Origin of the sequence: Limnobaculum allomyrinae, assembly GCF_016649425.1 — a bacterium.
Lineage (GTDB): Bacteria > Pseudomonadota > Gammaproteobacteria > Enterobacterales > Enterobacteriaceae > Limnobaculum > Limnobaculum allomyrinae.
Genome location: NZ_JADRCR010000007.1, coordinates 1 through 56655, shown reverse-complemented (window position 1 = coordinate 56655; position 56655 = coordinate 1). Strand labels below are relative to the sequence as shown.

Genomic DNA, 56655 nt, shown 5'->3' with positions numbered 1-56655 from the left:
ACCCATAGCGACCAGTTTCTCGGCTTTTTCTACGGCATCTTCAAAATTTTTCGCCCGATACATCGCCAGCATTGGAGAAAGTTTTTCGTGAGCGAAAGGCTCTGACTCATCAACTTGAGTTACTTCACCAATCAAAACTTTGGTTGTAGCTGGAACGGTTACACCAGCCATCTCTGCAATTTTTACCGCAGGCTGTCCAACGATAGCGGCGTTGATAGCCCCATTTTTCAAGATAATGCCCTGTACGGCTTTTAGTTCCTGACCTTTCAGCATATATCCGCCATGAGAGGCAAAGCGTTCACGTACTGTGTCATAAATCTTATCAACGACGATAACGGATTGTTCAGAGGCGCAAATTACGCCGTTATCAAAAGTTTTTGACATTAGAATAGATGCAACAGCACGTTTAATATCAGCAGTCTCATCGATAACAACAGGGGAGTTGCCTGCGCCTACACCAATGGCTGGTTTTCCTGAACTGTAAGCAGCTTTAACCATACCTGGGCCACCAGTGGCCAGAATCAGGTTGATATCCGGGTGGTGCATTAACTGATTTGATAATTCAACGCTCGGAACATCTATCCAACCAATAATATCTTTTGGTGCGCCAGCTTCAATCGCGGCTTGCAGAACGATATTGGCTGCTTCATTAGTTGCGTTTTTAGCGCGAGGATGTGGAGAGAAGATAATACCGTTACGAGTTTTCAGGCTGATGAGTGCTTTAAAGATAGCGGTGGATGTCGGGTTGGTCGTAGGAACGATACCGCAGATAATACCGGTTGGTTCAGCAATAGTGATCGTACCAAAAGTCTCATCTTCTTCCAGAATACCGCAGGTTTTCTCATCTTTGTATTTGTTGTAGATGTATTCGGAAGCGAAGTGGTTTTTAATTACTTTGTCTTCCACGATACCCATGCCAGACTCTTCAACTGCCATTTTTGCCAGAGGAATACGGGCATTTGCAGCAGCTAAAGCGGCCGCTCGGAATATCTTATCGACTTGTTCCTGAGTATAATTAGCATACTCACGTTGAGCTTTTTTCACTCGTGCAACAAGTGCGTTAAGTTCAGTGGCGTTACTTACGGTCATTGTGACTCTCCTAAGATTGATAAATTTTTTTAGTGAGTAAGTCGCGATGCAAGTATTAAGTATAGTAGGAGCGTTGTTATCTCAATACGATTTACTTACTGAAAAAATCTAAGCTAATTTATTGTTATAACTAAATATAATTTTAGCGGTAAATAATAAAAGTACTGCAGGTATTTGTATGTCTGATACTTACAACACAGCTTACCTATTCAGAGTGATTGATATTGTGACTTATATCACATAAATGGCATGCTGACACCTTTCAGCAAGCTAAAATGCTACATTTTTATCCATCAAGAGGCCGAGCATTACATTTATATAATATTAATTTGCTATATTAGGGTTATACCGCTGTATTTTTTCTATAACTGGGTGTTGTATCCGGTTTTTACCGCTAGACCCTAAAAGATAACTCTATTACATTAAGCAGCGTTTGATTTTGAGCTACGGTCTATTACATAGGGAGTCCACAATGGGCCATGCCATGTTGGATTTATCAGGATACATTAAGTTCCTTGTTGGTATGTTTGCATTAGTTAATCCGGTGGGTATTCTTCCGGTTTTTATCAGTATGACGAATTATCAGTCGCCAGCTGCCAGAGATAAAACCAATCTAACGGCTAACTTATCGGTTGCCATTATATTGTGGTGTTCGCTGTTTTTAGGTGATGCGATATTGCATCTGTTTGGGATTTCAATCGACTCGTTTCGCATTGCGGGTGGTATTCTTATTGTAACTATCGCAATGTCGATGATTAGCGGTAAGTTAGGAGAAGACAAACAGAACAAGCAAGAAAAAACGGAGACTGCAATTCGTGACAATGTTGGCGTAGTGCCTTTAGCTTTGCCGCTAATGGCCGGGCCGGGTGCCATTAGTTCAACGATTGTCTGGAGTACCCGATATAACACCTGGATGGATTACCTGGGTTTTTTCGTTGCAATTGCTTTCTTTTCATTTTGCTGTTGGTTACTGTTTCGTGCCGCCCCGTTGTTAGTCCGTCTGTTAGGACAAACAGGAATCAACGTGGTAACGCGTATTATGGGTTTATTGCTGATGTCTTTAGGAATTGAGTTCATTATTACGGGGATTAAAGTCTCTTTCCCGGGATTACTGGCTTAAATAGGGCATTCAGTTAGATACATAATAAAACCCCCGCAAATCAGGCGGGGGTTTTATTATCAACAGCCTAAAAATCGTAATTAAGCAGACTACTCTTTCCAGAGAATATGACAGAATTTATGGTTTTTTTCCCGGCTAATAAGGATCCGGGCAAAAATATCATCGACTTCGTCTTCTTCATTCGTCAGACCGATAATCACTTCGGCAAAGAAATCTGGATTCAAATCAAAGTCTACATGCTCAAGCCACTCATCAGAAGGGTCGTGTAATTCAGCGGCTCCGCGATCTTCAAACTGCAGGTTGAACAGAATGACATCTGCCGGGTCAAGATTGTCCGAGGCCAGTTCTAAAAAAATATCGTAGGCCTGGTCCAGCGTTTCGTCTTCATCTAACCGATTGTCTAAATCAAAATCTGCTATGTCCATTGGGGTACTCATCAAAGAGAATATTTAAATATTCCGGTTATAGTAATGGACTGAAGAAATAAAATAAACGTTCGATTATTCGATTCCACATAGGTCGGGTTGCCCATTCTTCCGGATTGAGTAGTGTCGAACGAGCAATATAGTCTTCCTGTACACAAGCCAAATCATCGGCAAATGCCCGGTCATCGACAGTGACGGTTACTTCAAAATTCAACCACAGGCTACGAATATCTAAATTTACGGTTCCTACCAGACTTAGCTGGTCATCAACTAAAACGCTTTTGGTATGCAGTAATCCACCGTCAAATTGGTGTATTTTTACACCAGCCTCAAGAAGTTCAGAGAAGAATGAACGACTGGCCCAGCCAACCATCAAAGAGTCATTCTTCTTGGGTACAATAATGTTTACGTCAACACCTCTTTGCGCAGCAGTGCAGATGGCATGTAGTAAATCATCACTGGGAACCAGGTAAGGCGTTGTCATAATCAAACGTTTTCTGGCGGAATATACGGCGGTAAGCAGAGCTTGATGAATCATCTCTTCCGGAAAACCGGGGCCGGAAGCGATAACCTGTACCGTATGGCCGTCTTCTTCTTCAAAAGGCAACATAGTGGTATCAGGCGGCTGCGGAAGCTGGCGTTTGCCTGTTTCTATTTCCCAATCACAGGCATAGATAAGTCCCAGCATCGTTGCAGCAGGGCCCTGTATTCTCGCCATGAGATCAATCCATTGACCAACGCCAGACCCTTGTTTAAAGAAGCGAGGGTCAACCATATTCATACTGCCAGTATAGGCAATATTATTATCAATAATGACGATTTTACGATGTTGACGTAAATCCATACGACGCAGAAATACCCGCAATACATTAACTTTTAGCGCTTCAACCAGTTCAATACCTGCATTTCTCATTAGCTCAGGGTATGGGGTGCGGAAAAAATGCATACTACCGGCAGAGTCTAGCATCACTCTACAATGTACTCCACGACGAGCGGCGGCCATTAATGCTTCGGCAACATTGTCAACCTGACCACCGCTTTGCCAAATGTAAAACACCATCTCTACGCTATGTTCAGCTAACTCAATGTCACGAATCAGCGACTTCATGGTGCCTTCACTGGTGGTTAATAGCTCAAGCTGATTACCTCTAACGGCCGGAACGCCATGGCGATGGGCGCAAAGCTGGAATAGGGGTTCGGATACCGGACTTATTTGAGTGGCGAAAATATTCTGGCAGTTCTTTAATTCTCCTAACCAGGTTGCCGTAGAGGGCCACATTTCTTTGGCACGTTCAGCTCGTCGTTTTCCAAGGTGAAGTTCCCCAAACAGAAGGTAAGCCACGATACCAACCAGCGGAAGGATATAGATAACCAGCAACCAGGCCATGGCAGACGGGACAGAGCGTCGCTTCATCAGTACTCGAAGCGTCACACCCGCTATCAGTAACCAGTAACCTAATACCAGTAACCAACTCAATACAGTATAGAAAGTGGTCATCGGAAATCTATTATCCTGTTTGATTTAAATATAAAGCCTTGAGTTTACGCAGAGTCACGGAAAGGTAAAACACTTCTTTAAAGTCTATTATAGATTTTGTTACTTATTTTTTGATTTATTCATTCAAAAGAAAAAATTGCCTGCGTTACAATTAACACACCTTTTCGTTGTTTGAAGATATCTTGGTCATTATGCACAGATCCAGAACTGAAGTTGGACGCTGGCGCATGTTGCGACAGGCACAACGCCGACGCCATCGCTGGTTGGAAGGGCAATCTCGCAGAAACAGCCGTATAAACCACATCAGAACAGAGCAGCAATTGGGGCGTCAGCAACGCTCGTTGCTTTATGCAAATATCCACGGATGGTAATACACCGCCGGATTAATCTGTTGGTAGGGGTTCTCTGGTACTATATTTAGAGAACCCCCAACAGCCTTAAAATACGCGCTTAAATGGCTTTACTACCACTTTTTGATAGACACCCGCATCAACATAGGGGTCTTTATCTGCCCACGCTTTAGCCTCCGCCAGAGTGGCAAACTCAGCGATAATGACTGAACCGGAGAAGCCTGTTGTTCCCGGGTCTTCACTGTCAGCAACAGGGTTTGGACCGGCAACGACTAAACGATCTTCATCTTTTAGCGACTGTAAACGAGCCAGATGAGCAGGGCGGGCGGCAAGACGTTGTTCTAAAGCGCCAGGTACATCTTCAGCATAAATCAGATATAACACGGTATTATTCCTTGATGTTATTGTCACATTGAGTGGGCGATAAGAAAAACGATACTACATGATTTATTATTGTAAACTATAGATATTATGACTGGCGTGATAAATGAAAATATACAGGCACTTTTATGATTAATTGAGATACTGAAACGCCAATATGTTAAATTGATATTGAATCTCATTACCATTTTCATTTAGAATTCTCCCATTCCAGAACAGTGAAGTGGTTCCTTTTGAAAAAATTCTTTCTGGCGCGTCGTTTTTCCTGGCCGCTTACCTTTTCAGTCTGTCTACATGCATCGCTTATTGGTGGGTTAGTATTCGCCTCGATAAAAGATCAGGTTGAAATTCCCGCACCAGATGATTCGGCACCCATGAATGTTGTGATGGTTAATCCAGCCATGTTTGCTACCCCAGCAGAAGTGGCTGAGCAAAATACACCGGCACAACAACCAACGGCAATTCCTGAACCTGAGCCCGAGGAAGCTAAACCTGAACCTGTTCCAGAACCTATTCCCGAACCACCGCCGGTGGAGAAGCCTAAGCCTGTTGAAGTTGAAAAACCGAAGCCAAAACCGAAGCCAAAACCGGTTGAAGAACCGAAAAAACAGCCTAAAAAAGAGCCAAAACCGAAAAGAGAGCCGGTAAAAGAACGAACTGAACAGGCACCGGTAGATAAACCGGCAACAGCACCCATTACTACCGCAAATACCAGTACGGTTGCCAGTGGTCCGGCCGCTTCAGTGAGTGGCGCAGCACCTGCAACCGGTTCGAAGATATTAAGACAAGTTGAGCCGGCTTACCCTAAACAGGCATTCGATCGTCGAATTGAGGGACAGGTTGAGATTATGTTTGATATCGATGAAGATGGACGTATCGAGAACGTACGAATTTTGTCAGCAACACCGCCCAGAATGTTTGAACGGGATGTGAAAGTTGCGCTGAAGAAATGGCGGTATACCCCTGTTGTGGTTAAAGATAAAAAGCTGACGATTATCTTCAAAATTGATGGCGGAGCACAAATTCGTTAGCAGTAATCGTATGATTAGTAAATAAAACAGGTCGCAATAGCGACCTGTTTTATTTTGGAATGGCTAATTTCAGACAGAATAAAATTAATCGAAGGAGAGGTTTCTTTTATTGTCTGGCAGAGAACGAGAGGTACCCAGATCGTTAACGGCGACATAGGTAAAGATAGCTTCCGTAACGCAATAGCGTTGTCCTATTGGTTCAGAAGAAACCTTTTTAACCCAGACTTCCATATTTACCGTAATAGAACTACGTCCCGTACGAATACAGTGTGCATAACAACAAACCACATCACCAACAGTGACAGGCTTTAGGAATGTAATGGCATCGACGGCAACCGTTACTACACGTCCACGGGCAAGCTCTTTAGCCAGAATAGCACCTCCAATATCCATTTGTGACATGATCCAACCACCAAAGATATCACCATTGGCGTTGGTATCCGCTGGCATAGCCAGAGTCCGGAGGACTAGCTCTCCGCGGGGAGTACGATCTTGTTTGCTCATAATGTGTTTCTGATTGTGTTCGTTATAAGTGAAAAAATAGCGGCTTATCCGTTAAGCCTTCATTCAAATGCTCACATCATTTTTATTGCTCCTGATGCCACACGTAATAGGAGCGATAAAAATAAGTAATTAATTATGGTTATATCATGATTCGCTGATGAAAAAACCTAGTCTTGTTTGTCGCTGGCCGGCGGATTTTTCTGTTCGTCAGGAATATGGCGATAGATATAGATACCGCTAAGTAGGGTAAACACAAGCGTTAGCCCGGTTAGTCCGAATACTTTAAAGTTCATCCAGACATCCATGGATAACCAAAACGCGACATAGATATTAAGAAGACCACAAGCGAGGAAGAATAGGGACCAGGCGATATTTAACCGTGACCATACCTGCTCAGGTAATGTAATCTCTTTACCAAGCATGCTTTTGATGAGCAGTTTTTTCAGTACGAATTGACTGAAAACTAACCCTAATGCAAACAGGGCATAGATAGCCGTTACTTTCCATTTAATAAAGTCAGGTGAATGGAAAATAATGGTTAAGGTGCCAAAAATGACCACCATGACAAAGGTCACGATCATCATTTTTTCTACTTTACGGTATTTTATCAGGCTGTAGATGACAGCCAACGCCGTTGCGACAATCAGTGCGCCAGAGGCAATAAAAATGTCGTAGAGTTTATAAAATGTGAAAAATACAATTAAGGGCAGAAAATCAAGAAACTGCTTCATAGCTCTTTCCATTGGTCAGCAAGCTGCTGACTATACCGGATTTGGCGGCAGGTTTACACTACCGCCAAAGTAACAAATAACTACTTATCGTCTAAAAAGCGGATCAGGGCAGAAGTATCACAACGGCCCAGACCGCGTTGTTGTAATTCAGCATAGGCTTCATCAATTTGTTTAGCAAAAGGAAGTTTAGCCCCATTGCGTTCAGCTTCATCAAAGCAAAAACCAAGGTCTTTACGAATCCAATCGATGGCAAAACCAAAATCAAATTTGTTTTCACCCATGGTCTCTGCGCGGTTTTCTAATTGCCATGAGCTACCTGAGCCCATTTTTACTACATCACGCACGGTTTTGACGTCTAATCCGGCCTTTTGTGCGAAACGTACGGCTTCAGATACACCAGCCAGCACACCAGCAATACAAAGTTGGTTAGCCATTTTGCATAACTGACCACAACCGCTTTCACCGACTAAAGTGACCGCTTTGCCATAAATTTTCAGGATGTCTTCAGCTAGTCTGAAAATAGATTCATCACCGCCGCACATAACGGTCAGCACCGCATTTTCTGCACCTGCTTGCCCACCAGAGACGGGAGCATCCAGAAAATCCAATCCAATCTCTTTTGCCGCCTGATAGAGCTCACGAGCCAAATCAGCAGATGCAGTGGTATGGTCAATGAGAATCACGCCTTTTGAGGCACCAGCAAAAATGCCGTTCTCACCATAATAGACAGAGCGGACATCATCATCATTTCCAACACAAGTCATGACCATATCGGCGTCAATAGCTGCTTCGCGAGGTGTTAGTGCAAGTTTACCACCGAACTCTTTTACCCATTGTTCTGCTTTTGCTGTAGTACGGTTATAAACTGTTACATCATGCCCGGCTTTTATTAAGTGACGCGCCATCGGGTAGCCCATCACGCCTAAACCGACAAAACTAATCTTAGCCATTTATACTCCCGTTATTATTAATAAGCTTTGGACAAGCTATCCTAGTCTTTTTAATCTCAGGGTAAAAGTGGCAAAAACAGCCAATTGAGATAAGAGTTGTATTAAACGGGAAGAATAGGGAACAAACTACACTGTTATTCCCCGCCAGCTAAGGCATTATGTTGTATGATTATTGCGACAGTTTTCACAGTGCGTCTGACTAAGGTGACCGGCGGTAGAGGATAAATATGTTTTCAAGAGTATTTTTAAAATGGATGCCCGGATTACAGAATTTATTGGCTTACGATAAAAGCTGGCTAACCGCGGATATCCGCGCCGGATTATCGGTAGCTGCAGTGGCATTACCGGTAGCAATTGCCTATGCAGAACTGGCAAATGTAGGTGCTATTGTTGGTCTCTACTCTTGTATTTTGCCAATGATTGCGTATGCCTTTTTTGGCTCTTCCCGTCAGTTAATCGTTGGGCCTGACGCTACAACCTGTGCGGTTATTGCAGCGGTAGTTACGCCATTAGCTGCGGGCAACAGTGAAATGCAATGGCAATTGACCATCATCATGACCCTGATTATGGGGGGATGGTGTATTCTGGCAAGTAAGTTCAGATTGGGAGCGTTAGCCGATCTGCTTTCTCAACCAATCCTGACCGGGTTATTAAATGGTGTTGCTGTCACTATTATGGTGGGGCAGATTGCTAAAATCCTTGGTATTCATATTAATGCTAATCAGCTGATTGAAAAAATTATTGCCATACCATTCCAGATTATGGATAGCCATCTGCCGACGTTAGGTATTTCGGCATTAACGTTGTTACTGCTAATTGGGATTAAAAAATTTCGCAGCCAGTGGCCTGCACCTTTGATTGCCATTGTGGTGACAACGGCATTGGTATGGGGAATGGATATTCAACAGTATGGAGTCGAAACTATTGGTGGAGCAGGGTTTGACTCTGGCTTACCGATGGTTAACTGGAACCATTTTCAACCAGGATTAATGCGGGAATTGGTTATTCCAGCGCTGAACCTGGCGTTAATTAGCTTCGTTAGCCTGATGCTTACTGCACGCAGCTTTGCCGCTAAAAATGGCTACGATATTGATGCTGATGCAGAATTCAGAGCGTTAGGAATAGCGAATATTATGTCGGCTGTGTCTCAGGGGTTTGCAATCAGTGGGGCAGACTCTCGTACGGCGGTTAATGACGCGAACGGTGGAAAGAGCCAACTGGTCTCTATTATTGCGGCATTAGTGATTGCTCTGGTTGTTTTATTACTGACTAAGCCATTACAGTTTATCCCGGTTTCTGCTCTTGGTGTGGTGCTGGTTTATGCGGCCTGGTCGTTAATGGATTTACGTGGTATCTGGAACCTCAGGCGGCGAAATCGACAGGCGTTTAGTCTGGCTATTTTTACATTTGTTTGTGTGTTATTGATCGGCGTTATTCAGGGAATAGGATTAGCGGTTCTGTTGGGATTATTACAGTTTTTACGTACGGTATTTAGGCCAACAGAGCAACTACTTGGTGTTAATGAAGATGGAATGATTCACTCACTGGGTAATACCACAACAGTTAAAGCGGTTCCCGGGGTAATGATGTATCGGTTTAACTCTCCGCTTACCTACTTTAACGTCGCTTATTTTAAGCGTCGGATATTAAATCTGGTCGACAGTACGCCATTTCAGCCCCGTTGGGTAGTGATTGATGCAGTGGCCAGTTTTACCTATGCGGATATCAGTGTGCTGGCCTCTATTGATGAACTGAAACGTGACCTTAAGTTACGCCAGATAAAACTGGTACTGGCTGGGCGCAGAACAGAGCTTACGCGTTGGTTTAAAGATAACCGCCCGGCAATGAAGGAGGAGGAGAGCATGTTGGTTCCCGATCTCTATCTGGCGCTTAAATTAATTCAGAGTAAAGAAAGTGCACATACTTCAGAAGAATCATCATAAAGACAATGTTTGAGTATTGTAGAAAGCCGGTGAAAACACCGGCTTTCTACAGGTTGTTATGACGGTTTAACCTGCATATACAGACGAAACAGGTAGACAAATAGAAATGCAGTGACCAGATTGCTGATAGCGCTGATCAATAATGTGACAACCATGGGTGATACTGCGGATAAATTGATAGATATCACGAACAGAATGAATTTAGTCGACAGTGTAAACAGCAAAATAGGCAGGACAATTCTCAAATTAGCAAAAGCTATTCCCCAACTGGTACTAATGGCATAAATCAGACCCTTACGAGACTCCAGCATAATAATCGGTGACAATACCAATACAAATGTAAAAAACAGGCCGGGCAACAGATATAGAGATAAACCAAAAGTAATCAGCATTGATGAGATAACAAGTAAAACGACTAACATCGGCAATGACGTTACGGATGCACCAATTGCTCTTAAAGCGCTGGATGGTAGCCCTTGAGAGACCTGAATAACCAAGGTAATAACACCTGCGATAAGAATTGTCTGGCTAAGTAAAAAACTTAACGCCATAGCACCAAACAATGGAACAGCGGCTTCAACAATAGCTAATTGCTGTTCATACGGCATTCCCTTAATTGCCTGTTCAACTTCTCCATGCGTCATAGCGGACGACTCAACAGAACCGGTAATCAACTGATGAAGGGCTGTGGTATCCGGCATCATAGTTTGAAGCAAGATATAAGAGATAAATGACGCCAGTAATGCCAGCATGATAAAACTGGATAATTGGTTACGTATAAAATTTACGCTGTCACGGAAGAGGGAATTGGCCGTGATGGGCATGGAGTCTCCTGTCTAAGATAATATGCGCTGTTATGGCGATTGTAACCTGTTAATCCATCCTCTTGAACCTCTTATCTAGATCGATTTCTGACCACAGAAAATTAAGTTACCAATTTGTTGGTCGCTTACATCGTTTATCCCCGATGTGATGGTGTAGCCAAATTGTGATCTCAGGAAAGATAGAGTTATCTTTTTTTTGATTTTGATGATGATATAAGCGTTGTTAAATGCGTTGTATATTATTAAATATTGATCTCGGTCAAATATAGAAACCCGATAGAAAACAATTAACTTGTTAAGTTCACTCTTTTGTCAATTTTTGTCAGGAACTGTGATCTGCATTGGATCAATTTTACTACTAAGGGGGTATATTTCACACACATTAACCCTAAAAGGAACATGGATAATGAAAAAACTCCCTCTGGTTTGTTTAATTGCTGCAACATTAGCGCCTTCATTTGCTTTTGCTCATCAGGCCGGTGATTTTTTATTCCGTGCTGGTTCAATTACAGTAAGACCGAATGAAGGTTCTGATAACGTGTTGGGTCTGGGCTCATTCAACGTAAATAATGATACACAGCTCGGATTAACTTTCGGTTACATGATTACTGATAACATCGGTATTGAATTATTAGGTGCTACACCGTTCAATCATGATGTTGGTTTAAAAGCGACAGGCACGATTGCAACCGTTAAGCACTTACCACCATCATTGATGGCTCAGTACTATTTTGGTACTAAAGAGAGCACATGGCGTCCTTATTTGGGTGCTGGTATTAACTACACCACATTCTTTAGCGAAGACTTCAACAACACCGGTAAAGGTGCTGGCTTAAGTAACTTAAGCGTTGATGATTCCTGGGGTGTAGCGTTACAAGCTGGTGTTGACTACAACGTTGATAAAAACTGGGTAGTGAATACATCTGTTTGGTGGATGAACATCGATACTGATGTTAACTTCACATCAACGGATGCAGCAGGTAATCGTACTCGTCATAGCGTCAGTACCCGTCTTGACCCATGGGCATTTATGTTTGGCGTTGGTTACAAGTTCTGATTTAGTTAACCTTATTAAATTAAAACGCCGGTTATATACCGGCGTTTTTTCTGCTTAACGTTTAGTATTCAGGCTATTCGTCATCGCTTTTCAGTAATAATTTCCAACCGGCTACATCTTCCCAATACTCCTGCTCCCGTTCCAGATCGGCCAGTACCAGGCTATTTTTACTTAAATACTGTGCCGGGAAAATCAGCGTTATATGGTAATCATCACTATAGAGTCGGCAATATTCAGGTTCTGTTGTTGCCTGACGCTGATTGTTTAATAGGATAGCCAGGCGAAGAATTTGGATTAGTGGAATAAACTGACGTTTTTTCACTAAATTAAAACTGGGAAGTTCATCCAACTTTATCCCTTTACGATGAAAACGAACCAAAGAGGCTAACAGAAGCTGATGTTCCTGATTGAACCCCGGCAGGTTGGTGTTTTGAAGAATGTAGGCGGAATGGCGCTGCATATTGCTATGGTTAATACTTAAGCCGACTTCATGTAACATTGCTGCCCAGCCAAGCAGCGCTTCTAACTGGGGGTTGACCAGAGAAGAATTTTGAGCAAGCCACTGGGCATAGAATGTTTGGGTCGTCGTTAATACTCGATTGGCTTGTTCCCGATCGATATTATAATGCTCAGCTAAACTAATTGCTGTTCTACTGCGAATATCCTGATGGCGGAAACGACTCTCCATTTCATACAAAACACCTTCTCGTAACGCGCCATCAGATAATCTTAACTCTTTAATTGCCAGCGCATTAAATACACCGCATAAAATAGCCAGTCCGGGAACAAAAACGCTTTGTCTATCAGGAGATAATCCATCTAAATCGATAGCAGCAAAGGATTTGAATTTTAGCGTGGCATTAACCACTTGCTCCAGACGCTCAGGTGTAATTATGCCGTCTCTTTCCCCCATCTCCTCAATCAGGACATTATGTACTGCCTTAATCGTTCCTGATGCGCCTAAAGCATATTGCCAGCCCTGAATTCGGTATTGCCAGGCCAGATTTTCCAGCTTTTGTTCTGCTGCCAGTTGCGCGCGTTGGAAATTTTGTTTAGTTATCTCATTATTGGGGAAAAACTGTCTGGCGAAGCTGACACATCCCATACGTCGACTTTCAGCGATAATAGGGGAAAAATCTTCACCAATAACCAATTCGGTGGAGCCTCCGCCGATATCAATGACTAATTTACGCCCTTTTTCTGGCTGAGTATGGGCTACTCCCATATAAATCAGGCGGGCTTCTTCTTGCCCGGAGATAATCTCAATAGGATAGGGCAAAATTTCACTGGCACGTTGCAGAAAATCCTGACCGTTTACTGCCAGTCGTAAAGTATGGGTACCGACGATGCGCACACTGTCCGGAGAAAATCCCTGAAGGCGTTCAGCAAACAGGCTCAGGCAGTTAAGTCCACGCAGTATCGACTCTTCACTGAGGTAATTGTCTTTATCCAGCCCATCGGCCAAATGAACCCGTTGCTTTAAGCGGCCTAAAATCTGCAATGCTCCGTTAACAACACGGGCGATAACCATATGAAAGCTGTTGGATCCTAAATCAATAGCTGCGATTTCTTGTGGTTTTGTTGTTATTGAATCGTTTAAGTGCATTATTATTTCTCTGCTATATCCGTCGACTCTATGGTGGTCGGCTGTTCCAATGCTTTCAGATAGTCATATATGGCAATTTGTGAACGAACTTTTCTGCGGTTTCCCCGTGGCACATATTGATTACTTAACTCTTTATCGATAATGCGGGCTTTTACCGTATCGGATAGTTGAATATCAATAATGTCCAGAACCCGCTGTTTCAGTACTGGATCGAGGATGGCAACACCCACTTCAATACGGTAGTCAATGTTACGAGTCATCCAGTCAGCAGAAGAGATAAATACCTGATTGTCACCCTGATTCTCAAATATATAGACACGAGCATGTTCGAGGAATCGATCAACAATACTGGTGACCTGGATATTTTCGCTAATGCCGGGCAAGTTAGGCACCAGTGAACACATCCCGCGTACAATAAGGCGAATTTTTACGCCAGCACCAGAAGCCGCATAAAGCCGGTCAATCAGTTCTTTGTCTACCAGATTATTAATTTTTAAGGTGATACCGGCATCCAATCCTGCCTGAGCAAAAGAGATTTCTCTGTCAATAAGCTTATTAAGCATGAGACGAGAGTTTTGTGGCGAAACCAGTAAATGTTCAAAACTAACGGGACGATAAGGGTTTTCAATAAAGTTAAAGACCCGACGTACTTCATTAGTAATACGGGAATCTGCCGTAAGCAGAGAGAAGTCAGTATAGAGACGAGCAGTTTTTTCATTAAAATTACCGGTACCAATATGGGCATAACGAACAATCTGGCCATCTTCTATACGGGAAATAAGGAAAAGTTTTGCATGAATTTTCAGGCCTGGAGCTGAAAAAATAACGTGAACTCCCGCTTCAGTTAAGCGTTTAGCCCAGTGAATATTGGCCTCTTCATCAAAACGAGCCTGCAGCTCTACAACCACCGTAACTTTTTTACCATTGTGGGCGGCATTAATCATTGATTCGATGATGCGTGAGTCTTTGGCAACCCGATAAATATTAATTTTGATGGCCAATACATTGGGATCGAACGATGCCTGACGAACCAGCTCAAGAACATGCTCAAAAGTGTGGTAAGGATAGTAGAGTAATACATCACGCTCTTTGATGGCATCAAAACCATTGCGAAAATTATTGAACCAAATATGTCTTAAGCGAGGCAACGGTTTATTAACCAGATTGGCCTTACCGACGTTCGGGAAACTAATAAAGTCTTTAAAGTTATGATATCGGCCACCGGGAATCACCGAGTCATAGGATGAAATTCCCAGCTTTTTGCGCAATATTTCTACCATGTCATTTGGCATATCACGTTGATAAACAAAGCGTACAGGTTCTGCCGTGAGACGCTGTTTCAGGCTGGAGGACATCAGTTCAAGCCAACTGGATTCCATTTCGTTTACCAGGTCATACTCCGCATCCCGAGTCATTTTCATCGAGTAGGCATCGAGAGACTGATAGTCGAAGAAGCCTTTAAAAATATCATCAAGGCAAAAACGAATAATGTTATCCAGCAAGATCATTGGTTTGCGACGGCGAGGCGGTTCAGGTGGCAAAGTAATAAAACGAGAGACCTTGTTAGATGGGATCTCTAACAGGGCATATTCTTTTTTTTCTGCATTAACCACGATTTCAACGGCCAGGTAGGTATAGTCGTCTTTCAAAAACTCAAGCAGGCTAATGTCATTATTAAGCAGGATTGGAGTAATGTGTTGTCTCAGATGATTCTTGAAGTAATGGCGTAACCAGGTTTGCTGATTCTCTGATAGTTGACGTTCATTAATCAAAAACACCTGATTACGAGCCATTTCCAGCAAGAGTTCATTGTACAGGTTGTCAAACTCCAGATCGGTCTTTAAGACTTTAGCCTGAATTTTTTTTAGAACCTGTCTGGAGCTGGACGCAGATCCTTGTTCTTCTTTAATCAGAATTCGCCGTTTTACATCGGCAAAACGAACCTTATAAAACTCATCGAGGTTGCTGGAATAGATACCTAAAAAACGGATCCGCTCAATCAGAGGGTTACTTTTATCAGCAGCTTCCTGTAACACTCGTTCATTGAACGATAACCAGCTCAGTTCTTTCTCAATATAGAGCTTTTCCTGATTCATCATGACTCCGTGACAGCTGAATAATAGGACCATTATGGCGATTAGTGTGGGGGCAAGTCTACAGATACCTGAGAGGATTTGTTCTGTAACTAATAGTTTAGTTAACCCTGATGAGATCGCGTGCCATCAATTTATGGCTTTTTTAACGATAAATTGAGTATTTTGATTTAAGTTTTTTGAGGTTGTGCCGTCTTAAGTGTTGCCTGAGGAAAAACAGAATATAAACAAGGATAAATAATGCGAGGCAACAAATCATTGAGTGTGGGCACTATTGAGGAAAATGAACATTCATTGGTCTATCACTGTCCATACTGCAAGCAAATATTGCTGTCAAAAGCGCCTTATAAGGGAGAAGTCTGGGAAAGTTCTATTTGCTGTCACCATTGCGAGATGATCAACTATTCAATTTTTTATCATAATCGAGTTGATTCATTTCGATTGAGTAATGTTTAAATAACAATCATTAAATAGATAAAACAATAAAGGCGTATTTCATTGTGATGAAATACGCCTTTATTACGATGGAAAGTATCATTCTAAATCAACAAATGAGCTGCTTAGAATGCACTTGTATCTTTGAACAGACCCACTTTCAGATCGGTTGCAGTGTAAATGACACGGCCATCGACCAATACTTCACCATCGGCTAATCCCATAATTAAACGGCGATTAACGATACGCTTCAGATGTAGACGATAAGTAACTTTTTTAGCGGTTGGTAATACCTGGCCGGTTAATTTAACTTCACCAACGCCTAATGCGCGGCCTTTACCTTCACCACCTAACCAGCCTAAATAGAAGCCCACTAATTGCCACATTGCATCCAGACCTAAACAGCCAGGCATAACGGGATCGCCAATAAAGTGGCAGCCAAAGAACCACAGTTCGGGATTGATATCTAATTCTGCTTCTACATAACCTTTGTCATACTGCCCGCCGGTTTCGGTCATTTTTACAATGCGATCCATCATTAGCATATTTGGTGCTGGTAATGGAGGTCCGCCTGCACCAAACAGTTCACCACGACCTGAAGCAAGCAGGTCTTCTTTTGTATAGGATTCGCGTTTTTCAAACATAATTGAACTAACCTTATTTTTTGAATATGTAAAAGGGCAGTATACCCATCAGTAATATCGCACTAGATTAGCTTACAGTTGTAAGCTGAACAAGTCCGATCAGCCGCGATTGAACCAATTAAGCCAACGAAACGGCCATGGAAGGCGATTACGATCGTTTCCTGCTACTTGAGTAATGCGTTCCTGAATGGAACCAATAATGCTTGGTTTATTTTCATCAACGTAAGGTAGTCCCGTCAGTAATGGCAAGGCATCTTGCGCATGATCAATAGCCCATAAATGGAAACGACCGGCCTTTACCGCTTCGACAACGTCATTCTTTAAACAGAGGTGACGTATATTTGTTAGCGGTAAAATGACGCCCTGAGAGCCGGTCAGTTCACGGCTATTACAAACATCAAAGAATCCCTCGATCTTTTCGTTAATTCCGCCGATGGTTTGGACATTACCAAATTGATCGACTGAACCGGTTACAGCAATTTGTTGATTTATAGGCTGTTGTGATAATGCACTCATTAGTGCACACAGACCTGCCAAAGAGGCACTGTCACCATCGACTTCGCCATAAGATTGTTCAAACACGATAGAACCGGAGAAGGGGAACTGTTGGTCTGAGGCCAGTTCTGCAGCAATGAATGCCTGCATAATCATAATGCCCTTGGCATGCAGATTTCCACCTAACTCGGATTTTCTCTCTACGTCTGTGATTTCTCCATCACCCAGATGAACCACACAGCTAATACGAGACGGTTCTCCCATCGCGCGAGGATGTCCCGGATATTCTAAAACAGATAATCCATTAATTTGCCCAATGACAAAACCTTCGGTTTCAATGCGTACCTGACCAAGATCTATATCATCCAATACCATTTCAGATAGATAGCTCTCGCGCCACAGCTTTTCCTGTTCTGACTGTTCCAGAGACTGAGCAGTAATAGCTGGTGCAGCAAAAGGCACGGCATCGCTTAATATATGACTTAGTAATTGAGGGCAGAGAGGAAGCTTTTCCTGATCGCCGCTTTTTCTAACTGCAATATTAATGAGTGAAGGATAGGCGCTGGCATCGATTGAAGGTAACTGGTAATGACTGGCAACTGAATTAAGATATTCACACCAGGTCACAATATCTTCGTCCTGATTAACGACGAGATCGGTTTCAAATTCGGTATAAATAACCTGCTCAATCAGTTCCGGTTCTAACTCCTGAAGTTCACCCAGTCCGTAACGGTCACCAACTAAAATAACTTTTAGCTCTAATGGCATCGAAGGAATTGAAAGTGGTAAAGGACGGGTATCATCAACAGAAAACCACTGAAAACGCTGGCTGACTACCGCTTGTTTTAAACGGAACCACAAATGTGGCTGAGTTAATAAAGTACGAACAGAAAGAATCAGAATCCCCCCGTTCGCTTTATGAATCAGCCCGGGTTCCAGCGTATAGCTATCATTATGCTTACGCAGACAACCAAACAGTTGTTCTGTTTCCAGCCATTCTTCATACAGACAGTCGTCGGTAGCTGCAAAATTATCGCTTTTACTTTGAGCATCAACACGGCTGATAACTGCATTATTAATTTCGTATCGGCTACCAAAAATTTCAGAACCTGTTGGCTGAATATTTTTTACCGTGTCATGGATTAGTGAAAGATAAGCTCGGCTATCAACAGCTTTTATCAACATGAACGGTGAAGCAGTTGCATGTTGATGACAGAAGGTATGCAAAGACTTCTGCAAACGAGGCTGCGTGATTGCAATGTTTAGTGGTTCGCGACGATATTCTCGTTCGAACAGGCCTGTACAGGCAGCGGTATTTGGCAATAACTGTTGCCATTCAAGTCGATTGATAGTCAAAGTATTCGCTGTTTAATTCAAAAAGGAAAACGAGATTATACAAGAAACACACAGAGTTCATACTCCTGTGATTCAGTTAACCAATTGTCTGGTCAATATTATAGACAATGACAATAAAACAGTAAGGACAAAGTCTTGAGAAGGGCTCAAAAGCTGCTATGCTACAAATGTTACACGGTCACTCAATAGGTGTTTTATGAAATATCAGCAATTAGATAATCTTGAAAGTGGGTGGAAGTGGAAGTATTTGGTTAAAAAGCACCGGGAAGGTGAAGAGATAACGCGCTATATAGAATATAGTGCAGCTCAGGAAAAAGTGGATGAGTTGCTACAGTTAGAAAATGAGCCACATCGGGTTCAGGAATGGATTGGCGCACATATTAATCCTGATTTATTAAACCGATTAAAACAAACTATCAGGGCCAGACGTAAGCGTCATTTTAATGCAGAACAGCAGCATACACGTAAAAAATCTATCGATCTGGAGTTTTTGGTATGGCAGCGTCTTTCTGCCTTGTCTCAGCGTCGTGGGGCAACATTATCTGAAACGATTGTTCAGCTTATCGAAGATGCAGAAAGAAAAGAGCAATATGCTAGTCAAATGTCGTTATTAAAGCAGGACCTGAAAGCTATCTTAACTCAGGATAAGTGACACCGGATGTGAAACAGAGAAATTCTGACGTGACTTATTAGAAAAATAAAAAACCCCGCAAAGCGGGGTTTTTTGTATAAAGCTATATCAGAAGGCTATTACTTTCTAACAGCTTCTTTAACTTCAGTTACAACGTCTTTAGCGCCTTTAACTTCGATCTCTACACGACGGTCTGGAGCCAGGCAGTCGATCAGAGCTGCACCACGTTTCATACCATCACAGGTAGAACCGGTAACTGGGTTAGATTTGCCTAAACCACGAGCAGAAATCTTATCAGAAGGGATGCCTTTAGATACTAAGTAGCTAACAACGCTCTGAGCACGTTGCTCAGACAGTTTTTGGTTGTATTTCTCAGAACCGATACGGTCGGTGTAACCCAGAACAACTAAAGAACCGTTAGTTGGGTTGATTGAGCTTAATTCGCCGTATAATTGATCCAGAGCTTGCTTACCTTCTGGCTTCAGGTTTGCTTTGTTGAAAGCGAACAGAACGTCAGATTTCAGAGTGAAACGCTTGGTTTCAACAACTGGTACAGCCACTACAGCTGGAGCTGGTTTAGCTTGGCCAAAACGGTAAGCTACGCCTAAGCTCAGCATGCCGTTGTCTGGACGAGTACCAACACTGTCAGAATCGCCGTTACCGATGTTGTTAACCCACTGGTAATCTAAACGAGTAGCGATGCTTGGAGTGATAGCGTATTCAACACCAACTGCTGCCAGTGGAGAAATACCGGTATCGTGAGCTTTGTATTCACCACCAGTTGCTGGATGAACTTTAGTGTCTCCACGCCAGCCCATAGCACCTAAACGGGTGTAGATATCCAGATCGTTCATTACTGGATAGCTCAGTTTAGCTGCTAATTGGATGCCTTGAGCTTTATAAGCGGCACTGTTATCACCACGGTAAGTCATACGACCTAACCAGTCATAACCTAATTCAAAACCTAAATATTGGTTAGCTTGATAACCGAAATAAGCACCAGCACCTAATTGGTTAGGGTGAGTATTTTGGTTGTTCAGTGAATCAAGACCGGTGTTTTTGTAGAAACCAGTGTCATGGTAAGAAGACCAGCCCACTTTAGCACCAGTGTACCAAGTGTTGTCTAATGGTGCGGCTTGCGCTGCAGTAGCGAAACCGGTCAGTGCCATTGCTAGTGCAATTGCTGTCTTTTTCATTTTGCGCCTCGTTATCATCTAAAATAGTAGTGATATAAGTTAATGCTATACGGTTCTAGTTTTAAAGTTCGAAGTTAAAGTACCCTCATCAATCCATGACTGACATCGAGAATCCGGAACCATAAAGCAACCTAATCAAGGTAAAGTTTACAACGTGTAAGAAAAGTTACAAGTGTTGAGTACTAAAAGCAGATAAAAATATCCTGATTAGTTTAATTATTAACGCCTGTGTTACGTTTGTAACTCTTAATTAAAAGCTAATCTGAGCGGCAGTATAATAATCAAGTCGAATAATTAATAGCGATAAATTAATGATTATGAGAGAAGAACGGCAGGTGTTAAGCATTCTGTGCTATTAATAGATGGTAATTATGTAACATAAAATTACACCACAAGTGCTTTGTAAGGTTATGTTAGCTTAAGTAAAGATATCGTGAGAGCTAACAATCCAATTGTTTGATACGGAGGGAAGAGTTGTTTCTGATTAGAGATAAAAAGAGCCTTTATCACAGGAAGTAATAACATCAAGCGATAATCATCAGCGGGAAAATGCCTGCAAATATCCCCCCACATTTAATATGTAACCTTCATTTTTAGTTTATTAATGTACGCACTTACAAAATGAGAACAGAGTAATTGGTGGATATAAAGACTTACTTAAAATAAGTCTTAATGCTTAGGTGTTATCTTATCTTTCACAACGCATTGGGCTAAATTACACAATATAACTATTTTTATGTATCATTTTATGTATCACCATGCATTTGGTAATCATATAGACATATTAATCGATTGTATAAGAGACAGTATCGATTAGTGCCAATGAGATATGCCAAACATATCGTTATGTTGCAGGGAACGCTGTAACACAGGAAGAGATTGTAAGATAAATCCATAACAATCACCTTCTTTTGCTGCCTGGTTTAATCTCTCTTTAATTTCAGGGCTAATTGCAGGTAACCAGGCAATTACGGAGCTGAAGTTACTGCTACGCAATGCTTTCTCCATCATCTCAATAGTGTTTTCAGTTGAAACTGCATTTAAGCCAATAGTTTTATTTTCTGGTAATCCCAGGCTATTAATCCAGTAACGATTTAAACGACGCTCAGGTGAAAGCCAAAGCTGCCAGCGAGGCTGATGGCCTAATTGCTGAAGAAAAGGTAGTAACAAATGAAGTGTGAATGGATTTTGTGGGTCGTAAACGATTTCACTCACCTGACTGGCGGTATAAACATGCTTCTGGCTGTTGCCTATGGCATTAGTTAATGCATATGAAGCGTTATGATGTGTTTGTTGTATTGAGCGCATATTTTAATCACCTATAATCATACTGTGTTTTTATACAGTACTGTAGGCGTTGGGGGAAATCAAGTATTTTCATGGTGCTTCGCAAATTTTGCATTAATTATGTATTAACTCACTATTACTTCTAGATATTTTTTGAAAATTGATTATGTTGAAAATAGTTTCGTTACGTTACTTTATGCCGTTACGTATCGGGCTAAACATAAGTCATTTATCAAAAACAACATAAGAGGTCACATGGACAGAGAAGATACCAAACAATTAGTCAGGAACGTCATTGAGCATTTTAGTGATTTGGGAGAACTCACATCTCGTTCAATGTTTGGGGGCTATGGGATATGTAAAGGCAAGGTAATGTTTGGATTAGTATCTGAAGATAAGTTTTATTTAAGAGCCAATAACCAACTGGAATCAATTTTTGTCACTTATGGTATGAATCAGTTTGTTTATAGCAAGAGGGGGATCCCGGTATTGTTGAAGTATTATCATGTGAATGAATCTTTATGGCAGAACAAACAAGTTTTACGGCGATTTGCTACTTATGCACTTTCTGCTGCATCATCTGAAATGAGGGAAAAAGATACTCAGGAGTATGTAAGAATAAAGGATTTACCCAATCTTAATCTGACAATCGAACGAATGTTAAGACAAGCGGGAATCAAATCCTGCGAAGAACTATTTCATCTGGGAGCTTTACAATCTTTCATTAAGATTCGAGAAATGAAAAAGGGTATTAAATCTGATCTACTTTTTTCATTAGCCGGTGCAATAGAAGGGTGTCATGTAGTTACTTTACCCACAGAAATACGTAATGATTTGACCGAACAGCTCAAACTTTACGATAAGACAAAAAAGTAGTTGTGTAGATTCTGGTAAAATCAATTAATTCAATAAATAGCGCTCTTACTTGGTAGATACCGGAGATTCCCTTATCTCAGAATAGATTGTATCTGACAAAGAGATAAACTCAGGTAGTAACCCAATTATTAGCGCTAGTTGCTGTGTAACTAATTGGTTTTTATTTTCAGAATGATTGCTGAGTACTTTAATTTTTTGATTAATCGTATTAAGCGCTGAAATAATTCTTTCATTCTGTGCCGCATCTACTTGTAACGCATCATCAATATAGCAGACGGCATCATCGAGCAGAGACAGCGTTTCAGGACTGTTAGTTAACTGTTCCCGATGGGCGCCTAATGCTGAAATATAACCCAGTAGAGAGTGGTTTAAGCAGAGTAAGCGGAAACCATTATCTAATTGATGAGAGTCTTTATTTGGCTCAGCGGCCATACTTGAAATAACCGAAGCAAGTTCAGCATCACAATTGTGAGCATTACGTCGTACTATTCGATAATCGACACTATTATCTTTACCCTGATGATATTGTTCCAGTGTGGCATCAAGATAGCGGCAGTTTGCATCAGTAGCTTTTTTTAGTACTACGGGCAAATGTCTGAATTTCCAGTCGGGCCAAATAAAGCTAACGGCAGCCCAGGCAATACCACAACCTATTAGCGTATCAATAATCCGGGGAAGCGCGACCTGAAAGCCCTCTCCCAACAGGTTAAAACAGCAAAGTACTAATAGTGTGATAAACATGGTTGCATAAGCATAGCGAACATTTCGGAAAGTAAAAAATAGAACTCCACTGATAACAATCAAAATGAGCTGTCCTTCCTGAGAAGGAACAAAGTATAGGATTGGCAGTCCCAATAAAATACCGGCAATGGTACCGACAACTCTTAACGTCAGACGCGTCCGGGTTGCATTATAGTTGGGCTGACAAACAAATAGACTGGTTAACATAATCCAGTATCCATTTTGCAAATCGGCCAGTTGAATGATGGTGTACCCAATACACAAAACCACAGACATTCTAACGGCATGACGAAACAGGGCTGATTGTGGCGTCAGATTTTGAGAAATTCTTGACCAGATATCTTTTAATCCGGTGAGTTTGTCATCGGCCAGCATACTGTCTTGTACTGATTGAGTATTCGTGGTTTGTTCTGACTCGATGTTATTTAACTGAGAATCAATAGCTTTTAAATTATTCAGCAGATGTTGTAATGATTGTGTCATAGCGACCGGCAAGCTATGACTGGACTCCAGATTAGATAAACTTTTTTCCAGATGCATAATCGCTTGAGTCTGATAGGTATCATAAACATACTTTTGCTGATATCGGATAGAGTAGGCAATGCTTCGGCACGCTTTTGATTGTAAAGTCAATAGCCGCTGGAAGCGAAAAAGAATATCGGTATAGCGTAGCGCATCACTTAATTGTTGATACTGGGCGTGAGAAGAGCTGGCTTGTTCGTGAATATCTTGAGCAACAAAATAGTAATGTAGCATTCTGCGGGTACTACGTTGGCCTCTGTCACCTTTCAGGCGGGTAAGCAGTGAAACTTTGGTTTGGTTTAACGTGCTAACCAATACGCCATTTGCCATGGTGGCGTGAATCAGTTGGTCAGTAAATTGATGTTCTTCGTCCGGGTCAAACAACATTGATTTGCTATCAAGATAGTTAGCCAGACTGTCAAAACAGCGCGCAAGATTATCCTGTAATGGGCGAATAGGTAGGATCAAGTGCCCTAACAGAGTAATGAAGTTATACCAAATTGCCCCGGCCAGCAATAAGACTGGTTGTATGTACCATGATGCATATAACGATTCCCCCAGCATGGTATAGATGGCGATAAGTAAAGCACCAAAAGCGATAGTGGCGTAGCGTTGTCCCAGGGATCCCAACAGAATAAAACCTGCCGTTGAGAAAAGTAAACCAATAACAAATAGCCAGGGATAGGGAAACAATAGTTCAATAGAAACTGAGGCTAAAAAGAAACAGATAAGCGTAATCAACAAATTACGTAGACGTCCTGTCAGGCGATCGTCCAGGTCAGTTAATGCAGCAGCAACAACACCAAGAGTTAATGGAAGCGTAAGTAAGCTTTGATTAATCCACCAGGGAACAAACACCACTCCGGTTAGCGCGATAAAGATACGGATGCTATAGAGCAAATTACTATTATAGAAGTAACGGCGAAGCCCTAATATCAATGAAATCACATCCGTATCCTGCTACTCATAAAAGATTAAAACTTAGCGCTGTTGAAGCTGGCGTCTGGCTTTTGATATGCGAGCTTCTTGTGCTACTTCAACAGAGACAACACGACGGCCTACTGGCCAAAGAGCGATTACCGCTATTTTGAAGTTAGCAATTCCCACAGGAATACCAATGATGGTAATACACTGAGCGATACCGGCACAGATATGAGCCAAACATAACCACCAACCAAAAAAGATAAACCAAAAAATATTCAGGGCGGTTCCACCTGCATTCATTAATGTGTTTTTCTCATCAGGATTGAGATCGTCAACATGTATGGCTTCATTACCAAATGGGAACAGTGATAATTTGGTTATTTCCCAGCAGGAACGCGTTAATGGTAGGGTAAATATCAGCACAATGGTTACGATTGTTGCCAATAACCAGCCTAATGTTGTGAACACACCACCGAGAATAAAATTGAGTATATTTAATATACTACGCATCAGGTAACTCCGCACAATGATAAGAGAATAGATAAAACAAGTGTATTGTTACGGTTTATTCGATTTTACTCAATGGAAAACAGTTACTGTTTATATTTCCAGTTGATAAATTCAGCATATTTCGCAGTTTCTGGCTGGAGAGCGCAGCGTAATAAAGGGTAAACTGTGATTAGAATTTTTATTGCACAAAACAGGCGTTGTAAACACTATGGAATTGAAATCAACTTCAGTTGGGCAACATTTAGCTCAGCATCCCTATAATCGGGTGAAGATGCTGAATGCTGGTGTTGAAGTCAGTGGTCCAAAGCACGCCTATACCATACCTTTCAATCAATTGGTTGCTGTTCGCTGTAAAATGGGCATTGTCTGGGGAGAGTTAGAATTTGAATTACCCGGGCAAAAAGTAGTGCGTCTTCACGGTACAGAATGGCAAGAGACTCAACGGTTTTATCATCATTTAATGAGTGCCTGGCAGCAGTGGGGAGAAGAGATGAGCCTGATTGCTGCCGCTATGTTGAAACAACAATCGGAAAAAATTAACGTTCGTTTACAGCAGGAACGATGGCTTACTCAGGATGATCTATCGGAGATTCAGGATGAAATTACTATAACGATTAGTTCAATTCCGTTACCTGTTGAACGTTTAGCTGAGTTCGCTAACTGCCAACCTTGTTATTCATTTTGTTCAAAATGGTTAACGATGGGTAATCAATTGCTTGAGACGAGCAATCGATATTGGGTTCAAACCATGTTAAAGCAGCATCGTCAGTTTTTTGAGCATATAGAAACTCAACCGCTTAACGAAGCCCAATGCAGAGCTGTTATTAGTGGTGAAAAAAATGTGTTGGTATTGGCTGGGGCAGGTAGTGGTAAAACGTCTGTTTTGGTTGCCAGAGCTGGTTGGTTACTCTATCGCAAAGAAGCCACAGCTGAGGAAGTGTTGTTACTGGCATTTGGGCGTAATGCTGCCGATGAAATGAACAGCCGAATTCAGCAACGTTTGGGCAAAACAGATGTTCAGGCTAAAACATTTCATGCTTTGGCGTTATCAATAATTAGCCAGTGCAGCAAAAAAGTTCCAATTATTAGCAAGCTGGAGACGGATACTAAAACCCGGCAACAATTCTTGATTGAACAATGGCAGTCTGAGTGCGCTGAGAAAAAAAGTCAGGCATCCGGTTGGAAAAACTGGTTATCTCAAGAGTTAGGATGGCAACTGGCTGAAGAAACATTTTGGAAAGACCGCGTGTTATGTGAGCGTTTAGCTGTGAGGTTAGATTACTGGCTTGGTTTAATTCGCAATCATGGCGGAAGTCAGGCTGAAATGATTGAGTCAGCGCCAGAAGAGTTGAAAGCAGATTTTCAGAAAAAAATACGCTTATTATCGCCTCTGTTAAAGGCCTGGAAAAAAGCATTAAAAGAAGAGGGCGCAGTGGATTTTCCTGGTTTACTCCATCAAGCGGTTAACTGGATTGAAAAGGGAAAGTTTATTAGCCCCTGGTGCCACATTTTGGTTGATGAGTTTCAGGATATTTCACCTCAGAGAGCTGCGTTGATTAATGCGCTACGTGCACAACAAAAGGAAAGTAGCCTGTTTGCTGTTGGTGATGACTGGCAGTCCATATATCGTTTCAGTGGAGCAGAACAGCAACTGACTGCAAATTTTCATCATATCTTTGGGGTAGGTGAGCAATGCCACTTGAATTTAACTTATCGTTTTGGTCAAAGCATGAGTGACATTACCAGCCGTTATATTCAGCAAAATCCGCAACAGATAAAAAGAGATGTCTCCAGTCTGATTCAGGGAGAAAAACATCCCATTACTATATTGCCCGATAGTCAGTTAGAAGCGTTGTTCGATAAGTTAAGTAGCTACGTAAAGCAGAATGAAAGAATTCTTGTTTTGGGTCGCTATCACTATTCTAAGCCTACTGTTTTGGCTAAAGCCTCAACACGATGGCCAAAATTGAATATTGAATTTATGACAATGCATGCCAGTAAAGGACAACAGGCTGAATACGTGATTATTACTGGATTACACTCAGGACGTGATGGTTTTCCATCTATAGAAACCAGTTCTGTCATCGAGCAGGTGTTATTACCGCAAACGGAGCGTTTTCCTTATGCTGAAGAGCGGCGCTTGTTGTATGTGGCATTAACGCGGGCTAAATATCAGGTGTGGCTATTGCAGGATCCTGAATCACCATCGATGTTTGTTAAACAATTAGCGGATCATGGTGCGGTAATAAAACGAAAACCCTAATCCCGTTATCACAATCGGGATTAAGGTCAGGACTGGTGTTATTTCAGACGCTCTTGAAGGTATTTTTGATAATCAGGAATATCAATAACGATTTCTTTTTCAAACAGGCCTGAGCATATCAACATATCGGCAGTTGCCCGGTTCGTGGCTACAGGGATATTCCAGACGGTAGCCAGTCGCAATAAAGCCTTAACATCAGGATCATGGGGGACGGCATTTAGCGGATCCCAGAAGAAGATTAATACATCAATTTTACCTTCAGAGATCATAGCGCCAATTTGCTGATCCCCGCCCATTGGGCCGCTAAGCATACTGGAAACAGGAACATTTGTTGTTCTCTGAATTAAATTTCCGGTAGTGCCTGTGGCAAATAGTTTATGCTTGGCTAAAACGGATTTGTTGTCTTCAGCCCATTTCAATAAATACTGTTTACAGTGATCGTGAGCAACCAGTGCAATGTTCTTTTGTATTGGAATTGTTCGTGTTGTTAGTTGCATATGGAACCAAACCTCTATTTAGCTAGTTATTCTGTATAGACTACTGAAACTCTGTTTCGGAAAAAAGCGATAATATATAAAAGTATACATCTTATTGATCTTCGCCTTAACCGGAACATCGGTCTGGCGACTAAACTGAGACAAAACAGAAAGAATAATGGTAGGAGTGAATGATGATGCAAGAAAGCGAAATAAAGAGTGTGTTACAGCAAGTGAGGACTATCGCCCTGGTAGGGGCCAGTGATAAGCCTGCACGTGCCAGCTATGTTGTCATGGCCTACCTGTTGTCTCAGGGTTATGACGTTATTCCTGTTAGCCCTAAATTGGCAGGGCAGACCTTACAAGGGCAGAAAGTTTTTGCCAGTTTAAAAGAGATCGATCGTCCGGTAGATATGGTTGATGTTTTTCGTAATTCAGATGCAGCTTATGCGGTTGCTGAAGAGGCGATAGCCATTAGTGCTAAGGTTTTGTGGTTGCAGTTGGATGTGATTAATCCTGAAGCCGAAGCGATAGCTCTGAAAGCCGGATTAAAAGTTGTGATGAATAAATGCCCGAAAATTGAAATTAAAAAATTGGGTCTGGAGAAGGTGTTATAGAGAGAAATGTCAGTTAGTCTTTTGATAGACCCGTGAGAACTGGCGTTAAAATCGACAAAAAACATTGTTTTTGATGTTTTTTCAGCCGAACGATCAAAATAGCTGAATTATCCTCTTTACAAGGTACCTCAAGCTGTTCTATATTTCACGCCGTTGCGGAGGAGTGGCCGAGCGGCTGAAGGCAACGGTCTTGAAAACCGTCGTAGGGCAACCTACCGTGAGTTCGAATCTCACCTCCTCCGCCAGAATTATCAACGGGTTAGCTTAACGGCTAGCCCGTTTTGCTTTTTGGGCGTCAGAACTAACGACTCTTTTGTTGTATGAGATTACTTCATCAAAGCCGTCATGCTTTTTTAATGGGCGATCCAAAGTAATTGGTCTACAGGGAACTTCAGCTCACGAGCGATATTGAGGTAATGCTGTTTAATACTGTCTGGAATAGTTGGTGTACGCGACAGTATCCATAAATAGTCCCGGTTAGGGCCGCTAACCAGTGCATACTGATAGTTGTCATCCAGAGCAATCACATTATAGCCACCGTAAAATGGGCCAAAGAAAGAGACTTTTAGTGATGCTGTAGTTGATGCTTCGGTAAAGTAGGCTTTTCCCTCGCTCTCTTTCCACTGTCCTTTTGATTGGTCGTACCCACGGTTCAGGACAGACAATCCACCATCATTACGCTCTCCATAGGTGGCAGTAACCTGCTCAAGTCCTCGTTCAAAACGATTTTCTAAACGGGCTACTTCATACCATTTGCCTAAATAGCGAGTAGCATCAAAATTAGTAATCGGGCTTACCCCATCCGGCGGTGTCGGAGATTTACAAGCCGTCAGCACCAGGGATAAGGCCACACCAGTTATTACACGCCAGTACTTCATGCGATCTCTCTTGTTGCTAGTTAAATTTTAAGTGTAGTACAAGCATCGTTTATGCTGTTCGCAAGATTGCGATATTATTGAATGAAACTGATAATTTTTAAATTTTATTCAAGTGATTATATTGATGTGAGGTTAAATGAGAGGAATTACGGTTACGATGATTTTTGTTATACCTGTATTGTTTTTATTCGGATGTGGTGGAGATAGCCAAGTTACAGAAGACATGCTTGTTGGTGGTGAATGGAAATGTGAAACGGTCGATTCTCAACAAGCATATTTTAATGATGGCAAGTTTGGTGATGCTGTCATTGATGCTAACAAAATTGGTACTATGAGAGTGATTTCATATTTTAAGAAAGATAATGATTTTTTTGTTAGCGTTGATAGAAACCCGCAAAAACATAAGTATGAGTTTAGAGTTAAGAGTGAGTATTATTTGAAGACAAACGATAACGTTACTGAAAAAATAGAATATGTCTATGTTTCTAATGATGAATATAAATATATTGTAAATGGTGACATTAGCCGTTTTTTGCCTGATGGCAATGTTGAGAGTTTATCGAAATATAAAAAAATAGATAACTGCCTGAGAAATAATTAGATATAAAATAATTATAACGTGTTTTCGTTGATATCAGACCACCCAAGTTTATCCTAATGGAGAACCATACAAAGGGAAGGCGTTTACCGGCTGATAAAAGAACCTCTGAGATATAGTCTTGTAAGTCACTTTTTTACTATCACCCCGAAAAATATCATTCGATGCTGCCCTGTTTGATGCTATTTGCTAACTCATCAAGACTAAGTGACGTTTTTTCTGATGGCATATGGGAATATTATGTCATCAAGAGAAATACCATTGGATGGTATTTCTCTTGGATAGATTAGAAATGATTATTTATACACATCTGCAGATGCATGAATTTCATTATTTCCACCTTCGGCGATGATAACGAAATATTTACCACCTTTTTCATCAGCCAGTTTTGATAGCGCTTCGCTGATATCGCTTGGTGATTGAGTTACTTTTTTAGTTACATCTACAACACCAATTTTTTCGTAATTATTGGCTTTTGCCTGCTCTTGAGTGATCTCCGTTGCAGCAAATGCGCTAAGAGAAAAACAGCTTGCTACAAGGGTAATTATCAGAGATTTAAACACTTTCATGGTGGTGCCTCGATAGATAATTAAGTTAAGGATAATTACAATAACGTTATAATTATTTAACAACACATCGATTTGTCAAAAAAGGGTAGTAAGTAGATTTTTAATAAATATCAATGAGCTATAACGATAATATTATGATTTACCTTTCTTTACTTCTAACTTGTTGTAATTATGAATAATTTCGGTTTATTCATTTTTGCTATAAAACCATAACCAAATAGTATGAAAGATAATTATATTTTTTCATTGAGCATAAATTATCGACATTATTAAGTGAGAGAAGTGTTATTAACAAGTGCGATTTTAAGCGAAAAGATAAAAGAATAATCCCTTGAATATTTAAGATATTTATAGCTTAATGAAAATTCAACCAACTATGCACAGGTGGCTTATGTCTCAAAAAATGGATGCTATACAGAAAATCATCGGTGAAACGGTCGTTAAGCTATGTGAAAAAAAGGTTCCGGTAAGTAAAGAATCAATAACGGAGCGGTTGTTACGAGTCATACATAAAGATTCTGCAGATTCTGAAAAAGGTAGAATTGCTACGTCAGCGTTAGAGTTTTTGGCGCAGAGTGAATCCAAAACTTAATAATATTAATGGCGTAGAAGGGGAGTATCAGTTCCAGAAACTGTTTATTATCCTGATATAGTAAGTATTATGGATGCCAAAGAATTTAAAATTAAAGGGTTAGCTTAGGCTAACCCTTCACATTTGATCAGATAATCAGATAACGGTGATTAACCGAAAAATATCGTTTGTAGCATCTTCAGGCTTAACACCATCAATAAACAGGCAAAAACCTTTTTAAGTGTTGCGACCGGCATTTTGTGAGCCAGTCGGGCTCCGATTGGTGCAGTAAAATAGCTTAATAAAGAGATAAGAATAACAGCAGGAAAATAGACGTAACCGACACTGTAATCAGGCGTGTTGGGTGTATTCCAGCCATTAATCATATAACCAATACTACCAGCCAGGGCGATTGGCATACCAACAGCAGCAGATGTTCCAATGGCATGTTGTATACGAACGTTACACCAGGTCAGGAAGGAGACGGTGAGTGAGCCTCCACCGATAGCAACCAGTGCAGAGATACCGCCAATAGAGAGCCCGGCAATAGAGATTCCGGCAGTACCAGGTAATTGACGACTGGGTTTAGGCTTAATGTTCAAAATCATTTGTAAAGCCACGTAAGCCATAAAACAGGAAAAGAATATTCCTAATGCTTTTGTAGGTAACAATGCGGCTAACCAGGTTGCTGATAAAGTGCCAACCAGTATTGCTGGGGTAATTTTCCAGACTACAGGCCATAGAACAGCCTGATGACGATTATGTGCTCTTAAGCTTGAAAATGCGGTTATCACAATCGAAGCCATCGAGGTGCCTAAAGCCAGATGAACCAGATGCTCCTGTGGGATCCCCTGAGCGGCAAAAATAGTTGTTAAGATGGGTACCATGATGCCACCACCACCAATGCCTAACAAACCAGCCATAAAACCGACTACAGCACCCAGCAATAAGTACGCCAATATCCATTCAATAGCCATTGAATATCCTTGATTGAAATTTAATAAACCACACGTTAGCCAATAATAACTCTGTCATCGGCCAGAGCATAGGTGCTGAGTATAGAGTTTTTACGTTACAATGATCAAAAATCAAAATCTTCATCAATAACAATGCTGAGGTTGTATGTTCGAGTTTGAAGGGCGCATGGTAGAGACTGATGCTCAGGGGTATCTGCTTAACAGTAATGACTGGAGTGAGTCAATGGCAGTGATTCTTGCCCGGCAAGAGAATATTGAGTTAACAGCGGAGCATTGGGAAGTCATCCATTTTGTAAGAGACTTTTATCAAGAATTTAATACTTCACCCGCTATACGAATGCTAGTAAAAGCAATGACACAAAAATATGGAGAGGAAAAGGGAAACAGCCGCTACCTTTATCGTCTTTTTGTGAAAGGTCCCGCAAAACAAGCTACCAAAATCGCAGGTTTACCGAAGCCCGTTAAGTGCATTTAAATGTAAAGTTAGGTGAGTTTAGCCCTGAATCTGTATCGATAGCACAATTTAACTTGAAATATGACGGGTTCCCCCCATATTTAAGGAAAAGGTAGGATCTGAATACGAGGAGGCTACAATGATTACCAGTAAATTTTCTATTGGTCAGCAAGTCAGACATAAGTTACTGGGTAACCTTGGCGTAATAATTGATATTGATGCTGAGTATTCCCTGGAGCAGCCCGCTTCTGATGAAGTTGCTGCAGATGATAACTTGAGAAATGCCCCCTGGTATCACGTTGTTATGGAAGATGAAGAGGGGCAACCAATCCATACTTATCTTGCAGAAATACAACTCTCGGGAGAAGATGCGGAAACACATCCTGAACAACCCTCTCTTGATGAACTGGCTGCATCAATTAGAGATCAACTCCAGGCACCTCGCCTGAGAAACTGAGATTCACGTTTAAAAACCATTCTGCTTACTGCAGAGTGGTTTTTTATTGCCTGAAAACGGCTGAATTTATTTATAACTCTTTAAATGAAGAGGCTATGTGGGACATGTCGGTGGTCAAGTGACGCGAATTCAGGACAAAAAAATAGCCGTGAAACCCAAAAAGTGTGTGGAGTCGGTTTCACGGCAAACCAAAAACAGTAAATTTGTAACTGATAAAACGCTGGGGTAATTATCACTGAGATTTGGTCTATAAAACAAGCTGGTAAAATCACTAGTTTTTTTGCGAATGAGAAGGGGAGTCATACGTTTTTTAAGAGATATGAGTCTTGAAGTATTCAAATTTACTCTCTTCTTTTTATGGTTTTTTATTTTCACATGACTTCTTTGTTCGACATAAAAAATAAAATAATTGGTTATTATCGATCTTTTATTCCTTTTGCTGAGCTATTCTTAAGTAGCTACTAAGGTTATTTGATTCAATTGATGTATGAATGGCATAAAATAAGCAGTAACTCTAATAATGAAAATAGCTTTTTCTAATGTAAAAAAACATTTTGTTACACAATTAGTGGCTCTCATTTGTGTTGTAATTTTTAAGCGTAGTTAGCTTTTCGAATATATTTAATAAGATTAAAGTCTCATTTCGACGAAAGAATCACACTAATTTTGTTAATTTAATGTGCCTTGAGAGAGTGCGGACATATACCAGTATCCTATTGTGATGAATGATTTTTATATATTAAAAAAGTTGATTAATAAATTTTAACTTGTCCATTGTTAACTTTTAGTTAATTTTAAAATCATGGTGCTACTTAGTTATTAATCATTATGTTTTAATATCATTAAAAATAATATGGGATTGGTATTTTAATTATTTTATTTTTTTTAAAATTATTTTTTCAAATCTCATTATTTTTGTTATTATTTTTAAAGTTAATTGTTTTTTTATATTTTCAATGGTTAAAAAAGTTGGTTTGATACATATTTTAATAAAATATTTTATTTTTCATTTGAAATTATAACTGTAGACTTTATATTTATAGGTAGCCTATTATCCTGGCTTTTATTTAAATGGTGTCGCGTAAAAACATTTTCCATCTACCTGTTATTGAGTGTTTTAGTAATGAATGCTTGATGGAGGGCGTTATTACCATTTGAAAATTATTAAATTAAGAGTGCATATATGGTTGATTTTTCAAGAGCAGAGTATTTGAAGCAAGTTAAGACATTACGTTCAAAACCTAACCATCAGTTGAAAGATATTGGCGATCAGTGGTGTACGCCAGACGCGTTGTTTTGGGGGATCGATAATTTATATGGGCCACTGGTTTTGGATTTGTTTAGTGATGGTGAAAACAGTAAATGCGCAAGTTATTACACGGCGGCAGATAATGCATTAACCAAAAATTGGGCTGAGGAATTATCGATGTTGAATGGCGCAGCATTTGCTAATCCGCCATATTCCAGAGCCAAACAACATAGAGGACATTACATTACAGGTATGTCTCACATTATGCGTCATACCATTAATCAAAGAGAGTTAGGAGGACGTTATGTCTATTTAGTTAAGGTGGCAACGGCAGAGGAATGGTGGCCGGGAGATAAAGCCGATCATATTGCCTTTATACGCGGACGAATTTCATTTGATATGCCTAAATGGTTCATTCCAGCAGATAAGCGGCAAGAAGTTACAACGGCTGCATTCGGTGTGGCAATATTGATTTTTGATAAAACCTGGACAGGATCACAGCTAAGTTATGTTAATCGCGATGATCTTATAACCAGAGGAAATACAGTAATGACAATGATGAAAGATAACCAGTCACGGATTGTTGTAGCGGCCTGAGCAGGACATATGTGACATAAGCCCATAAGAAGGGACTCATGTCACATATGATAGCTATTCAACTTTACCGTGGGTGATTTTAGTTAATGGGAGATTGATATCAAAAATTTTGCAATTTGCAGTTTTAACACCGAAAGAAGCAATGCGTTTTTGATGCATTTCCCAATAGCGTTCGGCTGACTCGCGGTCGGTAAATAAATAGATACCACCAGCTTCTTCTGTTTGCAGGTTTTCAGTCCAGATTTTTGAAATAAAACCAGGCTCATTATTTATACTTTCAGCCAGAGAAACGGCACTTTTGGATAAATTTTCACCTAACATTTCTGCGGGCATACTAAAATCTACCTGAAGTAATACGATCATCATGACCTCCTGAAAATAGGGTTGTTTATTAGGACGATAAGGGATTCATATTAAATATGATTTCATTGTGATTAACAAATTGACTACATAGTCATCGCGATAAGTAGACACAAAAAATGATGATTTATCAACGTCATTTTATTTGGATAGTTTAATCACACAACGGTTTTGATTTGAAAATCTGAGTTTATGAGCTGTTTATCTTTTCATGCAAAGGATGATATCGACTAACTTTTTGTAACTCTTTGAGACATTCACGGATGAAATATAATCAAAATACCGCTGATTAAGGTCGACTTTCTATTCTGTTATATAGGCTTTGTAACAGTCTTTAGTTGATTAGCGTATCATTACAGACGAATAGCTATATTATTGATATAATCATAAAAATGTCGGTATGGTAGTAAATCTTTTCGTTGAGTTTGCCGTGAGGATATGTAAACCTAAGTTACCTTTGAAGGATGGATTTGTTGGCAGGTTGAATATATTTTGATTTTGAAATAGTGTTTCATCCTGTACTATCAGTCGGTTGAGTGTTTTTTATGAACTATTACGTAATGATTAAAGAGCATCTCTTTACCTTTCTTGTTTGGAGACTTTCTGTTGATAAGCGTTCTTCTTGTTGATGACCACGAATTGGTGCGCGCAGGGATCCGACGCATTCTGGAAGATGTCAAAGGGATAAAAGTTGTTGGCGAAGCACAGACCGGCGAGGATGCTGTAAAGTGGTGTCGTTCCAATAGCGTAGATATCGTCTTAATGGATATGAATATGCCGGGCATTGGTGGTCTGGAGGCTACGCGTAAAATTTTGCGCTACTCACCCGACATTAAAGTCATTATGTTGACTATCCATACTGAAAACCCGCTACCTGCAAAAGTTATGCAGGCGGGGGCTTCTGGCTATTTGAGTAAAGGTGCTGCACCTCAGGAAGTGATTAATGCTATTCGAGCAATTGCATCCGGGCAGCGTTACATTGGTGCTGATATTGCCCGGCAGATGGCATTAAGTCAGTTAGAGCCAGAGGCGGATACACCATTATCCAGTTTGTCTGAACGTGAGCTGCAGATTATGCTAATGATCACAAAAGGATTAAAAGTTAATGAGATTGCAGAAACACTTAATCTCAGTCCTAAAACGGTCAACAGCTATCGTTACAGGATGTTTAGCAAATTGAACATTAGTGGTGATGTGGAACTAACACATCTTGCTATTCGTCATGGCATTGTGACATCAGAGAAATTGTTAAATAGTGACTGACAGTTTTGATAGTAAAGCATTTTTAAAATATGTAACAAATGAGCCAGGAGTTTATCGTATGTACGATACTTCTGGCGTTGTTATTTATGTAGGAAAGGCAAAAGACCTCAAAAAACGCTTATCCAGTTATTTTCGCCAGAATGTAAGCAGTCGAAAGACCGAAGCGTTGGTCAAAAGTATTGCTAATATCGATGTTACGGTTACCCATACTGAAACAGAAGCGTTATTACTTGAACATAACTATATTAAGTTGTATCAACCGCGTTATAACGTTTTGCTACGCGATGATAAATCTTATCCACTCATTTTTCTGAGTTCAGATAAACACCCCCGCCTAAAAATGCATCGAGGTGCAAAACAAGCCAAAGGGGAGTATTTTGGACCGTTCCCTAATTCAGGGGCAGTACGTGAAACGCTGGCATTGCTGCAGAAACTTTTCCCTGTACGCCAATGTGAGGATAGCGTCTATCGCAACCGCTCACGACCTTGCCTGCAATATCAGATTGGCCGTTGTTTGGGACCTTGTGTTGCAGGGCTGGTCAGTGATGATGAGTATCAGAAACAGGTAAATTACGTTCGATTGTTTCTGGAAGGTAAAGACCAGCAAGTACTGAATCAGTTGATAACTAATATGGAGCAAGCAAGCCAGTCACTCAATTTTGAAGATGCGGCGCGCATTCGCGATCAAATTCAGGCTATTAGACGGGTTACTGAAAAGCAATTTGTTTCTGGCGATAGTGATGATCTGGATGTAATTGGTGTCTCCTATGAAGCCGGACTTGCGTGCATGCATGTGTTGTTCTTGCGTCAGGGTAAGGTACTTGGCAGTCGAAGTTATTATCCGAAAATTCCGAAAGGAACTGAGTTGGAGGAAGTTGTTCAGACTTTCGTTGGTCAGTTTTATTTGCAAGGAAGTCAATCAAGGTCGCTACCCGGAGAGATTTTGCTGGATTTCTCCTTACCGGATAAAAATGCTCTGGAAGAGACATTATCGGAAGTTGCCGGACGAAAAATTCAGATACAAAGTAATCCCAGAGGGGATCGTGCTCGTTATTTAAAACTGGCAAGAACCAATGCGCAAATAGCTCTTAAAACTAAGCTATCTCAGCAATCAACAATCCATCAACGCCTCGTTTCGTTAGCTGAAGTATTGAAGTTAACCAAAATTAATCGAATGGAGTGTTTTGATATCAGCCATACTATGGGGGAGGAAACGGTTGCTTCCTGTGTGGTATTTGATAGCAATGGTCCACTTCGTTCTGAATATCGGCGCTACAATATTACTGGTATAACGCCTGGTGATGATTATGCAGCTATGTCGCAAGTGCTAAAACGGCGATATGGAAAAGCGCTAACCGACGAGAAAATTCCAGATGTAATTTTTATTGATGGTGGTAAAGGGCAATTAGGACAAGCTATTGATGTTTTTAACCAGTTAGATGTTGATTGGGATAAAACCAAACCTCTATTGGTCGGGATTGCTAAAGGTAGTGATCGTAAAGCAGGGCTGGAAACGCTGTTTCTTGCTGCGGAAGGTGAAGGATTCTCTTTACCGCCAGATTCACCAGCGTTACATGTGATTCAACATATTCGTGACGATTCGCACGATCATGCTATATCCGGACATCGACAACGGCGGGCAAAAGTCAGAAATACCAGCGCATTGGAGCATATTGAAGGCGTGGGTCCAAAACGTCGTCAGGCATTGCTAAAATATATGGGCGGCTTGCAACCATTATTGAGTGCTACCGTCGAAGAGATCGCAAAAATACCTGGGATTTCGCAATCTTTAGCAGAAAAGATACACAATGCATTGAAACCCTGAAGAGTATGTAGCAACATAGGCATACGCCTTCTCTTTTATACTGAACAGCAATAGAGCACCATAGCACTATGCAATTTAATATACCGACTCTGCTTACGCTTTTTCGCATCATTTTGATTCCATTCTTTGTTGTGGCGTTCTACCTGCCAGCGCAATATCAATGGGCTCCAATGGTTTGTGCCATCATTTTCGTGGTTGCTGCGGTGACTGACTGGTTTGATGGTTTTCTGGCTCGCCGTTGGAAGCAAACTACACGCTTTGGTGCTTTTCTCGATCCGGTCGCTGATAAGGTGATGGTTGCGACGGCATTGGTGTTAGTTTCTGAGTATTATCATGTTTGGTGGATATCATTGCCGGCAGCGACCATGATTGCGCGTGAAATTATTATTTCCGCTTTAAGAGAGTGGATGGCTGAAATTGGTAAACGTAGCAGCGTTGCGGTTTCATGGGTAGGTAAAGTAAAAACTTCAGCACAAATGTTGGCTTTAGTCATATTGTTGTGGCGGCCTAACCCTTTAGTTGAAATTTTTGGCTTTATTTTGCTATATATCGCCACGATCTTAACGTTCTGGTCCATGTTCCAATATTTGAAAGCTTCTAAGGCAGACTTGCTGGAACCATAGCCGATACGCCGGAAAAAGCAGCAAACGAACCAAATGTTGTAATAATTCTATTGACTCACCTCGTCAGGTAAGTAGAATGCACAGCATCCAATTACGGCAGCGGTCTTAATTAGGATAAGCAACTAAATCAGTAAGTTCTGATATAATGTTTTAGGTGCGGGAATAGCTCAGTTGGTAGAGCACGACCTTGCCAAGGTCGGGGTCGCGAGTTCGAGTCTCGTTTCCCGCTCCAAATTAATATTCATATGAATATTACGGCGCGTTGGCAGAGTGGCCATGCTGCGGATTGCAAATCCGCCTACCTCGGTTCGACTCCGGGACGCGCCTCCAATATCAAGTACGCCCGGGTGGTGGAATCGGTAGACACAAGGGATTTAAAATCCCTCGGCGGTAACGCCGTGCGAGTTCAAGTCTCGCCCCGGGCACCATTTGATATTGATAAAATCAGAATACAGAATTAGTTAAAACCACCTGTAAGGTGGTTTTTTTATGTTTATCATTTAGTTCTATCTGAGTCTTTTAGTATTGAATTGTGCTGATTTTAGCGAGCCAAGGTAAACTTTCCATTCGTAGCAATAAAAGCAGTAATGGCATCCTGAATAACTCGTTGCTGTGAGGCATCATCAGTTTCTGTCATCAAATCCTCCAGTGTATTGATAATATTCTCACGAGAGAGATCTTCCCCAAGGGTATTGAGACGACATACGGCTTTGCCGATAAGTCGTTGGCGCTCATCTTGCATAAATTTAAGTGTTTCAATACTCATAGAAATGAAGAATTCCTGAAAGTAGCATGATTAATTTGTCGCAACTATAGCATTGAAAAAGCAGTAAGATGTTACCATTTGAGCGGTAACTATCTGAGCTTATACCGATTAATATAAAGCCGGTTATAAAATGATTATTAATGTTATTGAGGAAACCCAATGGAACTTACCGATTTTATCCTCCAGGCTCAACAGTGCCGCCAAAACGCTTTAGTAGCGTTAGAAATCGAACCAATAAAGAGTACTGTGAAAATACAATGGTGCTGGAATGATGAGCAGGGCGAACAGTTATTTGAACGAGCTATTTTGTTTAAGGAACTGAACTATGATGAAGCCATTAGCGTTTTTCTTGCTCGTTGTAAGGTAGCAATGAATATGCCCTGTAACTAATGGCTGCCTCAGGTATTACATAATCAACGCGGATACCTGACAATAGAAATATTGATTATCTCTTTTTCTCGGATTTTTTCTTTAATACCACAATGAGAGAACCAATCAGCCCGATAACCAGTAAAGCGACCGGTAAAATCATTAATCCGTTCATAACGGCAGCTTCATGGTGCTTATACAGTGGTGTCAGGCTGATAAGATATCCCAGAGTAGTAACAACACTTACCCACAACACCGCACTCAACCAGTTAAAAATTTGAAAGCGCTTTGCATCAAGAGCAGAGAGGCCTGCAATTGTTGGTAATAATGTACGCACAAATGCCAGAAAGCGGCCAATAAGCAGTGCAAAAAAGCCATGGCGATGGAATAACTGGTGTGCTCGTTGGTGATAGTGCGCAGGTATTTTTGACATCCATCCCTGTACCGTCTTGGTTTTTCCCAGCCATCGCCCCTGGAGGTAGCTAAACCAGCAACCGAGTGCAGCCGCAGTAGAAAGCACCGCTATCGTAAGAAGAAAATGTAAAGAGCCTTGGGCAACTAATGCGCCAGCCAATAATAACAGGCTGTCTCCTGGTAAAAATGCGGCAGGTAATAAACCATTTTCCAGAAAAATTATCAGAAATAAGATGCCATAAATGGCCCAAAGAAATTCCGGATTAGCTAATGTTTTGAAGTCCTGATGCAGGAGTGCCTGGAATAAATCTGTTATCGAACCCATTTTCTTTCCTATGCGTGACATTAGCGGAGGCTGTTTCAGACAGAGTTAATGCAGTAAAGATGGAATGAATGCCAAAGTCTGGCTGATGAAGCTAAGTTTAACATCATCAGCGTAAACTATACAGTTAACAGCGGAAATCGACATTGAAATGTATAGTAATATCGTGTTTTTTAGTTACTGTCTGGATATAACACACGCTTATGCAAACGCCTGAATATATATTAGTTATCAGAAATAAAATTATTTTATATATAACGTAATTCTTATAATGTTATGGAATTTACTTCGGTGATTAATATCAGTTCATTGATAAATAATGATTTTTAATGGATTGAAATGAATTCAACAAATATCAACCCTGTGATACCGTAAGTAAAACAACTTAAAAAATAAAAGGTGAATAGAGTGGATATTGTTGAGCGTTTTATTTCCTATACCAAAATTAATACAACAACGAATAGAGAAAACGGGGCTGCTGGTATTATGCCGTCGTCTGAAGGACAACGGGTGCTGGCTAATCAGGTTGCAGAAGAACTAAGAGCGCTTGGTTTACAGGATGTTCAGGTTAGTGAGCGCGCGATACTAACGGCTACGCTTCCTGCCAACGTTGATTATCCTCTTCCTGTAGTTGCCTTTTTTGGTCATCTGGATACCAGCGCAGAGCAAACTGCAGATACACATGCACAAATATTACCTTATTCTGGCGGAGATCTTTGCCTGAATAAGCAACAGAATATCTATTTACGCCAGAATGAATTTCCTGAGTTGAGTGATTATATTGGCGATGAAATTATTGTCACTGATGGTACCAGCCTGTTAGGTGCTGATGATAAAGCGGCTATCGCCTCTATTGTGAATATGATCCAGTATTTAGTTCAGCACCCGGAGATTAAACATGGTTCTGTAAAAGTCGGCCTGGTTCCTGACGAGGAGCAGGGGCTGAGAGGTTCTAAAGTATTTGATGTTAAAAGCTTTGGTGCGGACTTTGCCTACACGCTGGATTGTTGTGGTATTGGTGAACTGGTGTATGAGAACTGGAATGCGGGGGATGCGGTTATTGTGTTTACTGGCCAGTCAGCTCATCCCATGTCAGCAAAAGGAAAATTGAAGAACTCATTGCTAATGGCTCATAAGTTTATTTCGATGTTACCCGGAGGCGAGGCGCCAGAATACACAGAAGGTCGGGAGGGGTATTACTGGGTTAAACAGCTGCAGGGAAACAGTGCAAAAACTATACTGAATATGGATGTCAGAGATTTTACCGAGCAAGGATACCAGCAGAGAATGCAATTCCTGCAAAACCTTTCTGATAATTGTGCGGCACTTTGGGGGGAAGGTAGTGTGAAATGTACACTTTCCGATCGTTATGCCAATGTATTTAACAGCTTGCAGGGCGAGTCAGCCTATCCGATAGAGATTGCCACACAGGCCTATCGTAATTTGAATATTGAACCTAAAGTGACACCTATGCGTGGTGGATATGATGGTGCAGCGTTGTCGCAAAATGGCTTGCCTTGCCCTAATGTATTTACCGGGGCGCATAATTTTCATTCAATATATGAATATCTGCCGATTAAATCACTTCGGGCAGCCAGTGAAGTGTTGGTGGAAATTGTGAAACTGACAGAACAACGTTTTAAAGTGTAATAATAAAGATTAGCCACGACGAAATATTGCCGTGGCTATAAGAACATGCATAGTAACTTTTTTACTGAAATTCCCGGCAAATTAATCGAGTATTTTTATCTGGTATTAACTCTTGAGTTAAACCGCAATAGGGTTGTGCTTGTTTTGTTTGATGAAAGCGGCATTGATGGCATTCACCAAATATTCGTTGATTCTCTTGCCTCTGCAACTGACGTAGTAGCTGAAGAAGCTGCGCCTGCAACGGTTCTCCCTGGTGACTAAGGGAGGTACATGCCTGGTCAATAGCGTTTTGAGAGATTACTCCATAGAGGATCTCTCTGGTTTTGTCGGTTATAAACAACCGTACAATACGTTTGTCATGACTATCACCCTCACGGATTATCCACCCTTGGTTTTCTAGTTTGCGTAATGATTGCGAAATTGTACCTTTGGTAAATCCAAGGTACTCAGCAACGGCACCAGGCGTATTAGAGTAGTGATTACAACGAGAAAGATAATATAACGCACTGATCTGCACTGAAGGCAAATGGCGTAGTTGTGGATCTCGATAAAAACAGCTCTGTTGCAGATTTGCCAGCCGTTCCAAAATATCAAATAGTGTCATTATTCTCCTCCGCTACAAAGATAGTATCGATTCGAAACAATATTGACAAGTTGTTACTTTATTCTTTATTGTTATTTGGTATCGAATCGATACCAAATTAATTGGAGAGTAAAAAAATGGTTAATAAAACAAAGGAAGTAATTTTTTATCACGCAGGTTGCCCGGTTTGCATCAGCGCTGAAAACTCAGTATTAAGCCTTATCGATCCTGCGACAAAAGTACGTATCGTTCATTTAGGTCAGGAAAAAGAAAAAATTGCTGATGCAGAGAAAGCTGGAGTAAAAAGTGTTCCGGCTCTGGTATTTGGTGATGAGGTGTTACATATCAACTTTGGCGCCAGCCTGAACGATCTTAAATAATTGATCGAAAAAATAGGGCGCTATGATAGCGCCCTACATTGAAAGTATTAAGGTCTAAATTATTTCAACTCATCAACCATATTTACTGCATAGCCGATGTAGTTCGCCGGAGTCATGGTTTTCAAACGTACTTTTTCATCTTCCGGTAATTCCAGTTTATCAATAAAGACTTGCATATCTTCAGCAGTAACGCGCTTACCGCGGGTTAACTCTTTCAGCTTCTCATAAGGTTTTTCGATACCATAACGACGCATCACAGTTTGAATTGGTTCAGCCAAAACTTCCCAGTTGTGATCCAGCTCGTTTTGAAGGTTACTTTCATTAACTTCCAGCTTGCTGATGCCTTTCATTGTGGACTGATAAGCGATCATGGCATAACCAATGCCAACGCCCAGATTACGTAGTACGGTAGAGTCAGTCAGGTCACGCTGCCAACGCGATACTGGCAGTTTAGCTGCCAGATGCCCCAACACGGCATTTGCCAATCCTAAATTACCTTCGGAATTTTCGAAATCAATTGGATTCACTTTATGTGGCATGGTTGAAGAACCAATCTCACCAGCAATTGTTTTTTGCTTAAAGTGATTCAGAGCGATGTAGCCCCAGATATCACGGTCAAAATCCAGCAGTATGGTATTGAAACGGGCTATGCAATCAAACAGCTCAGCAATGTAATCATGAGGTTCAATTTGTGTGGTGTAAGGGTTCCATGTGATGCCCAGCGATGTAACAAAACTCTCGCTAAACTGGTGCCAGTTCACTTCAGGATAGGCCACCATATGCGCGTTATAGTTGCCTACTGCACCGTTAATTTTACCTAAAATCTCAATCTGACCCAGTTGCTTATATTGACGTTCCATACGATAAGCAACATTAGCAAACTCTTTGCCAATGGTGCTTGGTGTCGCTGGTTGTCCATGGGTACGGGAAAGCAACGGAATATTCCGATATTGAGCAGCCAGACTTTTAATCGCGTCAATGATTTCACGCCAGGCAGGTAACAGAACAGTTTGACGGGCGGTAGAGAGCATTAACGCGTGAGAAAGGTTATTGATATCTTCTGAGGTACAGGCGAAGTGAATGAATTCTGAAATTGCCTGTAACTCAGGAATTGCTGCCACTTTTTCTTTGAGGAAATACTCTACGGCCTTAACGTCGTGATTGGTAGTTCGCTCAATGGTTTTAATTCGCAGGGCATCTGATTCACTGAAGTTAGCGACAATTTTATCAAGGTAATCGTTTGCTTCTTTGCTAAAAGCGGGAACTTCTTTTATTTGTGCACAACCTGCCAATTTTTGTAACCAACGAACTTCCACCGTAACACGGAATTTAAGTAAGCCAAATTCGCTGAAGATTGAGCGTAATGAACTGACTTTATCTCCGTAACGTCCATCAATAGGGGATACGGCGGTCAGTGAAGATAATTCCATCAGTAAGACTCCTGAAGTCTGAAAGTTTAACGATGAGCAACAATTTCTCTGGCCTGCTGTAACAGGCGATTGCGTGAAAACATAAATTGCAGGCGGCTTCCGCCGACTTGCTGCCAAAGCACCGTGGCGCGAATACCGGCTAATAGCGCGGCACGGACTTTAGCCTGAACCAGTGGTTTTTGTAACGCTTCCGGGGAGCCTGTTACTTGGATACGCGGGCCCAGAGGGCTAACAACGTCAACATAAATACTGGCAAGGGAACTGATAATGGTTTCTGATTCAATATCAAAATGAGCCAGTTGGCGATCAAGTTGACCGATGCGATTAGATAGTTCATTTAGCGCTTGAGGATTACCCGAAAGTTTACGTTCCAGCACCATCAGGCTAAGCACATAGCGAGTAATTTCTGCACTTAGCTCCTGACGATTATTGGTTAACACGCAAGGTAAGGTATCCAGACCAACGTTTAAATCGCTTTCATGCCCGAATACAGCCAGGGTAGAAGGGGAATCCGTCACCAGAATGCTTTTTAGCGAAACAGAAAGGGCATCGTTATCACACTGGCCGTTATGAGCCAGTTGCTGAACCAGGCGAGCTGACTGAGCTATACCAGCCAGAGCTACGGTAATATCATAATAATTCTTTGCCACAATTAATCCTGTAAACGTTCTTCAATAACGCCGCCTCCAAGGCAAACTTCGCCCTGATAAAAAACGGCTGATTGTCCTGGGGTAACCGCTGCTACGGGCTCATCAAAACGAACTTCAATACGGTCTGACCCATGTGGTATCACAGTGCAAGGAATATCCTGCTGACGATAGCGAGTTTTAACCGTACAGCGGAAAGTTTCAGTGATTTCATTACGATCGACCCAGTGTAGCTGCTGGGCAATCAAACCCGTGGAAAACAGGCTGGGATGATCGTGGCCTTGTGCAACAATCAGACGATTGTTTATAAGATCTTTATCAACCACATACCACGGTTCCTCTCCACCGTCCTTTAAACCGCCAATACCTAATCCTTTGCGCTGCCCAAGTGTGTGGTACATCAAACCCTGATGAGTACCAACATTATCGCCATCAACGGTGACAATTTCACCCGGTTGCGCAGGTAAATAACGAGCCAGAAAATCTTTGAACTTACGTTCACCAATAAAGCAGATACCCGTGGAATCTTTCTTTTTCGCGGTGGCTAAATCTAACTGTTCAGCAATGTTGCGAACTTCCGGTTTTTCCAGTTCGCCAACGGGAAACAGGCTTTGAGCAACCTGCTCATGGCTAAGAGTATAAAGAAAGTAACTTTGATCTTTATTGGCGTCTACACCACGCAATAGGCGGCTTTTACCGTCAACATCCTGACGGCGTACATAATGACCCGTCGCGATATAGTCTGCACCAAGGTCTTCTGCTGCAAATTCCAGAAATGCTTTAAATTTGATCTCTTTATTGCACAGAATATCCGGATTTGGCGTACGTCCCGCTTTGTATTCAGCCAAAAAGTGTTCGAATACGTTATCCCAGTATTCCGCAGAGAAATTAATGGTATATAGCTCAATTCCTAACTTATCACAGACAGCCCGAGCATCCGCCAGATCGGTGGCAGCGGAACAATACTCGTCAGAGTCATCTTCCTCCCAGTTTTTCATAAATAAACCGGCCACCTGATAGCCTTGCTGTTGTAGCAACCAGGCTGAAACGGAGGAGTCAACACCGCCGGACATTCCGACAATGACTTTTTTCTGGCTATTATCTGACATGGGGCTCTCGCGTACTGTTATGACTGTGATACAAAATATATTGTTGGGACTGCTTCGCAGCGCAGCATTTTAGCACGTTGATAGCGCTGGCGCACCGCTTAACACAAAACGCTTTTTGGTTATTTAAAGTTTTCCAGTATCGAAAGGGGATAGCGTTCAGGTTGTAGGTAACGAATCATACTTTCTCTGACTAAAGGAGAACGCAAATTGGGGGCATGAATAATTTCCTCTGCCGTTAACCACAGACAGCGTTCAATGTCGCTATCATGAGGCATGGTCTCTGGTATTTCGGCTAAATCGATGGCAAAAGTAAAGCGGATAAATGGCGTGCCATCGCTGGCAGTCCATTGGTAAATCTGCATTAAAGATTGTGGTGCAGCATGAATACCCGTTTCTTCCCACAACTCTCTTTGGGCGCCTTCTAACAGCGTCTCATTGGCTTCAAGATGACCCGCCGGTTGATTTAACGTCGGTAAACCATGAATTCGTTCTTCTACCATTAGAAACCGATTTTCAGCCTGGACAACGCAGGCCATAGTGACATGGGGTTTATATTGGTTGTCAGACATATTTCACCTCTTTCCATTCGCCGGGGGCGAGATCATCAAGACTCCAGTTATGCAGACTGTAACGAATTAATCGCAGGGTAGGAAATCCAACATGGGCCGTCATTCTACGAACCTGACGGTTTCTGCCTTCATACAGCGTGATCTTAATCCAACTGGTTGGAATCGTTTTACGTTCGCGAATTGGTGGTTCTCGTGGCCATAACCACTCTGGCTCTGAAATAAGTTCTGCACCTGCCGGAAGCGTCGGTCCATCGTTGAGCGTGATACCATGGCGTAATTTTTCCAGTGCCGCGGTGTCAGGAATTCCTTCCACCTGAACCAAATAGACTTTCCCTGTTTTATGTTGCGGTTGTGTTAATTCTGCCTGTAATTTACCGTCGTTTGTCAAAACCAGCAGGCCTTCACTATCGCGATCCAGTCTTCCTGCGGCATAAACGCCGGTTACAGGAATATAATTTTTTAACGTTTTTCTGCCGGCTTCGTCAGTAAACTGAGGTAATACATCATAGGGTTTATTGAACAAGATTACGCGTCGTGGGGCTTTGGGCGCACGACTGACGGTTTTTTGTCTTCTGCCAGTGGCAGAATTTTTTTTAGTTGCTAGTTTTAACATGACATTTCGCGTGTTGAATCGTTAAATCATTATACTTGAAAAAGTTTTTGATTGGCGGACTGAAAGTATTCAAGTAGTATCATGTACGCATCTTACAAAAAATTAACAAACATGTCCTCAGAGGAGAGTTTGATGGAAAGCAAAGTAGTTGTTCCTGCCACAGGTAAAAAAATTACAGTTAACGCTAATGGCAAACTCACAGTTCCGCAAGATCCTATCATTCCTTATATTGAAGGCGACGGTATTGGTGTTGATGTAACGCCTGTCATGATTGATGTTGTTGATGCGGCAGTAAAGAAAGCTTACGGCGGCGAGCGAAAAATCTCCTGGATGGAAATCTATACTGGTGAGAAATCAACTCAGGTATATGGTAAAGACGTCTGGTTACCTGATGAAACGCTGGATTTAATTCGTGAATATAAAGTGGCTATCAAAGGCCCTCTGACAACACCTGTTGGTGGCGGTATTCGTTCTTTGAACGTAGCACTTCGTCAGCAGTTGGATCTCTATATTTGTTTGCGTCCAGTGCGTTATTTTGAAGGAACTCCAAGTCCGGTTAAACGCCCTGATCTGACTGATATGGTGATTTTCCGTGAAAACGCAGAAGATATTTATGCTGGTGTTGAGTGGAAAGCGGGCACCGCTGAAGCAGATAAAGTGATTAAATTCCTGCGTGATGAAATGGGTGTAACTAAAATTCGGTTCCCACAACAGTGCGGTATCGGTATTAAACCGTGCTCGGAAGAAGGAAGTAAACGCCTGATTCGTGCAGCAATTGAGTATGCAATTGATAACGATCGTGACTCGGTTACGCTGGTGCACAAAGGTAATATCATGAAATTTACCGAAGGCGCTTTCAAAGACTGGGGCTACCAGTTAGCGAAAGAAGAGTTCGGCGGTGAACTGCTTGATGGTGGCCCATGGTTGAAGGTCAAAAATCCTAAGACGGGTAAAGATATTATTATCAACGACGTTATTGCTGATGCTTTCCTGCAACAAATTCTGTTGCGTCCGGAAGAGTATGATGTCATCGCGACGATGAATCTTAATGGTGATTATATTTCTGATGCTCTGGCTGCACAGGTGGGTGGTATCGGTATTGCTCCTGGAGCAAACATTGGCGATGACTGCGCATTGTTCGAAGCAACTCACGGTACGGCACCAAAATATGCTGGTCAGGATAAGGTGAACCCAGGTTCAGTTATCCTGTCTGCTGAAATGATGCTGCGTCATATGGGCTGGACCGAAGCGGCTGACCTAATCATCAAAGGCGTGGAAGGGGCAATTAAGAATAAAACTGTCACTTATGACTTCGCCCGTATGATGGATGACGCTAAAGAGCGCTCCTGTAGCGAGTTTGGTAAAGATGTGATTGCCTGCATGTAATTGCAGAAAGTGTCACAAATATTGACGGGAGCCTGAACGCTCCCGTTTTTTATTGTTAGCTTGCTATCTATTATCAAAACATTATCAAAACGTTTTATCAAAACTCCTAAATTTCACGATGAAAAATGTGACATAAATCACTAGGTGTTTTGTATGTTTTCGCTTCGGATTCTTGTTAAAACGGTCCGCCAGTTTGCGCCTAAAATTTGGCTGGGATGAGGCTCTATATTCTTCGTTTCCTTTTTAAGAATTTCTTTTGCATCATTTAACGTACGTTTACCCGATTATGGGAAATCAAAACGTAATCCTGATTCTCAATAAATCCATACTCTGCAATGCGTTCAGTAATCCATGATGCAAAGCGCTTACCTATTTTTAAGAATGTATGTAATTCTCTGGCGTTACAAAGCAGCGTGGTTTCGTTGGAGATATTGCCATTAAAAACGGGGATGAGTTGAGCTGTCATAGTATGATTCCTTGTATTTTTAGTTACAGTCACCAATTAGTAGTTGGTGACCGGGTGTCAACTAGAGCATACAAGTAGCTCCGGGCATATTCCCCTTGCGGGTATTGTATTAACGCCTCTCCACCCGATCTTTGTCTGTGGATATGCCATATCGCAGGCATAAAAAAGCCGCAAAACTATCGGGTGCGGAGTGTCCGCTTGTATTTTCTAGTGCGGTCACTATAGCCCCGAATATCTGAATTAGTCAACTACACTGCAATAGTAATCCAATCCTTACCTCGGTCATCGTGGTAACTGTCTGTTTGTTTCTGCGACTTATGACCTAACAATAGCTGGGTATTAATTCCCTGTTCTTTATAAAGACGTTCCGATAGTGACCGTTGCTCATGAAATGTTGCTGGTGTTCCATCACCCCAATCAATTTCCGTTAGATCCCGAGCCTTACTGAAGTTGGTTGTGAGTGTATTAGGGCTGACCTGTCCGCCACGTTTCGCCATGGATGTTGGTTTGGTGTAGTGAACAAGATAATGGCTTACTACTCGATCGCGGCATTTTGTGATCACATCCTTTAACGTCCAGTTAATGGCGTGACATTTTATCGAAAGGGGGATCGCCAATTTTGCCCCAGTCTTTTCCTGCACAATATGTAAATGGTCATCCCAAATATCACTAAATTTCATTTTAGAGATATCACCCAGGCGCTGACCGGTCACAATAGCAAGAAGCATTGCATTACCCATATACGTATGGTTCTTATCTGCAATATTAAAAATCTGTTGCCATTCATCCAGATTCAGACGCTGCCGGGTTATTTTCCTTCGCGGTTGTTTGGTGGCCAGAGCTGGATTATAGCCCGGGGGAACTTCGCCAGCTTGCTGTGCTTCCGCAAATACATCAATTAAAACAGAACGGATAACTTGAGCCATTCTATGTTGTCCGGCCTCTTTGGATGCGTCCAGTATTGATACAATGTCTCTTGCATCAACTGCCGGCAGGGGTTTCATTGCAAAGTTGTGGCGCAGTAAATCAACAGGTTTCTTTTTCTGCTTAAATGTATTCGGCTTAATATCGCCTTCCTTCAGTCTCTCTTCCTGAATTTTCCAGTAACGATCAAGCCAGGTACTAACCGTAATTTCCTTTCCTTTTATCATTGCAATTCGATCATTGAGCGCTAATATCTGCCGGGAGCGTTGTTCTGCCAGCCGAGTATTAGCCTCAATAGCGATTTCTCTTGCTTCCTGTTCATCGGTACCAAGAGCGTGATATTTACCCGTGATAGGGTGGCGATAACGCCAATAAACCTTATTTGCCGACCGACTATAAAGAGGGTATAGATTAGGTATATCAACGTTATTTTTACGGGGTCTGGCTGCCATCGTTTAAGATCCTCTGTAACTTAGGGTTATCATTTCTCTTGATTTCAGGCGTGGCCAATTGACCTACTAACTCCGCATCTTCCCGCACTCTCCATAGCCTTCCTTCTTTCCTCGCTGGTGGTTGGAAATGCCCAGCTCTGGCATATTTCATTAGGGTGCTTTTGGAAGGGGGATTGCTTCGGTATTTATCCAACGCCCATTCTTCAAGTGTTAACATTTGGATCATGGCTATTTCTCCACACAGTAGTGGCCCACCTGCACGTGGGCCGTTATTACTTATTTACCACTTACTTAACATTCCGCCAGGCTTCGATTGCTTTATCAGTTCCTCTTTTACGGCGGTTTCTATTTCCATTGCATCAGGCTCGGATAAAGCATCTTTGAAAGCAACGGCACAGACACGTCCGGTAAATGTTTGAACACCTGCTGAAACCTCGATTACTTCATCGTCAGGTACTTCAAGAACTACGGTTATTTTAGCCATTCTGGTTATCCTCCAGCGCTGGTGCTGCTGCTATCATCGCTTGCCAGCAAAGTTTTGCCCTATGTGCTGCCTGTTGGCATCCGCTCATACCGTTGTACTTCTCCCATTCCCCCCTATCACCGAAAAGGGGATGAGGTACAGACTCGAAACCATCAACAATCATGTCTTCTGTCGGCTCAATTGGCACTAATCTCCATTCATCAGGGTTATACACTGACCGTTTAACTTTTAACGCTCCAGCGCATGTCATTAACGATTCAAACGCTTGCTTCATACGTTCCGTTTCTTCGGGGGGTAGCATTTTTCTTATCACGTTCATATTCAGCCCTACGACTGAGGGCCATGATTAACGTGCTGGTTGGAATGCCTTTACCCAATCTTAGACCTGGCTCAAGAAGAATATTGCAGGGTAGGGTTTCTGGTTGCTGGGTTGGTGATGTGGATAGCATTGCAGCGCGGCATGCGTTCCATGTGCGCATTACCGCCGTATTCTGGCCAATGCCGCTCATGCCGTTGATTAGTGTAAACGAGACCGCATCATGAAATGTCATCTCATCCGGCACTACCGGTACAGACTGAGCTGCAAGCTGTATGTGCTGCTCTGCATTCCGCTTCTGTGCTGCTTCCAGAGCAGCACATACAGCTATTATTTCCACGTTCGGCACAATCAATGATTGGCTCATGTTTATTTCAGCGCCAGCCTTTAACCGCAGTACAATTGCGTTGATATCATTACTCATACAGCCACCTTACGCAGCCAAATGCAGACAGGGCCATCTTCTGTTTCGTGGATAGAGCCTATAAACCAATCGCCATCACCTGGTTGCGACGGAATCCATTTAGAACATGAGCCGTGTTCTGCATATTCTGAGCCTTCTTCGGAACTTTCATCGGTGTCCATACGCTCATAAACCCAAGTTAAGCCCAGAGATTTAAGTCATTTATTGAATTCTTCTGTGGGTACATATTCACGCCCATCGCAAAACTTTTCATAGACCGGATGTGTCCAATAGCCGTGCTCGCCACGCTCTACCGGTAGTGCTGTAATTTCAATTTGAGGAGCTTCCTTCAGGCGAACGGTCACTGGCCCCTCGCGGAAATCACCGCTTACCACACCATCTAAGCCTGCTATTTCTTCGCTGCTGAGGTTGTGCCACTTCGAAATAATCCAATCACCTTTAAGCACGCCAACATTGTTATAACGGTCTAAGCGGCCATAGCTGTAACCATGCGCCTTTAACCATGCTTCACATGCGTTCCACGCCTTGAATGTTCCTTGTTCAGTAAAAACCTTTTTGAATTTTTCGTTCATTTGCTCTCTCCCAGTGCTTTAGTGATAAACTCAGATTTGGCACTATCCAGCTTCTGACAAACCGACTGAAAATCTTTATTTTTCCAATCAAAACAGTCAGCCATTTCAAGAAGCTCCCCCAGTTCTTCAGGCGTTAATTCAATCGTTACGGTTTTATTTGTCATTGGCCACCTCCAATCTTTCCCTTGTCGCTATAGTCGGCAATCACTTCGTCTTCAGCATCGAAATACTTAATTTCACAGGTTGGGTGGCAGTTATATTTATGCTTTCCATGCTTCAGTTGGTTGGTGAAAACTACATCCAGATTTGCAGAGTCATTAACTCCGACGATGGTACCCAAATCACCGTAGACTTCGACCATCATGCCGATTTTGACAAAGCTGAAATACTCGCCACGGCAGCGGACTAGCGTTTCAATTGCTTTATGTAATTTAGCCATGAATAAGCACTCCCAATGCAGATATACACAGTACCCAGACTAAAATGATGCCAGCTATAAACAGCTTTGCGCCGAAAGAGAACTTAATCTGGCTCATAGTTTCTGGCCCTCTACTGAGGCTTGGTAGCCTGCATTTTTCAGTTCATAGAACCGGTCAATAAATGCGTTATATGCATCATATGCAGGCCAGCTAAGAATTAGTTCTTTGTCTGGGGTAATCCCCTCCAAGATTGGCCACGCGGTACCATCATCAAGCCCAAAATCACGGCGCTCAGTTGCCAGTGCAACAAGGTCAGCATGCTTAACTTCTTTACTGTGCTCTGCCGGCAACTTGAATAAGCCACGAATTAACTGGTCGATACGGTGCTCTATTGCCTGATAATCAGGTAACAGGCGTTTCAATGGGGCAGGGATATCTTTGCAGTATGCTTCAACAGCATCATGCATCAGTGCTTCCATGGCGAATTCTTGTGGTACTAAGTGACTGACGAATACAGAGTGCTGGGCAACTGAATAAAATGCTGGAACGTGACCTGCAAACCGGCATTCATGGGACAGAGCACGGGCAATATCGCGAATGCAAATAGAACCCGGGTCGGGATTTTGATAGTTAAAATGCTTACCTGAAATTGTCGTTAACCAAGACATGTTAATTACTCCACACAGGGTTGATTAAGCCCACCTGCATAGTGGGCCGATATTAATTAGACTGACGGGTTCAGTTTTACCGTTAATTCAGCCACGCAATCACGACCAGCTTGTTTGTAAGCCTTTGCCGCGCTACCGGTATATTTGCGGTCAACAGCATTTTCAAACTCATTCAACGTACCGAAGAAGCAGCCAGCGGCAATTCTGAATTCTTTGCCTGTCCAGGCGGCGAAAATAGTACGGCTGCAATATCTGCAATTTTCGCGGTATGAAATATTATTGATACGCTTAACATCGAGATATAAGCTATCGCAAGAAAAGTTATCCGGCAGCGCGGTAATCTGGGTACCGGACAGGTCCAGCGAACCACCTACAGTCAGGTTATCCGGCAGCGCGGTAATCTGGGTGCCGGACAGGCACAGCCAGCCACCTACAGTCAGGTTATCCGGCAGCGCGGTAATCTGGGTACCGGACAGGCGCAGCCAGCCACCTACAGTCAGGTTATCCGGCAGCGCGGTAATCTGGGTACCGGACAGGTCCAGCGAACCACCTACAGTCAGGTTATCCGGCAGCGCGGTAATCTGGGTACCGGACAGGTCCAGCCAGCCACCTACAGTCAGGTTATCCGGCAGCGCGGTAATCTGGGTACCGGACAGGCGCAGCCAGCCACCTACAGTCAGGTTATCCGGCAGCGCGGAGATATCATCACCTTCTAAGTCAAGGCAACCTTTAATCTCAACGCCGTTATCACTGAGGGTGTAAGGAATATTTCTGCGATCCAGCAGGGTAAAAAACTTTTTCATTAAAATTACTCCACGTCGATTATTAGGTAGCGCCTGCACAGCGCCGTAACACTTCGTAAAGCCACCGGCGAACCGGTAGCTTTGGGCAGCATTACGCTTTAAACGAACCGATAAAGGTATTAACCGGTTTATCAGTGAACTTCTCGATCAGCAGGTCGCGGAACTCGGTTGCGATCGCTTCTTCGGCTGTTTCCAGTTGAATAATACGCAGAACTAACTGAGGGGTATCACTGGCCAGAATACTAAGACGCAGACTGAAGCGCCGATCGGTTAAGCCCTCATAAGGAACACACTTAAACTCAAACGCAACCGGCATAGTCTCTTTGCTCTTGGCTTCTACACTTTCCATTACCGATCGTTTAGCGCTGAAGTCCTGATCTTCGTGATCAGATGTAGACATAGCTTCAATACTGATACGGCGAATAGCTGATACGGCTTGCTTGATGATCATTTCGTTACCTTCAGCATCAAAGGCAAGAAGATAATCACGCCAATCTTCCAGCCACTCAGCTAAGTCTTTCTGGCGGTTTTTGCGGCCGTTAATATCCAGCAGGGCACGGAAAGGGGCGGTTTTCTTTAATGCAATTGATGCGGTGTTATCTGCATGGCCGGGTTCAATGATGCTGCCAATATTAAAAATACTGACAGCTTCCATAGCATCTGCATTAATGAAGCAACCGGCAGGATTAGATTCAAACATGGCGTTTTGGATGGAATAGCGAACAAAATCATCAATACTGGTTGTGTTCATGCAACCACGAAAACGGTCACGCATTTCGTTCAGGTGCTCTAATCGCTGAATTCTATAACCTTCAGGTAGTACCACCGCACTGAAGGTGGTTTCTGATAAGTCGTGCGTTAAGTGTTCAGCCAGTGCCAGATCGCGGACTTCTTTAATTGCTGATGCGTCTAATTGAGTCATGAATTCTTTCCTTAAAATTAATAATGAGTTGATGGGTTATTTGGCTGCTGACAGCTTGCCGTCAGGGGAACCAGTAATTGAAAATAGTTGCCCCTGATCTTCCTGAAGGATTGTCAACTTACCGCCCTTATTGACGTACATTGGCGTTTCGGTGGTATCTTCCTCAGAAGATTTACCGCGTGGTGTTGGGGTGGTGAAAGACAGCTTGTGTTTAATCTCAACACGCTTTTCTTCAATAGAATTGTTCAGGCGCTCAAGATCGAACGTAACCTGCACTTTGCCCTTACCGCCATTATTGAGAACACCCAGCGCCACGTTATTCAGCGCGGCTGCCAGTTTGTTCTGGAATACACCTGCATCCAGTTCCCCGAAGAAATCGGGAATAACAGTCATACGGTCATTACTCATACGTTAACTACTCCGTAAAGATTTAAAGGTACTGCGTCAGGGTTTCCATACTGCACATAGAAACCTATCAACAGCGGTTTACTACTCCACACGACCAGTTAAGGTCTGCATTCAGAAGCGCCCCGTCAGCTTGTTACCTTTACTCATCACAGTTTAAGTTTGAGCTGCAGGGCGCTTTTGAATATTTGTAAGTGCCGGATGTTTAACCACTTCCGGCGAAGTGGTATCCTTATGTCACCACAACAGATAAGGATATTTTTTATGTCAGATTATGAGCGCAAGCACAGAAGTCCTTTACCTCCACCACAACCTAATCCGTCTAAAATCCATAGTCAGGATTCTGATCCTGTAGAACCGTTTCATCGGACTCCTAAGCCTGTACCAAAACCGAAGATTTTTATGACTGAGGAGCATCGTGGATATGGAGAGGATCATAAATGCCCTAAACCAGCACCATCTCCAAAACCGAAAATTGAGATTTGTTTATCTCAAGGTCCTATAGTTCCAAACCATCAAACGCCTAAGCATCCTCCAGCACCAAAGCCAAAAATATTTATGGAGGG

61 protein-coding genes, 4 tRNA genes and 3 pseudogenes (1 of these 68 only partly in view) are annotated in these 56655 nt (G+C 42.0%); 26 read left to right on the top strand and 42 right to left on the bottom strand.

The annotated features are described in order from the left end of the window. Positions 1 to 1089, bottom strand: the start of a protein-coding gene (gene adhE / locus I2494_RS13605; protein WP_218467308.1) for a bifunctional acetaldehyde-CoA/alcohol dehydrogenase. 1581 nt of this gene lie to the left of the window's left edge; only the first 1089 of its 2670 coding nucleotides appear in the window; its start codon is at positions 1087 to 1089; the stop codon falls past the left edge of the window. A 472-nt stretch (positions 1090 to 1561) separates the two neighbouring features. Here adhE and I2494_RS13600 point away from each other — a divergent pair, with 472 nt between their 5' ends. Then, positions 1562 to 2209, top strand: a complete 648-nt coding sequence (locus tag I2494_RS13600; protein ID WP_218467307.1) for a YchE family NAAT transporter — start codon at positions 1562 to 1564, stop codon at positions 2207 to 2209. Between the two features lie 89 nt (positions 2210 to 2298). On the opposite strand, the gene I2494_RS13595 is transcribed toward I2494_RS13600, so the two are convergent. Continuing rightward, complete coding sequence (locus I2494_RS13595) at positions 2299 to 2634, bottom strand: HI1450 family dsDNA-mimic protein (RefSeq protein ID WP_108899207.1); 336 nt, start codon at positions 2632 to 2634, stop codon at positions 2299 to 2301. 37 nt (positions 2635 to 2671) lie between these two features. Beyond that, positions 2672 to 4132, bottom strand: a complete 1461-nt coding sequence (gene cls, locus I2494_RS13590) for a cardiolipin synthase (RefSeq protein ID WP_218467306.1) — start codon at positions 4130 to 4132, stop codon at positions 2672 to 2674. A gap of 191 nt (positions 4133 to 4323) precedes the next feature. On the opposite strand from cls, the gene I2494_RS13585 reads away from it, so the two are divergent. Further along, complete coding sequence (locus I2494_RS13585) at positions 4324 to 4503, top strand: YciY family protein (RefSeq protein ID WP_218467305.1); 180 nt, start codon at positions 4324 to 4326, stop codon at positions 4501 to 4503. Between the two features lie 66 nt (positions 4504 to 4569). Here the strand turns inward: I2494_RS13585 and I2494_RS13580 are convergent, their stop codons facing one another. Then, a complete protein-coding gene (locus I2494_RS13580) occupies positions 4570 to 4866 on the bottom strand; it encodes a YciI family protein (protein ID WP_218467304.1) in 297 nt (98 codons plus the stop codon). A 230-nt stretch (positions 4867 to 5096) separates the two neighbouring features. Between I2494_RS13580 and I2494_RS13575 the strand changes: the two genes are divergently transcribed. Further along, positions 5097 to 5894: a TonB family protein gene (locus tag I2494_RS13575; RefSeq protein WP_218467303.1), complete on the top strand. Its 798-nt coding sequence runs from the start codon at positions 5097 to 5099 to the stop codon at positions 5892 to 5894. Between the two features lie 84 nt (positions 5895 to 5978). Here I2494_RS13575 and yciA read toward each other — a convergent pair whose 3' ends face one another. The 3 genes from yciA to I2494_RS13560 all read right to left on the bottom strand — a co-directional run bounded on the left by yciA (position 5979) and on the right by I2494_RS13560 (position 8079). Then, positions 5979 to 6398, bottom strand: a complete 420-nt coding sequence (gene yciA, locus I2494_RS13570; protein ID WP_130591043.1) for an acyl-CoA thioester hydrolase YciA — start codon at positions 6396 to 6398, stop codon at positions 5979 to 5981. Between the two features lie 167 nt (positions 6399 to 6565). Next, the gene (locus tag I2494_RS13565; protein WP_218467302.1) at positions 6566 to 7129 is read right to left on the bottom strand and encodes a septation protein A; all 564 of its coding nucleotides are present in this window, start codon (positions 7127 to 7129) and stop codon (positions 6566 to 6568) included. 80 nt (positions 7130 to 7209) lie between these two features. Further along, positions 7210 to 8079 carry an NAD(P)-dependent oxidoreductase gene (locus I2494_RS13560; protein ID WP_218467301.1) on the bottom strand — a complete coding sequence of 290 codons (870 nt, stop codon included), beginning with the start codon at positions 8077 to 8079 and terminating at the stop codon, positions 7210 to 7212. A 227-nt stretch (positions 8080 to 8306) separates the two neighbouring features. Between I2494_RS13560 and I2494_RS13555 the strand changes: the two genes are divergently transcribed. After that, complete coding sequence (locus I2494_RS13555; RefSeq protein WP_218467300.1) at positions 8307 to 10022, top strand: SulP family inorganic anion transporter; 1716 nt, start codon at positions 8307 to 8309, stop codon at positions 10020 to 10022. Positions 10023 to 10078: 56 nt separating this feature from the next. On the opposite strand, the gene I2494_RS13550 is transcribed toward I2494_RS13555, so the two are convergent. Next, on the bottom strand, positions 10079 to 10846 hold the full coding sequence (locus I2494_RS13550) for a YciC family protein (protein ID WP_218467299.1): 768 nt from the start codon (positions 10844 to 10846) through the stop codon (positions 10079 to 10081). A 406-nt stretch (positions 10847 to 11252) separates the two neighbouring features. Between I2494_RS13550 and ompW the strand changes: the two genes are divergently transcribed. After that, a complete protein-coding gene (gene ompW, locus I2494_RS13545; protein WP_130591048.1) occupies positions 11253 to 11903 on the top strand; it encodes an outer membrane protein OmpW in 651 nt (216 codons plus the stop codon). Positions 11904 to 11976: 73 nt separating this feature from the next. Here the strand turns inward: ompW and ppx are convergent, their stop codons facing one another. From ppx to I2494_RS13525, 4 genes are all read right to left on the bottom strand, one after another. Then, positions 11977 to 13509: an exopolyphosphatase gene (gene ppx / locus I2494_RS13540; protein WP_218467298.1), complete on the bottom strand. Its 1533-nt coding sequence runs from the start codon at positions 13507 to 13509 to the stop codon at positions 11977 to 11979. Positions 13510 to 13511: 2 nt separating this feature from the next. Beyond that, positions 13512 to 15605 (bottom strand): polyphosphate kinase 1, encoded by a 2094-nt coding sequence (ppk1, locus tag I2494_RS13535; RefSeq protein ID WP_218467297.1) that lies wholly within the window; start codon positions 15603 to 15605, stop codon positions 13512 to 13514. Between the two features lie 557 nt (positions 15606 to 16162). Beyond that, positions 16163 to 16681, bottom strand: a complete 519-nt coding sequence (fabA, locus tag I2494_RS13530; RefSeq protein ID WP_218467296.1) for a bifunctional 3-hydroxydecanoyl-ACP dehydratase/trans-2-decenoyl-ACP isomerase — start codon at positions 16679 to 16681, stop codon at positions 16163 to 16165. Between the two features lie 99 nt (positions 16682 to 16780). Then, positions 16781 to 18532 (bottom strand): AAA family ATPase, encoded by a 1752-nt coding sequence (locus tag I2494_RS13525; protein WP_218467295.1) that lies wholly within the window; start codon positions 18530 to 18532, stop codon positions 16781 to 16783. Positions 18533 to 18728: 196 nt separating this feature from the next. Between I2494_RS13525 and matP the strand changes: the two genes are divergently transcribed. Beyond that, positions 18729 to 19184 (top strand): macrodomain Ter protein MatP, encoded by a 456-nt coding sequence (gene matP / locus I2494_RS13520; protein ID WP_218467294.1) that lies wholly within the window; start codon positions 18729 to 18731, stop codon positions 19182 to 19184. A gap of 98 nt (positions 19185 to 19282) precedes the next feature. Here the strand turns inward: matP and ompA are convergent, their stop codons facing one another. Together ompA and sulA are read right to left on the bottom strand one after the other, a co-directional pair. Further along, the gene (gene ompA, locus I2494_RS13515; protein ID WP_218467293.1) at positions 19283 to 20359 is read right to left on the bottom strand and encodes a porin OmpA; all 1077 of its coding nucleotides are present in this window, start codon (positions 20357 to 20359) and stop codon (positions 19283 to 19285) included. An 813-nt stretch (positions 20360 to 21172) separates the two neighbouring features. Continuing rightward, positions 21173 to 21667, bottom strand: a complete 495-nt coding sequence (gene sulA, locus I2494_RS13510; protein WP_218467292.1) for an SOS-induced cell division inhibitor SulA — start codon at positions 21665 to 21667, stop codon at positions 21173 to 21175. 234 nt (positions 21668 to 21901) lie between these two features. Between sulA and I2494_RS13505 the strand changes: the two genes are divergently transcribed. Continuing rightward, a complete protein-coding gene (locus I2494_RS13505; protein ID WP_218467291.1) occupies positions 21902 to 22522 on the top strand; it encodes a TfoX/Sxy family DNA transformation protein in 621 nt (206 codons plus the stop codon). 45 nt (positions 22523 to 22567) lie between these two features. On the opposite strand, the gene yccS is transcribed toward I2494_RS13505, so the two are convergent. Together yccS and I2494_RS13495 are read right to left on the bottom strand one after the other, a co-directional pair. Continuing rightward, complete coding sequence (yccS, locus tag I2494_RS13500; RefSeq protein ID WP_218467290.1) at positions 22568 to 24733, bottom strand: YccS family putative transporter; 2166 nt, start codon at positions 24731 to 24733, stop codon at positions 22568 to 22570. A gap of 33 nt (positions 24734 to 24766) precedes the next feature. Then, entirely contained in the window at positions 24767 to 25219 is a 453-nt protein-coding gene (locus tag I2494_RS13495; RefSeq protein WP_218467289.1) for a YccF domain-containing protein, read from the bottom strand. A 208-nt stretch (positions 25220 to 25427) separates the two neighbouring features. Here I2494_RS13495 and helD point away from each other — a divergent pair, with 208 nt between their 5' ends. Then, complete coding sequence (gene helD / locus I2494_RS13490) at positions 25428 to 27482, top strand: DNA helicase IV (protein ID WP_218467288.1); 2055 nt, start codon at positions 25428 to 25430, stop codon at positions 27480 to 27482. A 38-nt stretch (positions 27483 to 27520) separates the two neighbouring features. Here helD and I2494_RS13485 read toward each other — a convergent pair whose 3' ends face one another. Beyond that, the gene (locus I2494_RS13485; protein ID WP_218467287.1) at positions 27521 to 27979 is read right to left on the bottom strand and encodes a methylglyoxal synthase; all 459 of its coding nucleotides are present in this window, start codon (positions 27977 to 27979) and stop codon (positions 27521 to 27523) included. Between the two features lie 176 nt (positions 27980 to 28155). Between I2494_RS13485 and I2494_RS13480 the strand changes: the two genes are divergently transcribed. Together I2494_RS13480 and I2494_RS13475 are read left to right on the top strand one after the other, a co-directional pair. Beyond that, positions 28156 to 28575, top strand: a complete 420-nt coding sequence (locus I2494_RS13480; protein WP_218467445.1) for a CoA-binding protein — start codon at positions 28156 to 28158, stop codon at positions 28573 to 28575. A 157-nt stretch (positions 28576 to 28732) separates the two neighbouring features. Continuing rightward, positions 28733 to 28820 (top strand) — tRNA-Ser (locus I2494_RS13475). Positions 28821 to 28928: 108 nt separating this feature from the next. On the opposite strand, the gene blc is transcribed toward I2494_RS13475, so the two are convergent. Then, positions 28929 to 29453: an outer membrane lipoprotein Blc gene (gene blc / locus I2494_RS13470; protein ID WP_218467286.1), complete on the bottom strand. Its 525-nt coding sequence runs from the start codon at positions 29451 to 29453 to the stop codon at positions 28929 to 28931. Positions 29454 to 29589: 136 nt separating this feature from the next. Here blc and I2494_RS13465 point away from each other — a divergent pair, with 136 nt between their 5' ends. Next, positions 29590 to 30054 carry a hypothetical protein gene (locus tag I2494_RS13465; RefSeq protein WP_218467285.1) on the top strand — a complete coding sequence of 155 codons (465 nt, stop codon included), beginning with the start codon at positions 29590 to 29592 and terminating at the stop codon, positions 30052 to 30054. A 293-nt stretch (positions 30055 to 30347) separates the two neighbouring features. Here the strand turns inward: I2494_RS13465 and I2494_RS13460 are convergent, their stop codons facing one another. Continuing rightward, complete coding sequence (locus I2494_RS13460) at positions 30348 to 30620, bottom strand: YdgH/BhsA/McbA family protein (protein WP_218467284.1); 273 nt, start codon at positions 30618 to 30620, stop codon at positions 30348 to 30350. 391 nt (positions 30621 to 31011) lie between these two features. On the opposite strand from I2494_RS13460, the gene I2494_RS13455 reads away from it, so the two are divergent. Beyond that, the gene (locus I2494_RS13455) at positions 31012 to 31212 is read left to right on the top strand and encodes a hypothetical protein (RefSeq protein WP_218467283.1); all 201 of its coding nucleotides are present in this window, start codon (positions 31012 to 31014) and stop codon (positions 31210 to 31212) included. Positions 31213 to 31361: 149 nt separating this feature from the next. Here the strand turns inward: I2494_RS13455 and I2494_RS13450 are convergent, their stop codons facing one another. Beyond that, positions 31362 to 32168: a sulfite exporter TauE/SafE family protein gene (locus tag I2494_RS13450; RefSeq protein ID WP_218467282.1), complete on the bottom strand. Its 807-nt coding sequence runs from the start codon at positions 32166 to 32168 to the stop codon at positions 31362 to 31364. A 145-nt stretch (positions 32169 to 32313) separates the two neighbouring features. Between I2494_RS13450 and tusE the strand changes: the two genes are divergently transcribed. The 3 genes from tusE to I2494_RS13435 all read left to right on the top strand — a co-directional run bounded on the left by tusE (position 32314) and on the right by I2494_RS13435 (position 34925). After that, positions 32314 to 32643 carry a sulfurtransferase TusE gene (gene tusE / locus I2494_RS13445; RefSeq protein ID WP_218467281.1) on the top strand — a complete coding sequence of 110 codons (330 nt, stop codon included), beginning with the start codon at positions 32314 to 32316 and terminating at the stop codon, positions 32641 to 32643. A 118-nt stretch (positions 32644 to 32761) separates the two neighbouring features. Then, positions 32762 to 33079, top strand: a complete 318-nt coding sequence (gene hspQ, locus I2494_RS13440) for a heat shock protein HspQ (protein ID WP_218467280.1) — start codon at positions 32762 to 32764, stop codon at positions 33077 to 33079. Between the two features lie 1183 nt (positions 33080 to 34262). Beyond that, a complete protein-coding gene (locus I2494_RS13435) occupies positions 34263 to 34925 on the top strand; it encodes a phage N-6-adenine-methyltransferase (RefSeq protein ID WP_218467279.1) in 663 nt (220 codons plus the stop codon). A gap of 54 nt (positions 34926 to 34979) precedes the next feature. Here I2494_RS13435 and I2494_RS13430 read toward each other — a convergent pair whose 3' ends face one another. Next, positions 34980 to 35288 (bottom strand): monooxygenase, encoded by a 309-nt coding sequence (locus tag I2494_RS13430; protein ID WP_407657915.1) that lies wholly within the window; start codon positions 35286 to 35288, stop codon positions 34980 to 34982. Between the two features lie 603 nt (positions 35289 to 35891). Between I2494_RS13430 and uvrY the strand changes: the two genes are divergently transcribed. The 6 genes from uvrY (at position 35892) to I2494_RS13400 (ending at position 39424) form a co-directional block, all read left to right on the top strand. Further along, entirely contained in the window at positions 35892 to 36548 is a 657-nt protein-coding gene (gene uvrY, locus I2494_RS13425) for a UvrY/SirA/GacA family response regulator transcription factor (protein WP_108899237.1), read from the top strand. After that, entirely contained in the window at positions 36541 to 38373 is a 1833-nt protein-coding gene (gene uvrC, locus I2494_RS13420; protein WP_218467277.1) for an excinuclease ABC subunit UvrC, read from the top strand. The genes uvrY and uvrC overlap by 8 nt, the downstream gene beginning before the upstream one ends. Before the next feature lie 68 nt (positions 38374 to 38441). Then, positions 38442 to 38996, top strand: a complete 555-nt coding sequence (pgsA, locus tag I2494_RS13415) for a CDP-diacylglycerol--glycerol-3-phosphate 3-phosphatidyltransferase (protein WP_218467276.1) — start codon at positions 38442 to 38444, stop codon at positions 38994 to 38996. Positions 38997 to 39152: 156 nt separating this feature from the next. Beyond that, a tRNA-Gly gene (locus I2494_RS13410) sits at positions 39153 to 39228 on the top strand. Positions 39229 to 39252: 24 nt separating this feature from the next. After that, a tRNA-Cys gene (locus I2494_RS13405) sits at positions 39253 to 39326 on the top strand. 11 nt (positions 39327 to 39337) lie between these two features. Continuing rightward, positions 39338 to 39424 (top strand) — tRNA-Leu (locus I2494_RS13400). A 113-nt stretch (positions 39425 to 39537) separates the two neighbouring features. On the opposite strand, the gene I2494_RS13395 is transcribed toward I2494_RS13400, so the two are convergent. Then, positions 39538 to 39762: a hypothetical protein gene (locus I2494_RS13395; protein WP_218467275.1), complete on the bottom strand. Its 225-nt coding sequence runs from the start codon at positions 39760 to 39762 to the stop codon at positions 39538 to 39540. Between the two features lie 159 nt (positions 39763 to 39921). Here I2494_RS13395 and I2494_RS13390 point away from each other — a divergent pair, with 159 nt between their 5' ends. After that, a complete protein-coding gene (locus I2494_RS13390; protein WP_218467274.1) occupies positions 39922 to 40152 on the top strand; it encodes a hypothetical protein in 231 nt (76 codons plus the stop codon). Between the two features lie 55 nt (positions 40153 to 40207). Here the strand turns inward: I2494_RS13390 and I2494_RS13385 are convergent, their stop codons facing one another. Continuing rightward, complete coding sequence (locus I2494_RS13385) at positions 40208 to 40870, bottom strand: DedA family protein (RefSeq protein ID WP_218467273.1); 663 nt, start codon at positions 40868 to 40870, stop codon at positions 40208 to 40210. Between the two features lie 405 nt (positions 40871 to 41275). Between I2494_RS13385 and pepT the strand changes: the two genes are divergently transcribed. Beyond that, positions 41276 to 42517: a peptidase T gene (pepT, locus tag I2494_RS13380; RefSeq protein ID WP_218467272.1), complete on the top strand. Its 1242-nt coding sequence runs from the start codon at positions 41276 to 41278 to the stop codon at positions 42515 to 42517. 61 nt (positions 42518 to 42578) lie between these two features. Here pepT and I2494_RS13375 read toward each other — a convergent pair whose 3' ends face one another. Then, positions 42579 to 43121 carry a MarR family winged helix-turn-helix transcriptional regulator gene (locus I2494_RS13375; RefSeq protein ID WP_218467271.1) on the bottom strand — a complete coding sequence of 181 codons (543 nt, stop codon included), beginning with the start codon at positions 43119 to 43121 and terminating at the stop codon, positions 42579 to 42581. A gap of 116 nt (positions 43122 to 43237) precedes the next feature. On the opposite strand from I2494_RS13375, the gene I2494_RS13370 reads away from it, so the two are divergent. Further along, the gene (locus I2494_RS13370) at positions 43238 to 43480 is read left to right on the top strand and encodes a thioredoxin family protein (RefSeq protein ID WP_218467270.1); all 243 of its coding nucleotides are present in this window, start codon (positions 43238 to 43240) and stop codon (positions 43478 to 43480) included. Between the two features lie 59 nt (positions 43481 to 43539). Here I2494_RS13370 and purB read toward each other — a convergent pair whose 3' ends face one another. The 5 genes from purB to rluE all read right to left on the bottom strand — a co-directional run bounded on the left by purB (position 43540) and on the right by rluE (position 47848). Beyond that, positions 43540 to 44910, bottom strand: a complete 1371-nt coding sequence (gene purB, locus I2494_RS13365; RefSeq protein WP_218467269.1) for an adenylosuccinate lyase — start codon at positions 44908 to 44910, stop codon at positions 43540 to 43542. 26 nt (positions 44911 to 44936) lie between these two features. Then, positions 44937 to 45560 carry a high frequency lysogenization protein HflD gene (gene hflD, locus I2494_RS13360; RefSeq protein ID WP_218467268.1) on the bottom strand — a complete coding sequence of 208 codons (624 nt, stop codon included), beginning with the start codon at positions 45558 to 45560 and terminating at the stop codon, positions 44937 to 44939. Between the two features lie 2 nt (positions 45561 to 45562). Beyond that, complete coding sequence (gene mnmA, locus I2494_RS13355) at positions 45563 to 46666, bottom strand: tRNA 2-thiouridine(34) synthase MnmA (protein ID WP_218467267.1); 1104 nt, start codon at positions 46664 to 46666, stop codon at positions 45563 to 45565. A 119-nt stretch (positions 46667 to 46785) separates the two neighbouring features. After that, positions 46786 to 47235: an NUDIX hydrolase gene (locus tag I2494_RS13350; RefSeq protein ID WP_218467266.1), complete on the bottom strand. Its 450-nt coding sequence runs from the start codon at positions 47233 to 47235 to the stop codon at positions 46786 to 46788. Next, complete coding sequence (gene rluE, locus I2494_RS13345; RefSeq protein ID WP_218467265.1) at positions 47228 to 47848, bottom strand: 23S rRNA pseudouridine(2457) synthase RluE; 621 nt, start codon at positions 47846 to 47848, stop codon at positions 47228 to 47230. Before rluE ends, I2494_RS13350 begins: the two co-directional genes overlap by 8 nt. A 132-nt stretch (positions 47849 to 47980) precedes the next feature. Here rluE and icd point away from each other — a divergent pair, with 132 nt between their 5' ends. After that, entirely contained in the window at positions 47981 to 49234 is a 1254-nt protein-coding gene (gene icd / locus I2494_RS13340; protein ID WP_218467264.1) for an NADP-dependent isocitrate dehydrogenase, read from the top strand. A gap of 280 nt (positions 49235 to 49514) precedes the next feature. Here icd and I2494_RS13335 read toward each other — a convergent pair. From I2494_RS13335 to I2494_RS13275, 13 genes and pseudogenes are all read right to left on the bottom strand, one after another. Then, positions 49515 to 49700: pseudogene (locus I2494_RS13335) on the bottom strand (antA/AntB antirepressor family protein); the annotation flags it as partial. Between the two features lie 248 nt (positions 49701 to 49948). After that, a complete protein-coding gene (locus tag I2494_RS13330; protein WP_218467262.1) occupies positions 49949 to 51076 on the bottom strand; it encodes a site-specific integrase in 1128 nt (375 codons plus the stop codon). Next, complete coding sequence (locus I2494_RS13325; RefSeq protein WP_140921035.1) at positions 51057 to 51302, bottom strand: excisionase; 246 nt, start codon at positions 51300 to 51302, stop codon at positions 51057 to 51059. The genes I2494_RS13330 and I2494_RS13325 overlap by 20 nt, the downstream gene beginning before the upstream one ends. 54 nt (positions 51303 to 51356) lie before the next feature. Further along, entirely contained in the window at positions 51357 to 51560 is a 204-nt protein-coding gene (locus I2494_RS13320) for a hypothetical protein (protein WP_228350955.1), read from the bottom strand. Further along, the gene (locus I2494_RS13315; protein WP_218467260.1) at positions 51553 to 51834 is read right to left on the bottom strand and encodes a hypothetical protein; all 282 of its coding nucleotides are present in this window, start codon (positions 51832 to 51834) and stop codon (positions 51553 to 51555) included. The genes I2494_RS13320 and I2494_RS13315 overlap by 8 nt, the downstream gene beginning before the upstream one ends. Next, positions 51818 to 52300, bottom strand: coding sequence for a hypothetical protein (locus I2494_RS13310; protein WP_218467259.1), 483 nt, complete (start codon positions 52298 to 52300; stop codon positions 51818 to 51820). Before I2494_RS13310 ends, I2494_RS13315 begins: the two co-directional genes overlap by 17 nt. 200 nt (positions 52301 to 52500) lie before the next feature. Beyond that, positions 52501 to 52614, bottom strand: a pseudogene (locus tag I2494_RS20710) (hypothetical protein); the annotation flags it as partial. A gap of 254 nt (positions 52615 to 52868) precedes the next feature. Beyond that, entirely contained in the window at positions 52869 to 53036 is a 168-nt protein-coding gene (locus I2494_RS13300; RefSeq protein ID WP_218467258.1) for a hypothetical protein, read from the bottom strand. Further along, positions 53033 to 53311: a hypothetical protein gene (locus I2494_RS13295; RefSeq protein WP_218467257.1), complete on the bottom strand. Its 279-nt coding sequence runs from the start codon at positions 53309 to 53311 to the stop codon at positions 53033 to 53035. Before I2494_RS13295 ends, I2494_RS13300 begins: the two co-directional genes overlap by 4 nt. 93 nt (positions 53312 to 53404) lie before the next feature. Next, a complete protein-coding gene (locus I2494_RS13290) occupies positions 53405 to 53959 on the bottom strand; it encodes an HD family hydrolase (RefSeq protein WP_218467256.1) in 555 nt (184 codons plus the stop codon). Positions 53960 to 54015: 56 nt separating this feature from the next. Then, a complete protein-coding gene (locus I2494_RS13285; RefSeq protein WP_228350954.1) occupies positions 54016 to 54762 on the bottom strand; it encodes a leucine-rich repeat domain-containing protein in 747 nt (248 codons plus the stop codon). A gap of 91 nt (positions 54763 to 54853) precedes the next feature. Continuing rightward, a complete protein-coding gene (locus I2494_RS13280) occupies positions 54854 to 55684 on the bottom strand; it encodes a YfdQ family protein (RefSeq protein ID WP_218468817.1) in 831 nt (276 codons plus the stop codon). A 36-nt stretch (positions 55685 to 55720) separates the two neighbouring features. Continuing rightward, a complete protein-coding gene (locus I2494_RS13275) occupies positions 55721 to 56092 on the bottom strand; it encodes a hypothetical protein (protein ID WP_218468818.1) in 372 nt (123 codons plus the stop codon). Positions 56093 to 56353: 261 nt separating this feature from the next. Between I2494_RS13275 and I2494_RS13270 the strand changes: the two are divergent. Then, positions 56354 to 56655, top strand: a pseudogene (locus I2494_RS13270) (hypothetical protein); the annotation flags it as partial.

Bases quoted from the DNA above. Each gene is read 5' to 3' on its own strand.
- I2494_RS13600 (WP_218467307.1), top strand. From the start codon at position 1,562: ATGGGCCATGCCATGTTGGATTTATCAGGATACATTAAGTTCCTTGTT.
- I2494_RS13595 (WP_108899207.1), bottom strand. From the start codon at position 2,634: ATGGACATAGCAGATTTTGATTTAGACAATCGGTTAGATGAAGACGAA.
- cls (WP_218467306.1), bottom strand. From the start codon at position 4,132: ATGACCACTTTCTATACTGTATTGAGTTGGTTACTGGTATTAGGTTAC.
- I2494_RS13585 (WP_218467305.1), top strand. From the start codon at position 4,324: ATGCACAGATCCAGAACTGAAGTTGGACGCTGGCGCATGTTGCGACAG.
- yciA (WP_130591043.1), bottom strand. From the start codon at position 6,398: ATGAGCAAACAAGATCGTACTCCCCGCGGAGAGCTAGTCCTCCGGACT.
- I2494_RS13565 (WP_218467302.1), bottom strand. From the start codon at position 7,129: ATGAAGCAGTTTCTTGATTTTCTGCCCTTAATTGTATTTTTCACATTT.
- I2494_RS13560 (WP_218467301.1), bottom strand. From the start codon at position 8,079: ATGGCTAAGATTAGTTTTGTCGGTTTAGGCGTGATGGGCTACCCGATG.
- I2494_RS13555 (WP_218467300.1), top strand. From the start codon at position 8,307: ATGTTTTCAAGAGTATTTTTAAAATGGATGCCCGGATTACAGAATTTA.
- I2494_RS13550 (WP_218467299.1), bottom strand. From the start codon at position 10,846: ATGCCCATCACGGCCAATTCCCTCTTCCGTGACAGCGTAAATTTTATA.
- ompW (WP_130591048.1), top strand. From the start codon at position 11,253: ATGAAAAAACTCCCTCTGGTTTGTTTAATTGCTGCAACATTAGCGCCT.
- ppx (WP_218467298.1), bottom strand. From the start codon at position 13,509: ATGCACTTAAACGATTCAATAACAACAAAACCACAAGAAATCGCAGCT.
- ppk1 (WP_218467297.1), bottom strand. From the start codon at position 15,605: ATGAATCAGGAAAAGCTCTATATTGAGAAAGAACTGAGCTGGTTATCG.
- fabA (WP_218467296.1), bottom strand. From the start codon at position 16,681: ATGTTTGAAAAACGCGAATCCTATACAAAAGAAGACCTGCTTGCTTCA.
- matP (WP_218467294.1), top strand. From the start codon at position 18,729: ATGAAATATCAGCAATTAGATAATCTTGAAAGTGGGTGGAAGTGGAAG.
- ompA (WP_218467293.1), bottom strand. From the start codon at position 20,359: ATGAAAAAGACAGCAATTGCACTAGCAATGGCACTGACCGGTTTCGCT.
- sulA (WP_218467292.1), bottom strand. From the start codon at position 21,667: ATGCGCTCAATACAACAAACACATCATAACGCTTCATATGCATTAACT.
- I2494_RS13505 (WP_218467291.1), top strand. From the start codon at position 21,902: ATGGACAGAGAAGATACCAAACAATTAGTCAGGAACGTCATTGAGCAT.
- I2494_RS13495 (WP_218467289.1), bottom strand. From the start codon at position 25,219: ATGCGTAGTATATTAAATATACTCAATTTTATTCTCGGTGGTGTGTTC.
- helD (WP_218467288.1), top strand. From the start codon at position 25,428: ATGGAATTGAAATCAACTTCAGTTGGGCAACATTTAGCTCAGCATCCC.
- I2494_RS13485 (WP_218467287.1), bottom strand. From the start codon at position 27,979: ATGCAACTAACAACACGAACAATTCCAATACAAAAGAACATTGCACTG.
- I2494_RS13480 (WP_218467445.1), top strand. From the start codon at position 28,156: ATGCAAGAAAGCGAAATAAAGAGTGTGTTACAGCAAGTGAGGACTATC.
- blc (WP_218467286.1), bottom strand. From the start codon at position 29,453: ATGAAGTACTGGCGTGTAATAACTGGTGTGGCCTTATCCCTGGTGCTG.
- I2494_RS13465 (WP_218467285.1), top strand. From the start codon at position 29,590: ATGAGAGGAATTACGGTTACGATGATTTTTGTTATACCTGTATTGTTT.
- I2494_RS13460 (WP_218467284.1), bottom strand. From the start codon at position 30,620: ATGAAAGTGTTTAAATCTCTGATAATTACCCTTGTAGCAAGCTGTTTT.
- I2494_RS13455 (WP_218467283.1), top strand. From the start codon at position 31,012: ATGTCTCAAAAAATGGATGCTATACAGAAAATCATCGGTGAAACGGTC.
- I2494_RS13450 (WP_218467282.1), bottom strand. From the start codon at position 32,168: ATGGCTATTGAATGGATATTGGCGTACTTATTGCTGGGTGCTGTAGTC.
- tusE (WP_218467281.1), top strand. From the start codon at position 32,314: ATGTTCGAGTTTGAAGGGCGCATGGTAGAGACTGATGCTCAGGGGTAT.
- hspQ (WP_218467280.1), top strand. From the start codon at position 32,762: ATGATTACCAGTAAATTTTCTATTGGTCAGCAAGTCAGACATAAGTTA.
- I2494_RS13435 (WP_218467279.1), top strand. From the start codon at position 34,263: ATGGTTGATTTTTCAAGAGCAGAGTATTTGAAGCAAGTTAAGACATTA.
- I2494_RS13430 (WP_407657915.1), bottom strand. From the start codon at position 35,288: ATGATCGTATTACTTCAGGTAGATTTTAGTATGCCCGCAGAAATGTTA.
- pgsA (WP_218467276.1), top strand. From the start codon at position 38,442: ATGCAATTTAATATACCGACTCTGCTTACGCTTTTTCGCATCATTTTG.
- I2494_RS13395 (WP_218467275.1), bottom strand. From the start codon at position 39,762: ATGAGTATTGAAACACTTAAATTTATGCAAGATGAGCGCCAACGACTT.
- I2494_RS13390 (WP_218467274.1), top strand. From the start codon at position 39,922: ATGGAACTTACCGATTTTATCCTCCAGGCTCAACAGTGCCGCCAAAAC.
- I2494_RS13385 (WP_218467273.1), bottom strand. From the start codon at position 40,870: ATGGGTTCGATAACAGATTTATTCCAGGCACTCCTGCATCAGGACTTC.
- I2494_RS13375 (WP_218467271.1), bottom strand. From the start codon at position 43,121: ATGACACTATTTGATATTTTGGAACGGCTGGCAAATCTGCAACAGAGC.
- I2494_RS13370 (WP_218467270.1), top strand. From the start codon at position 43,238: ATGGTTAATAAAACAAAGGAAGTAATTTTTTATCACGCAGGTTGCCCG.
- purB (WP_218467269.1), bottom strand. From the start codon at position 44,910: ATGGAATTATCTTCACTGACCGCCGTATCCCCTATTGATGGACGTTAC.
- mnmA (WP_218467267.1), bottom strand. From the start codon at position 46,666: ATGTCAGATAATAGCCAGAAAAAAGTCATTGTCGGAATGTCCGGCGGT.
- I2494_RS13350 (WP_218467266.1), bottom strand. From the start codon at position 47,235: ATGTCTGACAACCAATATAAACCCCATGTCACTATGGCCTGCGTTGTC.
- rluE (WP_218467265.1), bottom strand. From the start codon at position 47,848: ATGTTAAAACTAGCAACTAAAAAAAATTCTGCCACTGGCAGAAGACAA.
- icd (WP_218467264.1), top strand. From the start codon at position 47,981: ATGGAAAGCAAAGTAGTTGTTCCTGCCACAGGTAAAAAAATTACAGTT.
- I2494_RS13330 (WP_218467262.1), bottom strand. From the start codon at position 51,076: ATGGCAGCCAGACCCCGTAAAAATAACGTTGATATACCTAATCTATAC.
- I2494_RS13325 (WP_140921035.1), bottom strand. From the start codon at position 51,302: ATGATCCAAATGTTAACACTTGAAGAATGGGCGTTGGATAAATACCGA.
- I2494_RS13320 (WP_228350955.1), bottom strand. From the start codon at position 51,560: ATGGCTAAAATAACCGTAGTTCTTGAAGTACCTGACGATGAAGTAATC.
- I2494_RS13315 (WP_218467260.1), bottom strand. From the start codon at position 51,834: ATGAAGCAAGCGTTTGAATCGTTAATGACATGCGCTGGAGCGTTAAAA.
- I2494_RS13310 (WP_218467259.1), bottom strand. From the start codon at position 52,300: ATGAGTAATGATATCAACGCAATTGTACTGCGGTTAAAGGCTGGCGCT.
- I2494_RS13300 (WP_218467258.1), bottom strand. From the start codon at position 53,036: ATGACAAATAAAACCGTAACGATTGAATTAACGCCTGAAGAACTGGGG.
- I2494_RS13295 (WP_218467257.1), bottom strand. From the start codon at position 53,311: ATGGCTAAATTACATAAAGCAATTGAAACGCTAGTCCGCTGCCGTGGC.
- I2494_RS13290 (WP_218467256.1), bottom strand. From the start codon at position 53,959: ATGTCTTGGTTAACGACAATTTCAGGTAAGCATTTTAACTATCAAAAT.
- I2494_RS13285 (WP_228350954.1), bottom strand. From the start codon at position 54,762: ATGAAAAAGTTTTTTACCCTGCTGGATCGCAGAAATATTCCTTACACC.
- I2494_RS13280 (WP_218468817.1), bottom strand. From the start codon at position 55,684: ATGACTCAATTAGACGCATCAGCAATTAAAGAAGTCCGCGATCTGGCA.
- I2494_RS13275 (WP_218468818.1), bottom strand. From the start codon at position 56,092: ATGAGTAATGACCGTATGACTGTTATTCCCGATTTCTTCGGGGAACTG.